The organism is Citrobacter sp. CK188 (assembly GCF_030333525.1).
In the GTDB taxonomy this organism is placed as follows: domain Bacteria; phylum Pseudomonadota; class Gammaproteobacteria; order Enterobacterales; family Enterobacteriaceae; genus Citrobacter_B; species Citrobacter_B koseri.
In genome coordinates, this window is sequence record NZ_JAOWFU010000036.1 from 115,343 (window position 1) to 173,013 (window position 57,671).

Here is a 57,671-nt window from a genome sequence, read left to right on the forward strand (position 1 = left end):
CCACGCTGAGCCATGACGAGCATGGCGATGTGGTCATGATGACGCTGGAGCTGGCGGACGGGCGTATTCCGGTTATCGCCGGAACGGGCGCGAACGCGACGGCGGAGGCCATTAGCCTGACGCAGCGTTTCAACGACAGCGGCGTTGTCGGTTGCCTGACAGTGACGCCTTACTACAACCGCCCGACTCAGGAAGGTCTGTTCCAGCATTTCAAAGCCATCGCTGAACATACTGACTTGCCGCAAATTCTGTATAATGTGCCGTCCCGTACAGGCTGCGATATGCTGCCGGAAACCGTCGGCCGTCTGGCGAAAGTAAAAAATATTGTCGCAATCAAAGAGGCGACAGGGAACTTAAGTCGGGTTCACCAGATCAAAGAGCTGGTTTCAGACGATTTTATTCTGCTCAGCGGTGATGATGCGACCGGGTTGGACTTCATACAGCTCGGCGGTCATGGCGTGATTTCCGTTACCGCGAACGTTGCGGCGCGTGATATGGCGGAAATGTGCAAACTGGCGGCGGAAGGTCGTTTTGCTGACGCGCGGGTGATTAATCAGCGTCTGATGCCGTTACATAACAAACTATTTGTCGAACCCAATCCGATCCCGGTGAAATGGGCATGTAAGGAGTTGGGACTTGTGGCGACCGATACGCTGCGCTTGCCGATGACGCCGATCACCGATACGGGTCGTGAGATTGTCAAAGCGGCGCTCAAGCATGCCGGTTTGCTGTAAAGTTTAGGGAGATTTGATGGCTTACTCAGTACAAAAGTCGCGCCTGGCCAGGGTTGCGGGTGTTTCGCTCATTATGCTGCTCGCGGCCTGTAGCTCTGACTCGCGCTACAAGCGCCAGGTGAGCGGTGATGAATCCTATCTGGAAGCCGCGCCGCTTGCTGAACTTCATGCGCCAGCAGGGATGATTCTGCCGGTAACGACGGGCGACTATAACATTCCGGTGACCAACGGCAGCGGCGCTGTCGGCAAAGCGCTGGACATTCGTCCGCCTGCTCAGCCGTTAGCGCTGGTGACCGGCGCGCGTACCCAGTTTACGGGCGATACCGCAACCTTGCTGGTGGAAAATGGTCGCAATACCAACCTGTGGCCGCAGGTTGTCAGCGTGATTCAGTCCAAAAACTACACGATTGAAAAACGTGATGACGCCAGCCAGACCCTGACGACCGATTGGGTTGAATGGAACCGTCTGGATGAAGACCAGCAGTACCGTGGACGTTATCAAATCTCGGTGAAACCGCAGGGTTATCAGCAGGCTGTAACGGTGAAACTGGTGAATCTGGAACAGGCCGGCAAGCCTGCCGCAGATGCCGCTTCGCTACAGCGTTATAGCGCTGAGATGATGAACGTAATCTCGGCGGGTCTGGATAAAACCGCCACCGACGCTGCGAACGCCGCGCAAAACCGTTCTGCCGCTACGATGGATGTGCAGAGCGCCGCAGATGACACCGGTTTGCCAATGCTGGTCGTCCGTGGGCCGTTCAACGTGGTGTGGCAGCGTCTGCCAGCCGCGCTTGAAAAAGTGGGCATGAAAGTGACCGACAGCACGCGTTCTCAGGGCAGCCTGGCAGTGACCTACAAACCGCTGTCTGACAGCGGCTGGCAGGATCTGGGCGCAACCGATCCGGGGCTGTCGTCCGGCGACTATAAATTGCAGGTGGGCGATTTAGACAACCGCAGTAGCCTACAGTTTATCGATCCGAAGGGGCATACCCTGACGCAGAGCCAGAACGACGCGCTGGTTGCCGTCTTCCAGGCAGCGTTCAGCAAGTAAAAATTGAGGGGCTGGAGCAATCCAGCCCTTTTTTCTGATATGATACGCAAACGTGTGCGTCAGCAGAAAAACGCAATTTTTACCGTAATTTCGCCCCCAGGCTGTAGGTCGGATAAGGCAACGCCGCCATCCGGCAAAGTGTGGCAGAAAATGAATTTTTATCGTTAATTCACACCAGGAGTAATAAAGATGCAAAAGCAAGCTGAGTTGTATCGTGGTAAAGCGAAGACCGTATACAGCACGGAAAACCCGGACCTGTTGGTGCTCGAATTCCGCAATGATACGTCAGCAGGGGATGGCGCGCGCATTGAACAGTTTGATCGCAAAGGGATGGTGAACAACAAGTTTAACCATTTCATCATGACCAAACTGGCAGAAGCGGGCATCCCGACCCAGATGGAGCAGTTGCTGTCCGATACCGAGTGTCTGGTGAAAAAGCTGGATATGGTGCCGGTCGAGTGCGTGGTGCGTAACCGTGCGGCTGGTTCTCTGGTCAAGCGTCTGGGCATTGAAGAAGGCATCGAACTGAACCCGCCGCTGTTCGACCTGTTCCTGAAAAACGATGCGATGCACGATCCGATGGTCAACGATTCTTACTGCGAAACCTTCGGCTGGGTGAGCAAAGAGAATCTGGCGCGCATGAAAGAGCTGACTTACAAAGCCAACGACGTGCTGAAAAAGCTGTTTGACGATGCCGGTCTGATCCTGGTCGATTTCAAACTGGAGTTTGGTCTGTACAAAGGCGAAGTAGTGCTGGGCGATGAATTTTCCCCGGACGGCAGCCGCCTGTGGGACAAAGAGACGCTGGATAAAATGGACAAAGACCGTTTCCGCCAGAGTCTGGGCGGCCTGATCGAAGCCTATGAAACCGTCGCACGTCGCCTGGGCGTGCAGTTAGATTAATTCTTCCCCCATCAGCATCAACCGGAGAGTCAACGCTCTCCGGTTTTTCTCTACCACCATTATTCTAATGGTAATCTTGCGCTGAACCGCCTACGATCATCATCATAATGAATAGTATGTTGAGGTGATTATGCGCTGGCAAGGGCGTCGTGAAAGTGACAATGTAGAAGACAGACGCAATAGCTCCGGCGGCCCGTCAATGGGCGGGCCGGGTTTTCGTTTGCCCAGCGGCAAAGGCGGAATCATTCTGCTGATTGTCGTGCTGGTGGCGGGCTATTACGGGGTGGATCTTACCGGTTTAATGACCGGGCAGCCGATTTCTCAGCAGGAAACGACGCGTTCGATCAGTCCAAATGACGACGAGGCCGCGAAGTTTACCTCTGTCATTCTGGCGACCACAGAAGATACCTGGGGTCAGCAGTTTGAGAAAATGGGGCGCACATATCAGCAGCCTAAGCTGGTGATGTACCGTGGCGCGACGCGCACAGGATGCGGTGCGGGTCAGTCCGTGATGGGGCCATTCTATTGCCCGGCGGATGGCACGGTCTACATCGATCTTTCCTTCTACGATGACATGAAAAACAAACTGGGCGCGGATGGCGATTTTGCCCAGGGTTACGTTATCGCCCACGAAGTGGGGCACCATGTGCAAAAACTGTTGGGCATCGAACCGAAGGTTCGTCAGCTGCAACAGACCGCATCGCAAGCGGAAGTGAACCGACTCTCCGTACGTATGGAGCTACAGGCGGATTGCTTCGCGGGCGTCTGGGGGCACAACATGCAGCAACAGGGCGTGCTGGAATCCGGCGATCTGGAAGAAGCGTTGAATGCGGCGCAGGCGATTGGCGACGATCGTCTGCAACAACAAAGTCAGGGACGCGTGGTGCCGGACAGCTTCACTCACGGCACTTCCGAGCAGCGCTATACCTGGTTTAAACGCGGTTTTGATAGTGGCGATCCGGCGCAATGTAATACCTTCGGCAAAGGTTTTTAACATACCGGGGCAGGGATGTCTGACAATGACGCATTGCGGGCGCTAACCGCACAAATGGCGCAGGAAGGGATTCGTCGGCTGCTGGTGCTCAGCGGCGATGCGTCCTGGTGTCGTGAACGGGCGCTGGCGCTGCGAGAAGCATTGGCTGGCGACTGGCTGTGGGTGGCAACCGATGCGCCCGCCGCGCCGCACTGTACGCCGCAGGCGTTACAAACGCTGCTGGGACGCGAGTTCCGCCACGCGGTTTTTGATGCGCAGTTGGGGTTTGATGCCTCGGCATTCGCGGCGCTGAGCGGCACGCTGCGAGCCGGAAGCTGGCTGGTGCTGCTGACGCCGCCGTATTCTGCATGGGAATCCCGTCCCGATGCGGATTCGCTGCGCTGGAGCGACTGCCCGCAGCCTGTTGCAACGCCACATTTTATCCAGCACCTCAAACGCGTGATGTCCCGTGACGAGCAGGCGCTGCACTGGCAGCAGTCTCAACCGTTTTCATGGCCGCGCTTTCCTGCCCGTCCCCACTGGCGACCCGCTACGGGTGAACCACAGCCTGAGCAGGCCGCGATTTTGCGGCATCTGCTGCGGATGCCGCCTGGCGTGGCCGCCGTTACGGCAGCGCGAGGTCGGGGTAAATCGGCGCTGGCCGGGCAGTTAATTTCGCGGATGAGCGGGACGGCCATTGTAACTGCGCCGTCGAAAGCGGCGACGGACGTGCTGGCGCAGTTTGCCGGTGAGAAATTTTGCTTTCTCGCTCCTGATGCGCTGTTGGCGGGCACGGAGACGGCCGACTGGCTGATTGTCGATGAAGCGGCGGCAATCCCCGCGCCGCAGCTACATCGCCTGGCGTCGCGTTTTTCACGCATATTGTTGACCACCACCGTTCAGGGCTATGAAGGGACGGGACGCGGTTTTTTGCTGAAGTTCTGCGCCCGTTTTCCTCATCTCCGGCGTTTTGAACTGCGACAGCCTGTTCGCTGGGCGCAGGGGTGCCCGCTGGAACAATGGGTCGGCGAAGCGCTGATATTCGACGACGAGACGTTTGCCCATGCGCCGCAGGGGGCGATTCGGTTCTCCGCTTTTACGCAGGCGCTCTGGCATACCGGGCCGACGCAGCCGCTGGCGGTGTATCAGCTGCTTTCCGGCGCGCATTACCGCACCTCTCCGCTCGATCTGCGTCGCATGATGGATGCGCCGGGGCAGCATTTTCTCGGCGCTTTTACGGCTGAGCGGGTAGCGGGGGCCGTCTGGCTGGTGGAAGAGGGCGGATTATCGGCTGCGCTGAGCCAGGCCGTGTGGGCGGGCTATCGTCGCCCGCGCGGAAATCTTGTCGCGCAGTCGTTGGCCGCTCATGGCGGCGATCCGCTGGCGGCGACGCTGACCGGGCGTCGGGTGAGCCGTATTGCCGTCCACCCGGCCCGCCAGCGGGAAGGGATTGGGCAGCAGCTGATCGCTGAGGCATACGGCGGCGCCAGCCAGTGCGACTATCTCTCCGTCAGTTTTGGTTATACCGCCGAACTCTGGCGATTCTGGCAGCGTTGCGGTTTTGTACTGGTGCGGATGGGGAACCACAAGGAGGCGAGCAGCGGCTGTTATACGGCGATGGCTTTGCTGCCCATCAGCGAGGCCGGCGCGCGGCTGGCGCACCGCGAGCACCAGCGTCTGCGCCGGGATGCGGAGATACTGGCTCGCTGGAACGGCGAAGCGATCCCGGTTATCCCGCTGAAAGCGTCTACGCTTAATGATGATGACTGGGATGAACTGGCGGGCTTTGCGTTTGCCCATCGACCGTTGCTCACGTCGTTAGGCTGTCTGAGTCGACTGCTTGAGCGCTGCGAGCTGGCGCTCCCCGCGCTGCGTGGACGCCTGGAGGAGAAGTGCAGCGACGCGAATCTGTGTATCCGGCTGGGTTTGCCTGGGCGTAAAGCGCTGCTTGTCGCCCAGCGCCGGGAAGTCGCCCATGCGCTTACCGCGCTGGATGACGAACGGGCGCAGCGGTTACGCGAACGCGTTTTGCAATGGCAATTTTTTCACTAACTCCTTCAATTTCCTGGCATGGTCATTGTGATTAAGCGGCGTAGAATCTGTTCTATCAGTTAAGGAGATCGCCATGAAACATGACCATTTTGTTGTTCAAAGCCCCGATAAACCCGCGAAACAACTGCTGTTGCTGTTTCATGGCGTGGGCGATAACCCGGTCTCAATGGGAGAAATTGGCTCCTGGTTCGCACCGTTATTTCCAGAGGCGCTGGTGGTCAGCATTGGCGGCGCGGAACCTTGTGGCCCGGCGCCTGGGCGTCAGTGGTTTTCGGTTCAGGATGTGACGGAAGAGAACCGCCAGGCGCGGGTTGATGCGATTATGCCGGTATTTATCGAGACGGTTCACTACTGGCAGAAACAGAGCGGCGTTGGGCCGGAGGCTACCGCGCTGATTGGGTTTTCGCAGGGGGCGATTATGTCTCTTGAAAGCATCAAAGCCGAGCCGGGTCTGGCATCGCGCGTGATTGCTTTCAACGGACGCTACGCCAGATTGCCGGAAACCGCCACGACCGCCACAACGGTACATTTGATTCACGGCGGTGAAGACCGGGTGATTGAGTTATCTCATGCGGTTGCCGCACAGGAAGCGTTAGTCCGTGCCGGAGGCGATGTGACGCTGGATATCGTCGAGGATTTAGGCCATGCGATTGACGATCGCAGTATGCAGTTTGCGCTCGACCATTTGCGCTATACCGTGCCGAAACACTACTTTGATGAAGCGTTGAGCGGCGGTAAGCCGAATGATGATGATATTATCGAAATGATATAAGCCGGAACTGAACCGTAGGCCGGATAGGGGCGAAGCCGCCATCCGGCATTCAGACGGTATGTTGCCTGATGGCGACACGCTTATCAGGCCTACAGGTTTATCTGACTATTTCTTTGGCTGATCTTTCTTCGGCCAGTCGTCGTCATCGTCCCACTTATCGTTAAAATCACGATGCGGGGGCAGCTCCGGTTTATTGGCGAGGAATTTTTTGTGATCGACCCGCTTGAGGTCTTTGATCACATTGATCAGTACACCCACCAAAAACACCAGCACCAGAATCCACCAATATTTTGCCAGCCAGTCCATGCTTATTTCCTCTTACAGGAACACGCGTCAGGCGACGAGTTGTTCCATAATACGTTGATACATGCGGGCAAGCAGTTGCAGATCGGCTGCATTAACACATTCATTAATTTTATGAATGGTGGCGTTGACCGGCCCGAGTTCGACTACCTGCGCCCCCATACGCGCAATAAAGCGCCCGTCGGACGTTCCACCCGTAGTGAGTAACTGCGGTTTTATCTCATTATAGTGCTCAATGGCGTTCACCACCGCATCCACCAGCTTGCCGCGCGCCGTCAGGAACGGCTGGCCGGAAAGCCACCAGTCCACCGTGTAGCGTAATTGATGTTTATCCAGCAGCGCGTGAACGCGCTCTTTGAGAGTCTCATCGGTCAGCTCGGTGCTGAAGCGGAAATTGAACTGAATAAACAGCTCGCCCGGAATGACGTTATTGCTGCCGGTGCCGGCCTGAATGTTGGCAATCTGCATACTGGTCGCCGGGAAAAATTCATTTCCCTGATCCCACTCGATCGCCACCAGTTCATTCAACATCGGCGCTGCGCGATGCACCGGGTTATCCGCCAGATGGGGATAAGCGACGTGCCCCTGCACACCGTGGATCGTCAGGTTACAGGTCAGCGACCCGCGACGGCCATTCTTGACCACATCACCGACGATTTCAGTGCTGGACGGTTCGCCGACCAGGCAATAATCCAGACGTTCGTTACGCGCCATCAGCGTTTCGACCACCTTCACGGTGCCGTTTTTCGCGCTGGCTTCTTCATCCGAGGTGATAAGGAACGCCAGACGCCCCTGATGATCTGGATGCTGGGCGACGAAACGTTCAGCCGCAACGACCATCGCCGCCAGAGAGCCTTTCATGTCCGCCGCACCACGGCCAAACAGCATTCCGTCGCGGATTGTCGGTTCAAAAGGCGGGTTGATCCAGCGATCGACATCACCCGCTGGTACGACATCGGTATGCCCGGCAAAGGCCAGCGTTTCGCCTTGTCCGCGCCATGCCCAAAAATTCTGTGTATCGCCAAAATCCATATGCTCAACGGTAAAACCGATTGCACGCAGGCGTTCAATCATTAACGCCTGGCATCCTGCGTCATCTGGACTCAGGGAAGGGCGGCGAATAAGCTGCTGTGTCAGCTCAATAACCGGGCACGACATAGACTACACCTCATCAAAAAACTGCTGATAACTGGATTCGCTAAAACCCAGCAGCATAGGCTTCCCGGTCGCGCAGAGCAATGGGCGTTTGATAATTGCTGGCATTTCAGTCATTAATGCTGCGGCGGACGCCGCATCCGTGATGCTGTTACGCGTGGCTTCATCAAGTTTACGCCATGTCGTTCCGCGCGTATTCAGCAAGGGCTGCCAGCCTGACTCCGCAATAAACGTATTCAATAACGCGGCATCGATTCCGTCTGCGCGGTAATCGTGAAAGCGGTAGTCAATACCGTGAGCCTCCAGCCAGCGTCGCGCCTTTTTAATCGTGTCACAATTTTTGATGCCGTAGACGGTGATCATGTTGAATCCTTTTACGCGAATTACGAATAATTAAGCAATATTATCGTGGTATCCGTCAGTGCGGAACTGCCATATACCGGTTATTTATCATGACATAATAAACGGTAAATATAACATTGTTGAACTCTTGTGAATAATAATTCTGAAATGTTGCTTAATAAGCATCTCATCGGGAAGTATAAATCCAGCGAACTGCAATAGGCTGTTTCTTAACTGAAATGAGCGCGGTTTTCAGAAGTGGATTAATGTTTCAAAATATTGCAGTAAGTCACATAAAATTTATGGTTACAGGGTCATAGTAATGCCATGAACCCCATTCACCGGAGGATGTAATCACTGCAATCGGTTAAATTATCTTCTCCTGAGGATAATCTTTTCGTAGAATAGCCATAATAATAAGAGAGGTTGTTATGATTGAACGTGAACTGGGGAACTGGAAAGATTTTATCGAAGTTATGCTTCGCAAATAAATTTCTGGAAGATATCCTGATCCTGAAAAGGATAAGAAAAAGGCGACTCAAAGTAAGTCGCCTTTTTTGTGTCTTATTCCGGCTTCGGTTTCAGCGGGAAGCGGCGACGCACCAGCACAAAGAACAGCGGTACGAAGTAAATCGCCAGGATGGTGGCGGAGATCATCCCGCCCATGACGCCTGTCCCGACGGCATGCTGGCTCCCGGAACCCGCCCCGTTGCTAATCGCCATCGGCAGCACCCCGAAAATAAAGGCCAGAGAGGTCATCAGAATTGGGCGTAAACGCTGGCGGCAGGCATGCAGCGTGGCATCCAGCAGATCGTGGCCTTTCTCGTTCATCTCATTGGCGAATTCGACAATCAGGATCGCGTTTTTCGCGGAAAGACCGATCACCGTTAGCAATCCGACCTGGAAGTAAACGTCATTTTCCAGTCCGCGCATCCAGGTGGCGAGCAGCGCGCCAATGACGCCCAGCGGCACCACCAGCATGACCGAGAACGGCACCGACCAGCTTTCATACAGCGCGGCCAGACACAGGAAAACGACCAGCAGCGAAATGGCGTACAGCGCAGGCGCCTGCGCGCCAGAGAGGCGTTCCTGATAAGACATCGCCGTCCATTCAAGCCCAAACCCCGTTGGCAACTGGCGAACCAGCGACTCCATTACATCCATTGCCGTACCGGTACTGACGCCAGGCGCCGCTTCGCCGACAATCTCGACCGCCGAGTAGCCGTTATAGCGCTCCAGACGCGGAGAGCCCGTTTCCCAGCGTGACGTCGCAAAGGCGGAGAAAGGCACCATGCCGCCGTCTTTATTACGCACATACCAGAGATTGATATCGTCCGGCAGCATGCGGTATTTCGCCGCCGCCTGTACATAGACCTTCTTCACGCGACCCCGGTCCATAAAGTCATTGACGTAACTGGAGCCCCATGCGGTTTGCAGCGTGTCATTGATGTCGTCGATAGAGACGCCCAACGCCTGGGCTTTGCGCTGATCGATATCAATTTGCAACTGTGGACTGTCGTCCAGACCATTGTGACGCACGCGGGTCAGCGAACTGTCCTGCGCCGCCAGCTCAATCAACCGATCGCGCGCGGCCATTAAGGCATCGTGACCGGCGCCCGCATGGTCCTGAAGTTCCATATCAAACCCTGCGGAACTGCCCAGACCGCTGATTGCCGGTGGACTGCTGGCGTAAACGCGCGCTTCTTTAATCTTGTTAAAGGCTTTCGTGGCGCGTTCAATAATGGCAAACGAGGTGCCGGTTGTGGCGTTGCGTTCGTCCCAGTCTTTTAAGCGGACAAACATGCGCGCCACGTTTTGACCGTTCCCGCCAGGCCCCGATCCCACCGTCGAGAAGACGGACATGACGTTGTCTTTCTCCTGGGTGAAGTAATATTTTTCAACTTCCTGCACCACTTTTAAGGTCTGCTGCTGCGTGGAGCCGCTTGGCAACTGTACCGAGGTAATAAACATCCCGCGATCTTCCTGCGGCAAGAAGGAGGTCGGCAGACGCAGGAACAGCACCACCATCGCGCCGAGCAACAGAACGTAGATCAGTATCCAGCGCAGGCTGCGATGCAGGATCTTCGCAACGCCTTTCTCGTAGCGTTCAGCGTTGCGGTTGAACGTCCGGTTAAACCAGCCGAAGAAGCCTTTCTGTCCGTGATGCTCGCCTTTGTGCAGGGGTTTTAGCAGCGTGGCGCACAGGGCGGGCGTCAGGATCATCGCCACCAGCACGGAGAGCACCATCGCGGCGACAATCGTGATGGAGAACTGGCGATAGATAGCCCCGGTCGTACCGCCAAAGAAAGCCATCGGCACAAATACGGCTGACAGCACCATCGCGATACCGACCAGCGCGCCTTGTATCTGCCCCATCGATTTTCTGGTGGCTTCGCGCGGCGAGAGACCTTCCTCGCTCATGATGCGCTCGACGTTTTCCACCACCACGATGGCATCATCGACCAGCAGGCCGATCGCCAGCACCATCGCGAACATCGTCAGCGTGTTAATGCTGTAGTCGAAGGCATACAGGACGGAGAACGTCCCCATCAATACCACCGGTACGGCGATAGTGGGGATCAGCGTGGCGCGGAAGTTTTGCAGGAACAGGTACATCACCAGGAACACCAGCGCGATGGCTTCCAGCAGGGTTTTCACCACATCGATAATCGAGGCTTTGACGAAGGAAGTGGTTTCATACGCCACCTTATACTCCAGACCGTGCGGGAAGTATTCGGCCAGCTCGTCCAGGCGGTTAAGCACCAGTTTGGCGGTTTCCATTTCGTTGGCGCCAGAGGCCAGTTTTACCCCCAGACCGGAGGCCGGATTACCGTTGAAGCGGCTGAGATAATCATATTTTTCAGCGCCCATTTCGACGGTCGCCACATCGCCCAGCTTGACCTCTGAACCGTCCTGGTTGACGCGCAGCGTGATATCACGGAACTGCTCGGGCGTTTGCAGCAGCGACTGGGCGTTGATTGTCGCATTGAGCGCCTGCCTGTCGACCGAAGGCGTGCCGCCAAGCTGCCCGACGGCAATTTGCGCGTTCTGTGATTCGATGGCATCCGTGACATCTTTCGCGGTCATCTGGTAGCTGTTGAGTTTGGCCGGGTCCAGCCAGATACGCATCGAATATTGCGAACCGTAGGCGTCGATATCCCCTACGCCGTTTACGCGGCTGAGCGGGTCCTGGATATTACTGGCGACATAGTCGGCGATGTCCTGTTTATCCATTGAGCCGTCGGTGGAGACAAACGCAATGGTCAGGATGTTGGTGTCCCCGGTTTTACGGACCGTGACGCCCTGGTTCTGTACCGCCTGCGGCAATTTACGCATTGCCGATTGCAGCTGGTTTTGTACCTGCTGGACGGCTTCATCGGGGTCGGTTCCGGCCACAAAACTGAGCGTCACCGTTGCCTGGCCCGTCCCGCTGCTTTGCGACGACATATACATCAGATTATCGAGGCCGGTCATATTCTGTTCGATAACCTGAGTGACGGTATTTTCCAGCGTCTGCGCGGATGCCCCCGGATAATTCGCGGTAATGCGGACGTTTGGCGGCGCCAGGTCGGGATATTGCTCTACGGGCAAAGAGAGAATGGCCAGGGTGCCCGTCAGACACAACAGGATTGCCAGCACCCAGGCAAAAATGGGGCGATCGATAAAGAAATTCGCCATTAAAGGAGGACCTCGTGTTTCTGCGTATAATTATTGGGTATGACCTGCTTCACTGTAGCGGCAAGGTACGTGTCAAACGTGGAGAAAAAAAGAAGATAATGTAAATTATCATGCACGTTTACAGCATACATTTTGTGCCAGTGCCGCCCTGTCTGTATTCCCGCCGTGCGGTGCTTTGCCGTTCTTTACGCTAATTGACCCTCTTCATCTTCCGATGAGCGAAAACTGATGCTGACCAGCGTCCCGCCCCCTGACGGTTGCGAGAAATTCAGCGTGCCGCTAAGTCTTTCCGCACGCTCGCGCATAATGTTCAGACCGTAGTGCCCCGTTGGTTCGTTCGGTTCGCCAATACCGACGCCGTTATCCCGAATATAGACCGTATGGTTGCCATCGGGGGCGGTGACGCAGCTAACGGCGATCTCCGTGGCGCTGGCGTGTTTAATCGCATTCAGCACCGCCTCGCGAACGATTTGTAACAGGTGCACCTGCATTTGCGCATCCAGCGCCAGCGTCGGTAAACGGCAATCCAGCGTCAGTTTCGCGGAGGTCTGGCTTTGCAGGGTATCCAGCATTTCATGCAGCGCAGAAGGTAAGTCGGCCTGCTGTAACGTCAGGCGGAAGGTGGTCAGCAGCTCGCGCAACTGACGATAAGCGTCGTTCAGCGCCCGGGAGAAATCCGCCATGATGCTTTGTGCGGGGAGATTATCTTCTGGAATTGAGCGCTTCAGCAGCGTCAACTGAATGCGCAAATAGGAGAGCACCTGCGCCAGTGAGTCATGCAGCTCGCGGGCGATAGTCGCGCGCTCTTCCATCAGCAGCAGTTGCTGGAAATGTTTTTGCGCCTGATTAAAGTACAAACCGCGCCCCAGCATGGTCGATACGCTGTGCAGCAGCGGGGTGGAGGCGCTGACGTTGGGGCTTTGCCAGTGCAGTTCGCCGTAGACCGTTTCCTGCATCGTGACCGGTAGAATCTGCATGGGCAAATCAGCGCTTTCCGTTCCTTCGCTGATCCGCCAGTTATCGCCCACGGTTAATTCCAGATAGTAAGCGGCGTCATGTTCGCGGACGATCTGTAGAATATGGCGGAAACAGTGAACGTCGATTTGGCTGGTATTGAGCGCCTGTGAGCACTGGTACAGCACTTCCAGACGGCGGTTGGCTTCGTGCAGATCGTGGGTTTTTTCTTCTACCGAAGCTTCGAGAGAGCGGTACAGCTTATGTAACTCGCTCGACATCTGGCTAAATGTTTTGGCCAGCAGCCCCAGCTCATTCGGCAAGTGGGTATTCAGCGGCGGGATGTCGAACTGACCATGTTCAATGTGCTGGCTGGCGGCGACCAGTTGGTTAAGCGGCTGGACTACCTGCTGGCGAATACGCCGCAGGGTGAAAAAGACCAGCGTGAAGATCCCGATGCCGCCCGCCAGCGATATGCCGACCACCAGCATCACCTTGCGCTCGGCATAGTGTTGCAGCGCCAGAACGAAGAGATCGATCTGATCGACATAGTTATTGATATTGGCGCGATACCATTTTATATCCGCATCTACCAGCCTCGTGTTCATCTCCAGCCAGTTCGCATGCAGTTGCCCGTAACGGCTTTTAACCGTCTGTGGGACGTACCAGGCGTTCAGGTTACTTAACGCGGGAGAGTTGAGCGCTTGCTGAAAAAGCTGACGGTGCGCGTTCAATTGCGGACTGCCGCTTTGCAGATCGTAACCCAGTCGGTAGCTCTGCATACGCAGTGAACCGGCCACGTTAATGGCCTCGGCATCCCGCAAACTGCTCGCCAGCGTCAGCAGGGCGATACCGGTTGAGAGAATCGACAGCAGCACAATGTAAAAAAAGGCCCGGGCCAGGCTGGCCGAGACAGGGCGTTTGACGACCACGCGCGTAATCCCCGAAAAATATGCTCACAGTGAACGGATAAATATTGGCATTGGCAAGTGTAACTGAAACGCAATTTCACCAGCGATGAAATAAATTGATCTGCCACAGGTTCTGGATAAATAGTTGTGCGTCCTGGGCAAATGAACATTGCCGACCCCTTCGGCGTCGGTTAATAACATTCATATAAAGAATAAGGTTTTTGCCACCAAAACAGAAGGACGCCATGAATCGTTTTATTATGGCCAATAGCCAACAGTGCCTGGGATGCCATGCCTGTGAGGTCGCTTGCGTAATGGCCCACAATGATGAGCAACACGTACTGCACCAGCGGCATTTTCAGCCCCGAATTACGGTGATCAAACATCAGCATCAGCGCAGCGCGGTAACCTGCCACCACTGCGAGGATGCGCCTTGCGCCCGGAGTTGCCCAAATGGCGCAATCCGTCATGTCAAAGACAGCGTTCAGGTCAACCAGCAAAAATGTATCGGCTGTAAATCCTGCGTGGTTGCCTGTCCCTTCGGCACAATGCAGATAATCCTTACACCAACAGGTCAGGATCAGGTCAAAGCCACAGCGCACAAATGCGATTTGTGTCTGGATCGCGAAGACGGCCCGGCCTGTGTTGAAAACTGCCCGGCAGATGCGTTGCAGCTGGTAACGGAGGCGTCGCTGACCCGGCTGTCGAAAGCGCGGCGTCTGCGCACCGCGCGTCAGGAAAATCAGCCCTGGCATGCCTGTGCGACGGGAGTCACTCCTTATGCGCTCAATAAAGTTGAACAGATGCGGGCGACGCCCCCACGCGGCGAGCCGGATAAGCTGGCGATTGACGCGCGAAAAACCAGCTTTGATGAAATCTACCTGCCGTTTCGTACCGCGCAGGCTGAACGCGAAGCGGCCCGTTGCCTGAAGTGCGGTGAACACAGTATCTGCGAGTGGACGTGTCCGCTGCACAACCATATTCCGCAGTGGATTGAGCTGGTAAAAGCGGGAAACATTGACGATGCGGTGGCGCTGTCGCACCAGACTAACTGCCTGCCGGAAATTACCGGGCGCGTATGCCCGCAGGACAGGCTGTGCGAAGGCGCCTGTACGGTGCGCGATGAGTATGGCGCGGTGACGATCGGCAATATTGAACGCTACATTTCCGACCGGGCGCTGGACAAAGGCTGGCGGCCAGACCTGAGCGGCGTTCAGCAGCAGGATAAACGTGTGGCGATTATTGGCGCGGGCCCGGCCGGGCTGGCCTGCGCAGATGTGCTGGCGCGTCATGGCGTGAGCACGACCGTGTTCGATCGCCACCCTGAAATTGGCGGCCTGCTGACCTTTGGCATTCCCTCTTTTAAGCTGGATAAATCACTGCTGGCGCGCCGTCGCGAAATCTTCAGCGCGATGGGAATTCATTTTGAACTGAACTGCGAAGTCGGCAAAGACGTCAGACTGGCGTCGCTGCTGGATGAGTACGATGCGGTTTTTGTCGGCGTCGGCACATACCGTTCCATGAAGGCCGACCTGCCAAATGAAGATGCGCCGGGCGTATATGATGCGCTGCCGTTCCTGATTGCCAACACGAAACAGGTTATGGGGCTGGATGAATTGCCTGACGAACCTTTTATCGACACCGCCGGGCTTAATGTTGTGGTGCTGGGCGGCGGCGATACCGCGATGGACTGCGTGCGTACCGCGCTGCGTCATGGCGCAAGCCAGGTGACCTGCGCATATCGTCGCGACGAGGCGAATATGCCGGGGTCGAAAAAAGAGGTAAAAAACGCACGGGAAGAGGGGGCGCACTTTGAATTTAACGTACAGCCGGTTGAACTGGTGCTGAATGCCGACGGTTGCGTCAGCGGCGTGCGTTTTTTACGTACTCAGCTTGGCGAACCCGATGCGCAGGGGCGTCGCCGCCCGATGCCCATCGCGGGCAGCGAGTTTGTCATGCCCGCTGATGCGGTAATTATGGCGTTTGGTTTTCATCCGCATGGTATGCCGTGGCTGGAAGCGCACGGTGTGAAAGTGGACGACTGGGGGCGCATTGCGGCAAATGTCGAAAGCGCGTTCCGTTACCAGACCAGTAATCCTAAAATCTTCGCGGGCGGTGACGCCGTGCGCGGCGCCGATCTGGTGGTGACGGCGATGGCGGAAGGGCGTCACGCCGCGCAGGGGATTATTCAGTGGCTGGGGATCATGCAAACCGGATAAGTCTCCATTCGGCGCGAGCAGCATGATAGCGCGCAGACAAAACCGGCCTTGCGGCGTAAGATTACCTGTCTTCTTACGCTGTGGAGCCGGTATGTCGCAAAAAATTACTCTCATCAAAGACAAAGTTCTCTCTGATAACTACTTTATCCTGCGCAATATTACCTACGATCTGACCCGTAAAAATGGCGATGTGATTCGCCATAAGCGCGAGGTTTACGATCGCGGCAATGGCGCAACGATCCTGCTGTATAACCGCGAAAAACAAACCGTGGTGCTCATCCGCCAGTTTCGCGTTGCCACCTGGGTGAACGGCAATGAAAGCGGCCAGTTGATAGAAACCTGCGCCGGGCTGCTGGATAACGACGAGCCGGAAGCGTGCATTCGCAAAGAAGCGATTGAAGAGACCGGCTATGAAGTGGGTGAGGTGCGTAAACTGTTTGAGTTATACATGTCGCCTGGCGGCGTGACGGAACTGATTCACTTCTTCATTGCAGAATACAGCGACAGTCAGCGGGCAAACGCAGGCGGCGGTGTGGAAGATGAAGATATTGAGGTACTGGAACTGCCATTAACACAGGCGCTGGCGATGATCAAAACCGGTGAGATACGAGACGGTAAGACCGTGTTATTGCTCAATTATTTGCATTCTTCCTCGCTAATGGATTGATAAATAAGGTTTATATTTCTTTACATAATGATGCCGCTATCCGACAAATCTGATTGAGCCACAGGAGTCGCGCAAGGAAGATACCGCCTAAAGCCGTTTCGTTTTTCTTCTGGGGTTGTACCGTCCATGCGCAATCGCGTTATTTTCGTTTTCCTGCTCGGCCTGCTGCCGACGTCGCTGACGTGGGCGGCGCCAGCGCAGCAGACTTTTTCTGACTGGCAGGTCACCTGTAACAATCAGAATTTTTGCGTGGCGCGTAATACCGGCGAACATCGCGGGCTGGTGATGACCTTAAGCCGCAGCGCCGGGGCGCATACCGATGCGGTACTTCGCATTGATTTGGGGGGGCTGACCTCGCCCGGTGCGAAAGAGGCGGAGATTGCGCCGCGTCTGCTGCTGGATGAAAAACCGCTGCCGCTAAATGCCGGGCAATGGCGTATCACGCCCTGGCATCTGATGACGGACGACACCGCCACCATTGCCGCGTTTTTACAGACCATTCAGGAAGCCCAGGCGATTACTCTGAAAAAGGGAAAACAGACGATTTCTCTGGTGGGGCTTAAAGCTGCGCTGTTGTTTATCGACGCACAGCAAAAACGCGTTGGCAGCGAAACGGCGTGGATTGATAAAGGGAATGATCCACCGCTCAGCGTGCCGCCCGCGCCAGCGCTGAAAGGCGTGGCTATCGTCAACCCAACGCCGACGCCGCTCTCTTATGATGAACGCAACGATCTGCTGGATTACGGTAACTGGCGGATGAACAGTATTCACTGCTCGCTTGACCCGATGCGCCGGGAAGTGCGCGTCGCGGCCCTGACCGATGACAAAGCCCTGCTGATGACCGGTTGCGAAGCCGGAGCCTATAATACGGTCGATCTCGCGTGGATTGTCTCACGCAAAAAACCATTCGCCTCCCGCGCCGTACGGTTGCGTTTACCCTTTAACTCCGGGGCTGAAAGCAATGATATGGAGCTGATGAACGCGGTTTTTGACGAGAAATCCCGGGAATTAATCACGCTGGCAAAAGGGCGTGGGTTGGCCGATTGCGGTATCCAGACGCGCTGGCGTTTTGACGGCCAGCGTTTTCGTTTGGTGCGTTATGCCGAAGAGCCAAGCTGCGATAACTGGCATGGGCCAGATGCCTGGCCCACGTTGTGGATCACACGTTAGGGGCGCCCGGTGGCGCTAACGCTTACCGGGCCTACGGACTGTTTTGTAGGCCGGATAAGACGCATCGCGTCGCCATCCGGCTTCCGACCCACTCATCCATTTTTACGCTTTAAGCACCTTATGCGCTTTTTCGACGATATTCTCGACCGTAAAGCCGAAATAAGGGAACAGTTTTTCGGCCGGGGCCGATTCGCCATATCCCGTCATCCCGACAATCGCGCCTTTCAGCCCGACATATTTGTACCAGTAGTCGGCAATGCCCGCCTCAATCGCCACGCGAGCGGCAACGTTCGACGGCAGCACGGATTCGCGATACGCCTCATCCTGAGCATCAAAAATATCCGTCGAAGGCAGGGACACCACCCGGACGTTATGGCCTTCTCCGGTCAGCTTTTCCGCCGCCAGCAGGGTGATTTCCATTTCAGACCCGGTGGCAATCAGGATCACATCCGGCTTACCGCCGCTGTCTTTCAGCACATAACCACCACGGGCGATCTCCTTCACCTGCTCCGGGGTACGCTCCACCTGCGCCAGATTCTGCCTTGAGAGAATCAGCGCCGTCGGGCCGGTATGGCGCTCAACCGCCAGCTTCCAGCCGACTGCCGCCTCAACCTGATCGCACGGACGCCAGGTGCTGAAATTTGGCGTCAGACGCAGGCTGGCCAGCTGCTCCACGGCCTGGTGCGTCGGCCCATCTTCACCCAGCCCGATGGAGTCGTGGGTATAAACCATGATCTGCCGGGCTTTCATCAACGCCGCCATTCGCGCCGCGTTACGGGCGTATTCCACAAACATCAGGAAGGTCGCGGTGTAAGGCACAAATCCGCCGTGGTGGGCAATGCCGTTGGCAATGGCCGTCATACCAAATTCGCGCACGCCGTAGTGAATGTAATTCCCGGCCGGATCTTCTTTCAGCGACGTCGAACCTTTCCAGATAGTCAGGTTACTGGGCGCGAGATCCGCCGAGCCGCCGAGCAGTTCCGGCAGTATTGGGCCGTAGGCGTTCAGCGTATTTTGCGATGCCTTGCGGGTGGCGATTTTGGCCGGGTTGGCCTGCAATTCAGCAATGTATTTTCGCGTCGTGGTTTCCCAGGACTCTGGCAACTCGCCGCGCATTCGTCGGGTAAACGTTCTTGCCAGATCGGGATATGCTTTCTGATACGCTGCGAACTTCTCCTGCCATGCCTGCTGCGCTTTTTCACCTTTTTCACGCGCATCCCAGGCTCGGTAAATCTCTTTCGGGATCTCAAAAGCAGGGTGATGCCAGCCCAGTTTCTGGCGGGTCAGCGCCACCTCTTCTTCTCCCAGCGCTGCGCCGTGAGACTCCTCTTTCCCAGCTTTATTCGGTGAGCCGAAGCCGATTACCGTCCGGCAAATAATCAACGACGGTTTGTCTTTTACACTCTGCGCTTCAAGAATCGCTTTCTTCACGGCTTCGGGATCGTGTCCGTCGATTTCATGCACTACATGCCAGTGATACGCTTCGAACCGTTTGGCGGTATCGTCGGTAAACCAGCCTTCGGTTTCGCCATCAATTGAGATGCCGTTGTGATCGTAGAAGCCGATTAGCTTGCCCAGCCCCAGCGTACCCGCCAGCGAGCAGACTTCGTGCGAAATCCCCTCCATCAGGCAGCCATCGCCCATAAAGACATACGTGTAGTGATCGACGATGTCATGATCGGGCTGATTAAACTGCGCGGCCAGCGTGCGTTCGGCAATCGCCAGGCCGACGGCGTTCGCCAGTCCCTGACCCAATGGCCCGGTGGTGGTTTCAACGCCTGGCGTATAGCCGATTTCCGGGTGTCCCGGCGTTTTTGAATGGAGCTGACGGAAGTTTTTCAGCTCCTCGATTGGCAGATCGTAGCCGGTCAGGTGCAGCAGGCTGTAGAGCAGCATTGACGCGTGGCCGTTGGAAAGAATAAAGCGATCGCGGTCATACCAGGTGGGGTCGGTCGGGTTGTGGCGGAGAAAATCATTCCACAACACTTCAGCAATATCCGCCATGCCCATTGGCGCGCCGGGATGACCGGAATTGGCTTTTTGTACGGCATCCATACTGAGCGCACGAATGGCATTGGCAAGGTCTTTTCGGGACATAAATCACTCCGTGGCAAGGTTTACAGTTTGGCGGCGAGCAGGTCTTCCAGTTTGCGTTGGTCAACGGCGAACAGGCGGATACCTTCCGACAGTTTCTCAACGGCCATCGCGTCCTGATTATGTTCCCAGCGGAATTCCGCTTCGGTCATCGGGGTCGGGCGATGGAACGTCTGCGATGACGGCACCAGTTTGCGGATCACCAGCTCTTCTTTTTCTTGTAGCGCTTTCAGTAGGTTGGGAGAAATGGTCAGGCGGTCGCAGCCTGTCAGCGCCAGGATTTGCTCGGTGCGACGGAAACTGGCCCCCATGACGATGGTTTCGTAGCGGTGACGTTTGAAGTAGTCATAGATATTACGTACCGATTTCACCCCCGGATCTTCTTCCACGACGTAGGGGTCCATCGGGCTGTGCGCCTGATACCAGTCATAGATACGCCCGACAAACGGCGAAACCAGAAAAACGCCCGCTTCCGCGCAGGCGCGCGCCTGTGCAAAAGAGAACAGCAGCGTCAGGTTACAGTTGATGCCTTCTTTCTCCAGCTCTTCCGCCGCCCGTATCCCTTCCCAGGTTGACGCGAGCTTAATTAAAATGCGCGATTTTTCCACGCCCTGCTGCTGGTAGAGATCAACCAGGTGGCGGGCCTTCTGCATACTTTTTTCTTTATCGAAGGATAAGCGCGCGTCCACTTCCGTAGAGACCCGTCCGGGGACGATTTTCAGAATTTCCGCACCGAAATTGACGGCCAGTTTATCGCTGGCCTCGGCGACCTGCTGCTCCTGGGTTTTACCGCGTTTCTTGCCCCAGGCGATCGCGTCATCAATCAAATGGCTGTATTGCGCAAGGCCAGCCGCTTTTAGCAGCAGCGAGGGATTGGTGGTGGCGTCCTGAGGCTGATAATGGCGAATGGATTCGATATCGCCGCTGTCTGCCACGACAGTGGTGAATTGTTTGATGCCGTCTAACTGGTTCATAGGAAATACTCCTTGAAAAGTAAAGCGTTAGGTGAGTGCGTTGATTCACACTTCTGAGAAATTCATGCAGTACACAACAAAAAAGCATAGCAGACAGGCATGGTAATGCGGGTTTAAGCGGGTAACATGGATGCTATAAATTGATAACAAATTCTTTCTTTGAGTAGTGAGAGTATGGCTACCTTCAAAGTTTATGCCGCGCAGGGAGGTGATAATGTGCGGCGCACCAGAGGTTACCCGCGCCACTTTTTTGATCGATACGTGAAAGGAACAACAAGATGGATGACCAATTAAAACAAAGCGCCCTCGATTTCCACGAATTTCCCGTTCCAGGTAAAATCCAGGTTTCCCCGACCAAGCCCCTTGCCACACAGCGCGATCTGGCGCTGGCCTATTCGCCTGGCGTAGCGGCGCCGTGTCTTGAAATTGAAAAAGACCCGCTGGCGGCTTACAAATACACCGCTCGCGGCAATCTGGTCGCGGTGGTCTCTAACGGAACGGCGGTGCTCGGCCTGGGCAACATCGGCGCGCTGGCCGGTAAACCAGTAATGGAAGGTAAGGGCGTTCTGTTTAAGAAATTCGCGGGCATCGACGTGTTTGATATTGAAGTCGATGAACATAACCCGGATAAATTCATTGATGTCGTTGCCGCGCTGGAGCCGACGTTCGGCGGGATTAACCTCGAAGATATTAAAGCGCCTGAATGTTTCTATATCGAGCAGAAACTGCGTGAGCGCATGAATATTCCGGTATTCCATGATGACCAGCACGGAACGGCGATTATCAGCACCGCCGCGATTCTTAACGGCCTGCGCGTGGTGGAAAAAAATATCTCTGACGTGCGGATGGTGGTTTCCGGGGCAGGGGCGGCGGCAATCGCCTGTATGAACCTGCTGGTGGCGTTGGGGATGCAGAAACACAATATCGTGGTCTGTGACTCGAAAGGCGTTATCTATAAAGATCGCGAACCCAACATGGTGGAGACCAAAGCGGCCTATGCGGTGGTGGATGACGGCAAACGCACGCTGGATGATGTGATCGACGGGGCGGACATTTTCCTGGGCTGCTCCGGCCCGAAAGTGCTGACCCAGGAGATGGTGAAAAAAATGGCGCGTGCGCCGATGATCCTGGCGCTGGCGAACCCGGAGCCGGAAATTCTGCCGCCGCTGGCGAAAGAGGTGCGTTCAGACGCCATCATCTGTACCGGACGTTCCGACTATCCGAACCAGGTCAACAATGTGCTCTGCTTCCCGTTCATCTTCCGTGGCGCGCTGGATGTCGGCGCAACCGCGATCAACGAAGAGATGAAACTGGCGGCGGTACACGCCATTGCTGAACTGGCGCACGCCGAACAAAGTGAAGTGGTCGCTTCCGCCTATGGCGATCAGGATTTGAGCTTCGGCCCGGAATACATCATTCCAAAACCGTTCGACCCGCGCCTGATTGTGAAGATTGCGCCTGCCGTGGCGAAAGCGGCGATGGACTCCGGCGTGGCGACGCGGCCGATCGCTGATTTCGATGCCTACATCGATAAGCTGACCGAATTTGTCTACAAAACCAACCTGTTCATGAAGCCAATCTTCTCTCTGGCCCGTAAAGCGCCGAAGCGCGTGGTGCTGGCGGAAGGGGAAGAGGCGCGTGTCCTGCATGCGACGCAGGAGCTGATTACGTTAGGTCTGGCGAAACCGATCCTGATTGGTCGTCCGAGCGTGATCGAAATGCGCATTCAGAAGCTGGGGCTACAGATCAAATCGGGTGTGGATTTCGAGATCGTTAACAATGAATCCGATCCGCGCTTCAAAGAGTACTGGGGTGAATACTATAAGATCATGAAACGCCGTGGCGTGACGCAGGAACAGGCGCAGCGGGCGGTGATCAGCAATACCACGGTGATTGGCGCGATCATGGTTCTGCGCGGTGAAGCGGATGCGATGATCTGCGGCACCATCGGCGAATACCACGAACACTTCAGCGTGGTGCAGGAACTGTTTGGCTACCGTGAGGGCGTCCACGCGGCGGGGGCGATGAACGCCTTGCTGTTGCCGAGCGGCAACACCTTTATCGCCGACACCTATGTCAATGACGATCCGACGCCGGAGCAACTGGCGGAAATTACGTTAATGGCTGCGGAAACGGTGCGCCGCTTTGGTATTGAGCCGAAGGTGGCGCTGTTGTCGCATTCCAACTTTGGTTCGTCTAAGTCTGTCGCTGCTTGCAAAATGCGTCAGACGCTGGAGTTAGTACGCGAGCGCGCGCCTGAGCTGATGATCGACGGCGAAATGCACGGTGATGCCGCGCTGGTTGAAAGTATTCGCAACGACAGGATGCCGGACAGCCCGCTGAAAGGGGCGGCGAATATTTTAATTATGCCTAACGTGGAGGCCGCGCGTATTAGTTACAACTTACTGCGTGTCTCCAGCTCGGAAGGCGTGACGGTAGGGCCGGTATTGATGGGCGTTGCCAAACCGGTGCATGTATTAACGCCGATCGCTTCTGTTCGCCGTATCGTTAATATGGTGGCGCTGGCGGTGGTCGAAGCGCAAACGCAGCCACTGTAATTTCACTTTAATTCATTTCGGCGCGGGGTTCCCCGCGCTTTTTTATTTCCTCCTTTCTTAGTGATCTACTTCACCTTTTAAATCAGCTTGCCGAATTTTGTTATTTACTCTGACAAAAAATTGCCACGATGAGGTCAGTTTCAGCGGAGGCGGTGAGCAATGGATAAAGAACGCATTATTCAGGAATTTGTGCCGGGGAAACAGGTCACGCTGGCGCATCTGATTGCCCACCCGGGTGAAGAACTGGCGAAAAAGATCGGCGTTCCCGAAGCGGGCGCCATCGGCATCATGACGCTAACGCCAGGGGAAACGGCGATGATCGCGGGTGATTTAGCCATGAAAGCCGCCGATGTTCATATCGGTTTTCTCGATAGATTCAGCGGCGCGCTGGTGATTTATGGCTCCGTTGGCGCCGTCGAGGAAGCCTTATTGCAAACGGTCAGCGGGCTGGGACGCTTATTAAATTTCACGTTGTGCGAATTAACAAAAAGTTAATTGGGGGGCGGCAATGAAACGTATTGCGTTTGTCGGCACCGTTGGCGCGGGGAAAACAACGCTTTTTAACGCCTTGCAGGGAAATTATTCCCTCGCCCGAAAAACACAAGCCGTGGAATTTAATGACAACGGCGATATCGATACGCCGGGAGAATATTTTAGCCATCCTCGCTGGTATCACGCCTTAATTACCACGCTACAGGATGTGGATACGCTGATTTATGTACATGCGGCAAATGACCGCGAAAGTCGCTTACCCGCCGGGTTATTGGATATTGGTGCCAGTAAACGACACATCGCCGTCATCAGCAAAACGGACATGCCGGATGCCGACGTCGCCGCCGCGCGACAGCTACTGAGCGGGCTGGGATTTCAGGAGCCGATTTTCGAGCTTAACAGCCATGACCCGCAAAGTGTGCAGCACCTGGTGGATTATCTGGCAGCACTCACCGAACAGGAGGAAGGCGCAGGTGAAGAAACTCATCACAGCTAACGATATTCGTGCGGCTCACGCACGCGGCGAACAGGAAATGTCGGTTGTTCTGCGCGCCAGCATCATTACCCCGGAAGCCCGCGAAGTTGCGGAACTGCTGGACTTCACGATCGTGGAATGCGACGAATCGGCACCGGCTGTCGCGCCGGTGGAAGACGCGAAAACCGAAAGTCAGCGCATTCGTGAAACCATCATCGCGCAACTGCCGGAAGGGCAATTTACCGAAAGCCTGGTCGCGCAGCTGATGGACAAAGTGATGAAGGAAAAACAGTCGCTGGAGCAGGCTGACATGCAGCCGGGCTTTAAGTCGGTCACCGGCAAGGGCGGCGTAAAAGTGATCGACGGCAGCAGCGTGAAGTTTGGTCGCTTCGACGGCGCGCAGCCCCACTGCGTCGGCTTAACGGATTTGGTCACCGACAAGGACGGCAGCAGCATGGCAGCCGGGTTCATGCAGTGGGATAACGCGTTTTTCCCGTGGACGCTGAACTACGACGAGATCGATATGGTACTGGAGGGCGAACTGCATGTGCGTCATGAAGGCGAAACCATGATCGCGAAAGCTGGGGACGTGATGTTTATCCCGAAAGGCTCCAGCATTGAGTTTGGCACACCGTCGACCGTGCGCTTCTTATACGTTGCCTGGCCTGCGAACTGGCAGTCCTGCTAAGGCGGATGTATGAAGGATTTCATTACCGAAGCATGGCTCAGAGCGAATCATACGCTCAGCGAAGGGGCGGAGATCCATCTTCCCGCTGACGCTCGCCTGACGCCATCTGCCCGGGAATTGCTGGAAAGCCGCCATTTGCGCATCAAGTTTCTGGATGAGCAAGGCCGTCTTTTCGTCGATGACGATGAGCAGCAATTACAACCGGTGCACGGTTTGACCAGCAGCGATACGCACCCTAAGGCGTGCTGCGAACTGTGTCGCCAGCCGGTGGCGAAAAAGCCCGATACGCTGACCCACCTGACCGCCGACAAAATGGTTGCGAAAAGCGATCCGCGCCTGGGATTTCGCGCCGCGCTGGACAGCACCATCGCGCTGGTGGTGTGGCTGCAAATTGAGTTACCGGAGCAGTGGCAGCCCTGGCTTGCCGACATTCGTTCCCGCCTGGGCAACATCATGCGTGCTGATGCGATGGATGAACCGCTGGCCGCGCAGGCCATTGTGGGGCTAAACGAAGACGAATTGCATCGTCTGTCCCATCAGCCGCTGCGCTATCTCGATCACGATCATCTGGTGCCGGAAGCCAGCCACGGCCGCGATGCCGCGCTGCTGAATCTGCTGCGTACCAAAGTACGTGAAACGGAAGTCGTGGCCGCTCAGGTCTTTATCACTCGCAATTTTGACGTGCTGCGCCCGGATCTTCTACAGGCGTTGAACCGCCTCTCCAGTACGGTCTACGTGATGATGATTTTGTGCGTGACGAAGCATCCGCTCACCGTCAGCCAGATTCAACAGCGACTGGGAGGGGAGCAATGATCATTGAACGTTGCCGCGAACAGGCCTTACGCGCGCCCGCCAGAGTGGTCTTCCCGGATGCGCTGGATGTCCGTGTCCTGAAGGCGGCGCACTATCTGCAACGGCATGGTCTGGCGCGACCGGTTCTTGTCACCAGCCCGTTTGCGCTACGCCAGTTTGCGCTCACTCACCATATCGCGATGGATGGCATTCAGGTGATTGACCCACAGAGCAATCTGTCTATGCGTGAGGTGTTCGCCGGGCGCTGGCTGGCGCGGGCGGGAGAGAAAACACCGCCGGATGCGCTGGAAAAACTGAACGATCCGCTGATGTTCGCCGCCGCGATGGTGAGCGCCGGTCATGCCGATGTGTGCATTGCCGGCAACCTCTCTTCGACAGCGAACGTGCTGCGGGCAGGGCTACGCCTGATCGGTTTGCAGCCGGGCTGCAAAACGCTGTCGTCGATCTTCCTGATGCTGCCGCAGTACACCGGGCAGGCGCTGGGATTCGCCGATTGCAGCGTGGTGCCGCAACCCACAGCGGCGCAACTGGCGGATATCGCCATCGCCAGCGCGCAGACCTGGCGAACCATTACCGGAGAGGAGCCTCGGGTCGCCATGCTGTCGTTCTCCAGTCATGGCAGCGCGCGTCACCCCAATGTCGCCAATGTGCAGCAGGCGACAGAGATCGTTCGTGAGCGCGCGCCGGATTTGATTGTTGACGGCGAGTTGCAGTTCGACGCCGCTTTTGTCCCGGACGTCGCCGCGCAAAAAGCGCCCGCCAGTCCGTTACAGGGCAAAGCCAATGTGATGGTCTTTCCGTCACTGGAAGCGGGCAACATTGGCTACAAAATCGCCCAGCGTCTGGGAGGATATCGCGCCGTTGGGCCGCTGATTCAGGGGCTTGCCGCACCGCTTCACGATCTCTCCCGAGGCTGTAGCGTACAGGAAATTATCGAACTGGCGTTGGTGGCAGCAGTGCCGCGCCAGACTGACGTGAGTCGTGAACACGACTCGCAAACACTGGTTGTATAAAGGTCCCGTCTGGACCCCCTTACCGAAGAGGAAAACACAATGGAAGCATTAGGAATGATTGAAACCCGGGGCCTGGTTGCACTGATTGAGGCCTCTGATGCGATGGTTAAAGCAGCACGCGTGAAACTGGTTGGCGTGAAGCAGATTGGCGGCGGTCTGGTCACCGCGATGGTGCGTGGCGATGTGGCAGCGTGCAAAGCCGCTACTGATGCCGGCGCCGCAGCGGCGCAGCGTATTGGCGAACTGGTTTCCGTACACGTCATTCCGCGCCCGCACGGCGATCTGGAAGAGGTGTTCCCGATCAGCTTCAAAGGTGACAGCAATATCTAAGCTGGATGGCTACGTCTGATCGTGTAGGCCGGAGAAGACGCAAACGCGTCGCCATCCGGCAATGAGATGGCATCGATGCCGGATGGCGCCTCGCTTATCCGGCCTACAGTTTCGGCACGCAACACACAACACATGGAGGCGGGTATGAAGCTGGCAGTCGTCACAGGACAAATTGTTTGTACGGTGCGCCATGAAGGACTCGCGCATGACAAATTGCTGATGGTGAAAATGATTGATGCCGAAGGGAATCCCGACGGGCAGTGCGCCGTTGCAATCGACAGCATTGGGGCGGGAACCGGGGAGTGGGTGCTGCTGGTTAGCGGCAGTTCTGCCCGCCAGGCGCATCGGAGCGAATCCTCACCTGTCGATCTGTGCGTGATTGGTATTGTCGATGAAGTGGTGGCTGGCGGGAAAGTCGTTTTCCATAAATAGGACTGAACATCATGAATCAACAGGATATTGAACAGGTGGTAAAAGCGGTATTGCTGAAAATGAAAGACAGCAGTCAACCTGCCGCCGCCGTTCATGAAATGGGCGTCTTTGCCTCCCTGGATGACGCCGTTGCCGCAGCGAAAGTGGCTCAGCAGGGGCTGAAGAGCGTGGCCATGCGCCAGCTCGCTATTCATGCGATACGTGAGGCGGGTGAAAAGCACGCCAGAGAACTGGCGGAACTTGCCGTGTCAGAAACCGGCATGGGACGCGTCGAAGATAAATTAGCGAAAAACGTGGCGCAGGCGCGCGGTACGCCGGGCGTGGAATGCCTCTCGCCGCAGGTACTGACCGGCGATAACGGTCTGACCTTAATTGAAAATGCGCCGTGGGGGGTTGTGGCATCGGTCACGCCGTCCACCAATCCGGCGGCAACCGTGATTAACAACGCCATCAGCCTGATTGCCGCAGGCAACAGCGTGGTCTTTGCGCCGCATCCGGCGGCGAAAAAGGTTTCTCAGCGCGCCATTACGCTGCTTAACCAGGCGGTTGTTGCCGCAGGCGGCCCGGCTAACCTGCTGGTGACCGTTGCGAACCCGGATATCGAAACCGCCCAGCGCCTCTTTAAATATCCCGGTATCGGTCTGCTGGTGGTGACCGGCGGCGAAGCGGTCGTTGAAGCTGCCCGTAAACACACCAACAAACGTCTGATTGCCGCAGGCGCCGGGAACCCGCCGGTGGTGGTGGATGAAACCGCTGACCTGGCGCGTGCCGCGCAGTCCATCGTCAAAGGCGCATCCTTCGATAACAACATCATTTGCGCCGACGAGAAGGTGCTGATTGTTGTCGATAGCGTTGCCGATGAACTGATGCGCCTGATGGAAGGGCAGCATGCGGTGAAACTCACCGCCGCACAGGCCGAACAGCTTCAGCCGGTATTGCTGAAAAATATCGACGAGCGTGGCAAAGGAACGGTCAGCCGCGACTGGGTTGGGCGTGACGCCGCCAAAATCGCCGCCGCGATTGGGCTGACGGTGCCGGAGCAAACGCGCTTGCTGTTTGTGGAAACGCCTGCCACGCACCCGTTCGCGGTCACGGAACTGATGATGCCGGTACTGCCGGTGGTGCGGGTCGCCAATGTAGAAGAGGCCATTGAGCTGGCGGTCACGCTGGAAGGCGGTTGCCACCATACGGCGGCGATGCACTCGTGCAACATCGACAACATGAACCGGATGGCAAACGCCATTGATACCAGCATCTTCGTCAAGAATGGGCCGTGTATCGCCGGGCTGGGTCTGGGCGGCGAAGGCTGGACCACCATGACCATTACTACGCCAACCGGGGAAGGGGTGACCAGCGCGCGCACCTTCGTGCGTCTGCGTCGCTGCGTGTTGGTGGATGCGTTTCGCATTGTCTGATACCGACCCAGCAGACTGTCTATAAGGAGAAAAGAGATGGCGCACGATGAACAACGTTGGCTGACGCCGAGACTCCAGAAAGCCGCTGAGCTGTGTAATCAGCATCCCGTCGCCAGCGATTCGCCGCTGTGGCTGGGTATTGATTTAGGGACGTGCGATGTGGTGTCGATAGTTGTCGACCGCGACGCGCAGCCGGTCGCCGTTTGTCTGGACTGGGCTGACGTCGTGCGTGACGGCATCGTCTGGGACTTCTTCGGCGCCGTCACCATCGTGCGTCGCCATCTCGACACGCTCGAACGCCAGCTTGGCTGCCAGTTCACCCACGCGGCGACCTCATTTCCGCCAGGCACCGACCCGCGTATCTCCATCAATGTTCTGGAATCCGCCGGGCTGGAGGTTAGCCATGTGCTGGATGAGCCGACCGCCGTGGCGGATCTGCTGCGACTGGATAACGCGGGCGTGGTGGATATCGGCGGCGGTACGACGGGGATCGCCATTGTGAAGCAGGGCAAGGTGACTTACTCCGCTGATGAAGCGACTGGCGGACATCATATTTCCCTGACGCTGGCCGGAAACCGCCGCATCGAACTGGAAGACGCTGAGCAGTTCAAGCGCAGCAACGCCCGGGAGATTTGGCCGGTGGTAAAACCGGTGTACGAAAAGATGGCGGAGATTGTTGCCCGGCATATCGAAGGGCAAGGTATAGCCGATCTGTGGCTGGCGGGCGGCTCCTGTATGCAACCGGGCGTGGATGAACTATTCCGTAAACGCTTCCCGGAACTGCGGGTGCATTTACCTGAACACAGCCTGTTTATGACGCCGCTGGCGATTGCCAACAGCGGGAAAGAAAAAGCGGAGGGGATCTATGCAAAGTGAATTGCAGACCGCGCTCTTTCAGGCATTCGATACCCTGAATCTGCAACGGATAAAAACGTTCAGCGTTCCGCCCGTCACGCTGTGCGGCCTGGGGGCGCTCAGCGCCTGCGGGCAGGAAGCGCAAACGCGCGGGCTGACGCATCTGTTTGTCATGGTTGACAGTTTTCTGCATCAGGCAGGGATGACCGCCGGGCTTGAACGGAGTCTGGCGATGAAAGGCGTGGCGATGAGCATCTGGCCCTGCCCGGTGGGAGAACCTTCCATCACTGACGTTTGCGCGGCGGTCGCGCAGCTGCGCGAATCAAAATGTGACGGCGTGGTGGCGTTTGGCGGCGGCTCGGTGCTGGATGCGGCAAAAGCCGTAGCGCTGCTCTTTACCAACCCAGGGCAGACGTTGGCGGATATGACGGCGCAGAGCGTACTGCGCCCGCGTCTGCCGCTGATTGCCGTGCCGACGACGGCGGGGACGGGGTCGGAAACCACCAACGTGACGGTGATTATTGATGCGGTAAGCGGGCGCAAGCAGGTTCTGGCGCATGCCTCGCTGATGCCGGACGTCGCCATTCTGGATGCGGCGCTGACGGAAGGGGTGCCTTCTCACGTAACGGCGATGACCGGGATTGACGCGTTGACCCATGCGGTTGAGGCGTATAGCGCTCTGAATGCCACGCCGTTTACCGACAGTCTGGCGATTGGCGCTATTGCGATGATCGGCAAGTCGCTGCCGAAAGCAGTGGGGAACGGGCACGACATGGCGGCGCGGGAAAACATGCTGCTGGCGTCCTGCATGGCGGGGATGGCCTTTTCCAGCGCGGGGCTGGGGCTGTGTCATGCGATGGCGCACCAGCCGGGCGCGACGCTGCATATTCCGCATGGCCAGGCGAACAGTATGTTGCTGCCGACGGTGATGGGATTTAACCGCATGGTGTGTCGCGAACGGTTCAGCCATATTGGCCGGGCGTTACTCAACAAGAAAGCGGACGATCGCGACGCGATCGGCGCAGTTAGCGAACTGATTATTGAAACCGGGCTGACAAAACGCCTCGCCGATGTTGGCGCGACGTCCGCGCATTACAGCGCGTGGGCGCAAGGCGCGCTGGAAGATATTTGTATTCGCAGTAACCCACGAACCGCCACACAGGAACAGATTATCGACCTGTACGCGGCGGCACAATAAAGCATACCAGGATGTAGGCCGGATAAGGCGTTCGCGCCGCCATCCGGCAAAAACGCGGCACTATTGCCTGATGGCGCTGCGCTTATCAGGCCTACGAAACACCTGGCAAATGGAGATAGGGCTATGGGAATTAATGAAATCATCATGTACATCATGATGTTCTTTATGCTGATTGCCGCCGTGGACAGGATCCTGTCGCAGTTTGGCGGTTCGGCGCGTTTTCTCGGTAAATTCGGTAAGAGCATTGAGGGGTCGGGCGGTCAGTTTGAAGAAGGTTTTATGGCGATGGGCGCGCTGGGGCTGGCGATGGTCGGTATGACCGCCCTGGCGCCGGTGCTGGCGAAGCTGCTCGGGCCGGTGATTATCCCGCTGTATGAAATGCTCGGCGCGAACCCGTCGATGTTCGCCGGAACGCTGCTGGCCTGCGATATGGGCGGTTTCTTCCTCGCCAAAGAACTGGCGGGCGGCGATGTGGCAGCATGGCTGTACTCCGGCCTGATCCTGGGGGCGATGATGGGGCCGACGATCGTCTTCTCCATTCCGGTGGCGCTCGGCATTATCGAGCCGTCTGACCGCCGCTACCTGGCGCTGGGCGTGCTGGCGGGGATTGTCACCATTCCCATTGGCTGTATCGCCGGTGGTTTAGTGGCGATGTACTCCGGCGTGGAGATCAACGGGCAACCGGTGGAGTTTACCTTCGCGCTGATCCTGATGAACATGATCCCGGTGATCATCGTCGCGGTGCTGGTTGCGCTGGGGCTGAAATTTATCCCGGAGAAAATGATCAGCGGTTTCCAGATCTTCGCTAAATTCCTGGTGGCGTTGATCACTATTGGCCTGGCGGCTGCGGTGATTAAATTCCTGCTGGGATGGGAGCTGATCCCAGGTCTTGACCCGATCTTCATGTCCCCTGGCGACCAGCCTGGAGAAGTGATGCGCGCCATTGAAGTGATCGGCTCCATCTCCTGCGTTCTGCTCGGCGCCTATCCGATGGTGCTTCTGCTGACCCGCTGGTTTGAAAAACCGCTGATGCGCGTTGGCGGCCTGTTAAAAATCAACAATATGGCGGCAGGCGGCATGGTCGCGACGCTGGCGAACAATATTCCGATGTTCGGCATGATGAAACAGATGGATACCCGCGGCAAAGTGATCAACTGCGCCTTTGCGGTCTCCGCTGCCTTTGCACTGGGCGACCACTTAGGCTTTGCGGCCGCCAACATGAACGCGATGATCTTCCCGATGATTGTCGGCAAGCTGATCGGCGGCGTGACGGCGATTGGCGTGGCGATGATGCTGGTGCCCAAAGATGAAGATGTTCCGGCAGAAACGGAAGTGGAGGCGCAGTCGTGAACACTCGCCAGCTACTGAGCGTCGGTATCGATATCGGCACCACCACCACTCAGGTGATCTTCTCACGCCTTGAGCTGGTTAACCGTGCGGCAGTGTCGCAGGTGCCGCGCTACGAATTTATCAAACGTGAAATTAGCTGGCAAAGCCCGGTCTTTTTTACCCCTGTGGATAAGCAGGGCGGGTTGAAAGAGGCCGAACTTAAGGCGCTGATTCTGGCTCAGTACCAGGCGGCGGGGATTGCGCCGGAGACGGTGGATTCCGGGGCGATCATTATTACCGGCGAAAGCGCGAAAACCCGCAATGCGCGTCCGGCAGTGATGGCGCTGTCGCAGTCTCTCGGCGATTTTGTCGTCGCCAGCGCCGGGCCGCATCTGGAATCGGTGATTGCCGGGCACGGCGCGGGGGCGCAGACCCTGTCTGAACAGCGTTTGTGTCGCGTGCTCAACATCGACATCGGCGGCGGCACTTCGAACTATGTTCTGTTTGACGCCGGAAAAGTGAGCGGCTCCGCCTGTCTGAACGTGGGCGGCAGATTGCTGGAAACGGACGGCCAGGGGCGGGTGGTGCATGCGCATAAACCGGGGCAGATGATCGTTGAGGCGGTGTTCGGCGCGGGCACTGACGCCCGCTCGCTCAATGCCACACAGTTGGCGCAGGTTGTGCGGCGGATGGCGGATTTGATTGTCGAAATCATTGACGGCGAGCCTTCGCCGCTGGCGCAGGCGCTGATGCAAACCGGATTATTGCCCGCAGGGGTGAAACCGGAGGTGATCACCCTTTCCGGTGGCGTCGGGGAGTGCTACCGCAATCAGCCTGCCGATCCGTTCTGCTTTTCTGATGTCGGCCCGCTGCTGGCGACGGCGCTGCATGAGCACCCGCGCCTGCGTGAGATGAACGTGCAGTTCCCGACGCAAACCGTGCGCGCCACGGTGATTGGCGCGGGGGCGCACACGCTGTCGCTGTCCGGCAGCACCATCTGGCTGGAGGGGGTGGCGCTTCCGCTGCGTAACCTGCCGGTGGCGATTCCACAAGATGAAAACGAACTGGTGGCCGCCTGGGAACAGGCGCTGACTCAGCTCGATCTCGACCCTGGCACTGACGCATACGTGCTGGCGCTTCCCGCCCGGCTTCCGGTGCGCTACGCGGTATTACTCACGGTCATCGACGCGCTGCTGGCGTTTACCGCGCGTTTTCCCAATCCGCATCCCCTGCTGGTGGTGGCCGAGCAGGACTTTGGCAAAGCCCTGGGCATGTTATTGCGCCCACAGTTACAGCAACACCCGCTGGCGGTCATTGACGAAGTGAGCGTCCGGGCGGGGGACTATATCGACATTGGTACGCCTCTTTTTGGCGGATCGGTTGTGCCGGTGACGGTGAAATCACTCGCATTTCCTTCCTGAGGGAACGACTTATGAAACTAAAGACCACATTGTTCGGCAATGTTTATCAGTTTAAGGATGTAAAAGAGGTGCTGGCAAAAGCCAACGAACTGCGTTCGGGGGATGTGCTGGCAGGTGTTGCGGCTGAAAGCTCACAGGAGCGCGTTGCCGCGAAACAAGTGTTGTCGGAAATGTCGGTGGCGGATATTCGCAACAACCCGGTGATTTCCTATGAAGAGGACTGCGTGACGCGTCTGATTCAGGACGACGTCAATGAAACGGCCTATAACCGCATTAAAAACTGGAGCATCAGTGAGCTGCGCGAATATGTGCTGAGTGATGAAACTTCCGTCGATGACATTGCGTTTACGCGTAAAGGGCTGACTTCGGAAGTGGTGGCGGCGGTCGCGAAGATCTGCTCCAACGCCGACCTGATCTACGGTGGTAAGAAGATGCCGGTGATCAAAAAGGCCAATACCACCATCGGTATTCCGGGCACCTTTAGCTGCCGTTTGCAGCCGAACGATACCCGTGACGATGTACAGAGTATCGCCGCGCAAATCTATGAAGGGCTCTCTTTCGGGGCGGGCGATGCGGTGATTGGCGTTAACCCGGTAACGGACGACGTGGAAAACTTAAGCCGCGTGCTGGATACCGTGTACGGGGTGATCGACAAGTTCAATATTCCGACGCAGGGCTGCGTGCTGGCGCACGTCACCACTCAGATTGAAGCCATTCGTCGCGGCGCGCCGGGCGGGCTGATTTTCCAGAGTATTTGCGGCAGCGAAAAAGGATTAAAAGAGTTCGGCGTGGAGCTGGCGATGCTGGATGAAGCGCGTGCGGTCGGCGCGGAGTTCAACCGTATCGCCGGGGAAAACTGCCTGTACTTTGAAACCGGGCAGGGGTCTGCGCTTTCGGCTGGAGCCAACTTCGGCGCCGACCAGGTGACGATGGAAGCGCGTAACTACGGCCTGGCGCGGCACTACGATCCGTTCCTGGTGAATACGGTGGTCGGTTTTATCGGGCCGGAGTATCTCTACAACGACCGGCAGATTATTCGCGCTGGTCTGGAAGATCACTTTATGGGCAAGCTGAGCGGCATCTCAATGGGCTGCGATTGCTGTTACACCAACCACGCCGACGCCGATCAGAACCTCAACGAAAACCTGATGATTCTGCTCGCCACCGCAGGCTGTAACTACATTATGGGCATGCCGCTCGGCGACGACATCATGCTCAACTACCAGACCACCGCATTCCACGATACCGCAACGGTACGTCAGTTACTCAACCTGCGTCCGTCGCCGGAGTTTGAGCGCTGGCTGGAAACGATGGGCATTATGGAAAACGGTCGCCTGACCAAGCGGGCGGGCGATCCGTCACTGTTCTTCTGATGACGCGGGGATGACATACGATGGATCAAAAACAGATTGAAGAAATTGTACGCAGTGTAATGGCGTCAATGGGCGAGTCGCAGCCGCAGGCCCCCGCAGAATCCGCGCCAGCCTGTAGCGCTAAACAATGTGCCGCACCTTCAGCGCCTTCAGCGGCGGAAAGCTGCGCGCTGGATTTAGGTTCGGCTGAGGCGAAAGCCTGGGTAGGCGTGGAGAATCCGCATCGCGCGGATGTTTTGGCCGAACTGCGCCGCAGCACCGCTGCGCGCGTGTGTACCGGTCGCGCCGGCCCACGTCCGCGCACCCTGGCGCTGTTGCGCTTCCTGGCGGATCACTCTCGTTCGAAAGATACCGTTCTGAAAGAGGTGCCGGAAGAGTGGGTGAAAGCACAGGGGCTGCTGGAAGTGCGTTCGGAAATCAGCGATAAAAACCTCTACCTGACCCGCCCGGATATGGGGCGTCGTCTGAGCCAGGAGGCCATTGACGCGCTGAAAGCGCAGTGTGTCGCCAGCCCGGATGTCCAGGTGGTGATTTCCGATGGTTTATCGACGGATGCGATTACCGCCAACTATGAAGAGATCCTGCCGCCGCTGCTCTCTGGCCTGAAACAGGCGGGGCTGAAAGTCGGGACGCCGTTCTTTGTACGCTATGGCCGCGTGAAGATTGAAGATCAGATCGGCGAAATTCTTGGCGCGAAAGTGGTGATTCTGCTGGTGGGTGAGCGTCCTGGCTTAGGTCAGTCGGAAAGCCTCTCCTGCTATGCGGTTTACTCACCACGGGTGGCAACCACCGTTGAAGCGGATCGTACCTGTATTTCGAATATTCACCAGGGCGGCACGCCGCCGGTTGAAGCCGCAGCGGTAATTGTGGATTTGGCGAAACGTATGCTGGAGCAGAAAGCATCCGGCATCAATATGACCCGTTAAGGAGGCAACATGCCAGCATTAGATTTGATTCGACCGTCGGTCACCGCAATGCGCGTGATTGCCTCGGTGAATGACGGTTTCGCGCGTGAGCTTAAATTACCGTCACATATACGTAGCCTCGGTCTCATCACGGCAGACTCTGATGACGTAACGTATATTGCGGCAGACGAAGCGACAAAACAGGCGATGGTGGAAGTGGTGTATGGCCGTTCACTGTATGCCGGAGCGGCCCACGGGCCGTCGCCGACGGCCGGTGAAGTCTTGATCATGTTGGGCGGCCCGAATCCGGCGGAAGTGCGGGCGGGTCTGGATGCGATGGTGGCGCATATTGAAGGCGGCGCAGCGTTCCAGTGGGCCAACGATGCGGAGGATACTGCATTCCTGGCGCATGTGGTTTCGCGTACCGGGTCTTATCTCTCATCAACCTCAGGCATCGCGCTGGGCGATCCTATCGCCTATCTGGTGGCGCCGCCGCTGGAAGCGACGTTTGGCATTGATGCGGCGATGAAATCCGCCGATGTCCAACTGGTGACCTACGTGCCGCCGCCGTCAGAAACCAACTACTCTGCGGCGTTTTTAACGGGGAGCCAGGCCGCCTGTAAAGCCGCCTGCAACGCCTTTACCGATGCCGTTCTGGATATTGCCCGTAATCCCGTCCAGCGCGCGTAAGAGAGGTAGCGATGATCAATGCACTGGGATTACTGGAAGTGGATGGCATGGTTGCCGCCGTTGATGCGGCGGACGCCATGCTGAAAGCCGCCAATGTGCGATTGCTCAGCCACGAAGTGCTCGATCCCGGCAGGCTGACGCTGGTGGTGGAGGGCGATCTGGCGGCGTGTCGCGCGGCGCTGGATGCCGGAAGCGCCGCAGCACAACGCACGGGCCGTGTTATCAGCCGCAAAGAAATTGGGCGGCCGGAAGACGACACCCAGTGGCTGATCGGCGGCTTTAAGCGCCAGCCAACGAAAGTCGGAAAGACGCCAGATGCGCCTGTTACCTCTGAATCCTCAGAAGCGCTGTTGGCGTTATTAGCATCAGTACGTCAGGGAATGACGGCAGGAGAGGTGGCCGCGCATTTTGGCTGGTCACTGGAGCGCGCCAGAAATGCGCTGGAGCAACTCTTTTCTGACGGGGCGTTGCGTAAACGCAGTAGTCGCTATCGTCTGAAGAAAGTATAACCTGTCGGAGGTGCCGGGGACGTTGCGCCCCGGCTTTGAAGATCATGAAAAAGACTCGTACAGCAAACTTGCACCATCTTTATCATGAAGCGTTACCCGAAGACGTTAAACTTACGCCTCTGGTTGAGGTGGATAATGTTCACCAGCGGCTGACAACGGACGTCTATGAACACGCCCTGACGATAACTGCCTGGCAGCAGATTTACGATCAGCTGCATCCCGGTAAATTTCATGGGGAATTCACGGAAATCCTGCTGGATGAAATTCAGGTGTTCCGTGAGTACACCGGTCTGGCGTTGCGTCAGTCTTGCCTGGTCTGGCCGAACTCCTTCTGGTTCGGTATTCCGGCAACGCGCGGCGAGCAAGGTTTTATCGGCACGCAGTGCATTGGCAGCGCGGAGATCGCCACCCGTCCTGGCGGGACGGAGTTTGAGCTGAGCACGCCGGATGATTACACCATCCTCGGCGTGGTTATCTCGGAGGAGGTGCTTACCCGGCAGGCCAATTTCCTGCATCACCCGGAAAGGGTGTTGCATATGCTGCGTAACCAGTCTGCGCTGGAGGTGAAAGAGCAGCATAAAGCGGCGCTGTGGGGCTTTGTCCAGCAGGCGCTGGCGACGTTCAGCGAGAACCCGGAAAACCTGCATCAGCATGCGGTGCGTAAAGTGCTGGGGGACAACCTGCTGCTGGCGATGGGGACGATGCTGGAAGAAGCGCAGCCGATTATAACGGCAGAAAGCGTCAGCCATCAGAGCTATCGAAAATTGCTGTCCCGCGCGCGGGAATACGTGCTGGAGAATATGTCGGAGCCGCTGACGGTGCTCGATCTGTGCAATCAGCTGCACGTCAGCCGCCGCACGTTGCAAAACGCGTTTCACGCGATTCTGGGGATTGGCCCGAACGCGTGGCTGAAGCGGATTCGATTAAACGCGGTGCGAAGGGAGCTGATCAGTCCGTGGTCGCAAAGTTCGACGGTCAAAGAGGCGGCAATGCAGTGGGGGTTCTGGCATCTGGGGCAGTTCGCGACCGATTACCAGCAGCTGTTTGCCGAAAAACCGTCGCTGACGCTGCATCAGCGTATGCGCCAGTGGATGTGATGACATTATTGTGCCGGATGCGACGCTTTGCGTCTTATCCGGCCTACGGGCGCTACCGTTGCAGTTGTAGGCCGGATAAGGCGTTAGCCGTCATCAGGCAAAACGCGGCCAGGTAAATTATACCCAGTCGCGGACTTTGATAAATTCGCTCAGCGCCGCTTCCGGGCTGCCTTCTTCCGGCTGCCAGTCGTACTCCCAGCGCACCAGCGGCGGCATCGACATCAAAATGGACTCGGTGCGTCCGCCCGTTTGCAGGCCAAACAGCGTGCCGCGATCCCACACCAGATTAAACTCCACATAGCGGCCCCGGCGATAAAGCTGGAAATGACGCTCGCGTTCACCCCAGGCCATTGCTTTACGCCGCTCGACAATTGGCAGAAAAGCATCGGTATAGCCTTTGCCTACCGCCTGCATAAAGCGAAAGCAGCTGTCGAAATCCGGCGTGTTCAGATCGTCGAAGAAAAGCCCGCCAATGCCGCGCTGCTCATCGCGATGCTTCAGGAAAAAGTAATCGTCGCACCATTTTTTATAGCGCGGATAGACGTCCTCGCCGTAGGGCTGGCACAGATCCCGCGCCGTGCGGTGCCAGTGAATGGCATCCTCTTCAAACGCGTAATAGGGCGTCAGGTCGAAACCGCCGCCAAACCACCAGACCGGCTCCGCGCCGGGCTTCTCCGCAATAAAAAAGCGAACATTGGTATGGCTGGTTGGAATGTACGGATTCAACGGATGCACCACCAGCGACACGCCCATCGCTTCAAAACTGCGCCCAGCCAGCTCCGGGCGGTGTGCCGTCGCGGAGGCGGGCATCGCGTCGCCGTGAACATGGGAGAAATTTACCCCAGCCTGCTCAAAGACACCGCCGTTACGCAGTACCCGGCTGCGCCCGCCGCCACCCGCGTCGCGCTGCCAGCTATCTTCAACAAAATCAGCGCCATCAACGGCGGCTAACTGCTGGCAAATATCATCCTGAAGGCTGAGCAGGAACTGTTTTACGCGTTGTGCATCGGGTTTCATGATTACCGTTTCTTCGAGTGTGCTTTCTGGTTATCAAACCAGTGGAAATAACTGATCACGCCATTGGCTATCGCGGTGGCGATTTTCTGCCGGAATGCGGTGGTGCCTAACAGACGCTCCTCTTCCGGGTTGGTGATAAATGAGGTTTCTACCAGTACGGAGGGAATTGACGGTGATTTTAGCACCACAAACGCCGCCTGTTCCGTATTGCGACTGTGCAGACGGTGCACTGGCTTGATCTTCTTAAGAATATGCGATCCCAGCGTCAGGCTGTTTTTGATGGTGTCGGTTTGCACCAGATCGAACAATACCTGCTGCAACAGATGATCTTTATCGGTCGCTTTTTTCCCCGCGACTTCATCGGCGCGGTTTTCACGGTCGGAGAGGTATTTCGCCATGGCGCTACTGGCGCCGCGATTAGAAAGCGCAAACACCGAGGCTCCTGCGGCGCTGGGGTTGGTAAAGCCATCTGCGTGGATGGACATAAACAGATCCGCGCCGTGCTTGTGGGCGATTTCCACGCGATCGTACAGGGGAATAAAGGTGTCGCCCGTGCGTGTCAGGCGCGCATCAATCCCCTGGTTGCGCAAAATCGCGCGCACGTTTTTGGCGATCTCCAGCACGACGTGTTTTTCCTTCGAGCCGTTGCGACCAATCGCGCCGGTGTCGATACCGCCGTGGCCGGGGTCGAGAACAACAATGCGTCTGGCGCCTGCTTTTTTGGCCTTCGGTTTGCTGTGACCATTACTGGTCTTTAGCGCTTCTTCTTTAGCGATGGCGTGCGACATGCCCGACAGCGTCAGAGCCGCCAGCCCGGCTTTCAGCACCAGGCGGCGCGATGTGAGAGTTTTTAAGGGTTTAAAAGTGCTCATACAGCCTGAGTTGTGAAAATTGAGTTCCAGATGTTATATCGTATCGCGTAATCCGTTACGACTGTTCGTGATGAGAATTGTTTTACTTTTCATTTCAATACGTGACAATCCGTCATTATGCCATTTTTTTCGCCGTTTCGCGTCAGATATTGGCTAAATCAGTCGTTCGCGCCATAATCGGAGTTTTAACCTTGAAAAGGGTCTCAATACCATGGAGATACGCGTTTTTCGCCAGGAAGATTTCGAAGAGGTGATCACCCTCTGGGAGCGCTGCGATTTGCTGCGTCCGTGGAACGATCCTGAAATGGATATCGAACGTAAGCTGAACCATGACGTCAGCCTGTTCCTGGTTGCTGAGGTGAATGGCGAGGTGGTCGGTACGGTCATGGGCGGCTATGACGGCCATCGGGGTTCTGCCTATTATCTTGGCGTACACCCGGAGTTTCGCGGTCGTGGCATCGCCAACGCGCTGTTGAACCGGCTGGAGAAAAAGCTCATTGCTCGCGGCTGTCCGAAAATCCAAATCATGGTGCGGGAAGACAACGACATTGTACTGGGCATGTACGAGCGCCTGGGTTATGAACATTCGGACGCGTTAAGTCTGGGCAAGCGTCTGATTGAAGATGAAGAGTACTGAGTTTCATCCTGCTGACTACGACGGTCATGGGCGCTTGCGCCTGCCTTTTCTGTTCTGGTGCGTGCTGCTGCTTCAGGCGCGTACCTGGGTGCTGTTTGTGATTGCTGGCTCCTCCCGCGAGCAGGGCGATACGCTGCTGAATCTGTTTTATCCCGATCACGATACGTTCTGGCTGGGGTTGTTGCCCGGCGTCCCGGCGGTACTGGCGTTTTTACTGAGCGGGCGGCGCGACGCTTTCCCGGTGCTGTGGCGCGGGCTGCGCGGTTTGTTGATTCTGGCGCAGGGCGTTCTGCTCTGCTGGCAACCGGTGCTGTGGCTGTACGGTGAACCGGTAAACGGCATCGGGCTGGCGCTGGTGGTGGCCGATATTGTCGCGCTTATCTGGTTGCTCTCTAACCGTCGTTTACGCGCCTGCTTTGCACCGGTAAAAGAATAACGGCACTTTTTGGCGAAACCGGACTCCAAACAACGTTGATTAATAAAGAAAGGAAGTGAGATGAAATCGCTGCGTTTGATTTTATGCGCAATGCCGCTGGTGCTGAGCGGCTGTTCAACCCTCTCGTCGGTGAACTGGTCTGCTGCGAATCCGTGGAACTGGTTTGGATCGTCGACAGAGGTCACTGAGCAGGGCGTTGGGGCATTAACTGCGTCCACGCCGCTGGATGAAAAAGCGATTACTGACGCGCTGGATGGCGACTATCGCCTGCGTAGCGGAATGAAAACCCAGAACGGCAACGTGGTGCGTTTTTTTGAAGCGATGAAAGAGGACAAGGTTGCGCTGGTTATCAATGGCGACCAGGGAACCATCAGCCGTATTGATGTGCTGGACAGCGATATTCCATCGCAGGCAGGCGTCGAAATCGGTACGCCGTTTAGCGACCTTTACAGCAAAGCCTTCGGTAACTGCCAGAAAGCGACGGGCGATGACAGCGCGTCGGTCGAGTGTAAAGCACAAGACAGTCAACATATTAGCTATCTGTTCTCCGGCGAGTGGAACGGCCCGGAAGGGTTAATGCCTCCTGACGACACGCTGAAGAACTGGAAAGTGAGCAAAATCATCTGGCGCCGTTAATTTGCGTCTGAACAAACCGCCTCGCTGAAAAAACGGGTACAATACGCCCATCAATGCCACGCAGCCGTGGCATTCTTATTTTTCAGGAGGAACAATGTCTCAGGTTCAAAGTGGCATTTTGCCAGAACACTGCCGCGCGGCGATTTGGATTGAAGCCAATGTAAAAGGGGATGTCGATGCCCTGCGTGCGGCCAGCAAAGCGTTTGCCGATAAACTGGCAACCTTCGAAGCGAAATTCCCTGACGCGCATCTGGGCGCGGTTGTCGCATTTGGCAACAACACCTGGCGCGCCCTGAGCGGCGGCGTTGGGGCTGAAGAGCTGAAAGATTTTATCCCTTACGGTAAAGGTCTGGCGCCAGCAACCCAGTACGATGTGCTGATCCACATTCTTTCACTGCGTCACGACGTGAACTTCTCTGTCGCGCAGGCGGCAATGGCGGCTTTTGGCGAGTGCATCGAGGTGCAGGAAGAAATCCACGGTTTCCGTTGGGTGGAAGAACGCGATCTCAGCGGCTTCGTTGACGGGACGGAAAACCCGGCGGGAGAAGAGGTTCGCCGCGACGTGGCGGTCATCAAAGACGGCGTGGATGCGGGCGGCAGCTACGTGTTCGTTCAGCGTTGGGAACACAACCTGACGCAGCTCAACCGCATGAGCGTTCACGACCAGGAGATGATGATTGGTCGTACTAAAGAAGCCAACGAAGAGATCGATGGCGATGACCGTCCGGTCACGTCTCACCTGACCCGCGTGGATCTGAAAGAGGACGGCAAAGGGCTGAAAATTGTGCGCCAGAGCCTGCCATACGGTACGGCCAGCGGCACCCACGGCCTCTATTTCTGCGCTTACTGCGCGCGTCTGTACAATATTGAGCAGCAGTTGCTGAGCATGTTTGGCGATACCGACGGGAAGCGTGACGCCATGCTGCGCTTCACGAAGCCAGTGACGGGCGGCTATTACTTCGCACCGTCTCTGGACAGATTGATGGCGCTGTAATTTCTTTTGCCGGATGGCGGCGTCGTTTTACCCGGCCTACAGAGACTTTTTGTAGGCCGGGCAAGCGAAACGCCCCCGGCAGCCCTACCTTATCGGTTACTCATGTTTTAACGCCGCGTATATCTGATCCACCACCCAACCGTATGTGGCTATCGGCATCAACCCGCTGTTAAACATATTCGGGTTCTTTTGCGGGTCGGCGACGGGCGAGTGCGGTTTGTTGCTCAGCATCACAATCGCCATCTGATTAGCCGGGTCGATAACGGTCAGCGTCCCTGTCCATCCGGTATGGCCGTATGCCTGCGCGCTGGCCAGCGTGCCGAATGTCGGCGTCATGGACGCATTGCCGTTAACACGCCAGCCGAGACCAAACGTGGCATCCTCCGGCGAGGATTGCGTGAACATTTTCACGGTTTCCGGGCTGAACAGCGTCACGTTACCGTACCCTCCGCCATTCAGCATGGTCTGCATCAGTACCGCAATATCGCCGGTATTCGAAAACAGTCCTGCATGTCCCGAAACACCGCCCATCGAGTAGAATGCTTTTTCATCATGCACCTGGCCCCATAGGGTGGTCGTGCGGATATTGGGGAAATGAATCACGCCATCCCGGGTATTGCCGTTCAGTTCCGTCGCGGCGATCTGCTGTTGGCGGAAGCCTTTCTGTAGCGGGTTAAAGACCGTATGCGTTAAACCGAGCGGGCGATAGAGGTTCTCTTCAACATAACGATCGAGCGGCTGGCCCGTCACGGACTCCACGATAAACCCAAGCAGCATATAATCCACATCGCTGTAGATGTGTTTCGTGCCGGGGCGGTACGCCAGCGGCGTGCGTTTGATCATCTCCAGCGTGGTGGCCTTATCCTGCGAATACAACTCGCCCGCGACGGCCTGGTTCGGGTATTGCGGGTCAGCAGGGAAACCGCCGGAATGATGCAGCAGATCTGCAATGCGTAACGTGCTTTTCCCTTTAATCGCATCCCCCGGGCGATCGCCAAAATCGGGAATGTATTTCGAGATAAGATCGTCCGGCTGTAATTTGCCCTCTGACATCAGTTTTTGCAGGGCAAAGTTCGTGGCATACATTTTTGTATTTGATGCCAGGTCGTACAGGGTGTCAGTGGTTGCCTTGACGGGATGAGACATCAGGACGCTGCCGTCATATTTTTTAGCCTGACCCCAGGCCTTACGATAAACAATATGACTGTCTTTAATAATGAGCAGGTTAACGCTCGGATAACCGGCATCAACCTGTTGCGCTATCCAGTTATCCAGCGCGTTAAGCCGTTCAATATTAAATCCTGCTTTTTCCGGCGCGGCGTCAGTCAATACCGGAAATGGCGCGGCGCTGGCGGTGCAACTGAGCGCCAGCAGGGAAGCAAAAAGTAATGTCATTTTCATGGTATTAGTCCAGATTCACATTACGGCAGCCAAAGAGAGCGGTAAAAATAAATCCGCCAAGATACGCAATCAGCATTCCTCCGGCATATACCGCCATTGCGGGCAGAATACCTTGCGCGGACGTCATTAACGGCAGCGCCACCAGACCGGATGGGCCAAAGGCGCTGTTTAAGCCCATAGGCAGACCCGACCAGGCCACTAAGCCGATGAACAGCCCCCCGGCAGCGCCGCCGAGGCAGGCGGTGATAAACGGTTTCATTCGTGGCAGCGTAACGCCGTAAATCAGCGGTTCGCCAACACCGAGTAAGCCGGGAATAATCGCCCCGCGAACCTGGCTGCGTAACACGCTGTGTTTTTCTGCTCGCCAGTAGAGCGCCAGTGCGGCGCCGACCTGACCCGCGCCCGCCATAGAAAGAATAGGGAACAGGCTGTTGAATCCCTGGCTACTCATTAATGCCAGATAGACGGGAATGAAGCCCTGATGGACGCCAAACACCACCGAAACAAGAAACAGACCCGCCAGAACGGCGCAGCCCAGCGGGTTGCTGTTGAGGTGGATAAAGAGCCATGACATCCCTTCGAACAGCCAGCCGCCCAGCGGCATGATGATCAGGTAGGCCAGTGCGGCGGTGACCAGCAGGGTTAACATGGAGGTCAGCAGCATGTCCAGATCGTCGGGCATAAAGCGTCGGATAAAGCCCTCAATACGCGCGCTGGCCCAGGCGGCGATCAGTACGCCGATAATGTTGCCGCGCGGGTCGATCGGCAGGCCAAAGAAGTCCTCAATACCGGAGAAATAGCCCGTGGTGGCGGCAGGGTTGTATCCCAACAGGAACAGCGAGGCGATGATCGCCCCGTTAACGCCGGTGCCGCCGAAAGCCTGCGCGGCGTTATAGCCAATAAGAATGACCAGAAAGGTAAACAGCCCTTTACTGAACACTTTCATAAAGTTCAGGGCGTCGGGAAGCATACCTTGCGCATCGGCCGGAACGTGCAATACCGTACCCAGCAGCGTGGCAATCCCCAGCAGCAGACCCGCAGCAATAAAACCGGGAATGAGCGGCGTAAAAATAGTGGCGAACTTCGACAGGAATTGCTGAATGCCTGAGGTTTGTTTCGCTTTTAGCTGGCTTTTGGTTTTGGCGGCGATATCTGCCGCCTGCGTGACGGCGCCGCTGTTATCGCTCAGTAGCGCATTCATGGCATCTGCCGCCCGCTGCGCTTTACCGGGGCCAAAAATGACCTGCACCTGGTTATTCGAGAGGACAACGCCTTTCACGCCTTCGAGCGTTTTAATCGCCGGATCGACCCGATCGCTGTCATGTACCGCCAGGCGTAAACGGGTCATGCAGTTCCCGCAGGTGGCAATATTACCCGGGCCACCGACCCGGGAGATAATCGTATTCAGGAGATCATTACTGATTTCTTTTGCCATTCGCTTTATTCCTCTTCCAGTACCTGGCGAATGAAGCCGCCATGTTGCTCAAGACGCAGACTGGCTTCTGTTGCGTTGAGGTTTTTCAGTAGCATGACGATAGCGGTTTTGCAGTGACGGCCACAGGCCATCAGCGCGGCTTCAGCCTGTTGCCCGGTGCAGCCTGTCGCATTTTTCACAATATTTACCTGACGCACGTTGAGTTTTTCGTTCGTGGCGACAACATCCACCATCAGGTTGCCAAACACCTTGCCGGATTTAATCATCAGGCCGGTGGACAGCATGTTGAGAATCAGCTTCTGCGCGGTGCCCGCCTTCATACGGGAAGAACCGCTCACCACTTCGGCGCCGACAACGGGCGTGATGGCAAGCTCCGCCGCCTTTGCTACGGCGCTCCCCGGATTGCAGGAGATCCCGACCGTCCGGCAGCCGAGCGTACGGGCATATTCCAGACCGGCAATCACATACGGCGTGCGACCGCTGGCCGCAATGCCCACAACCACATCTTTTTCATTGAGTGCGAGGGTCTTCAGGTCGTTGACCCCAAGCTCGCGGTTGTCTTCCGCGCCTTCAATCGCATGCTGTATCGCGCGCTCGCCACCGGCGATCAAACCGATAACCAGGCCTGATTCCACGCCATAGGTCGGGGGGCATTCGCTGGCGTCAAGGATACCCAGGCGACCGGACGTTCCGGCGCCGGTATAAATCAGCCGCCCGCCAGCGCTGACCTGCGCATAAATGATGTCGATAGCCGCGGCGATCTCGGGCAGAACCTGCTCCACGGCGAGTGGAACCGTTTTATCTTCATCATTAATGATGCGGCACATATCGAGGGTGGAAGCCCGGTCAATCTCAAAAGAGGCGCGGTTAACACCTTCGGTAATCATATTTTCAAGTTGCATATTACTTACAGCCTTACAGGTTTAGCGCCCATTTCAGGAATGCTTTTTTCTGGGTGTCGTCAGCTTTCAGATACAGTTGCTGTAGCTGGGAGAGCTGGTCATGCGAAGTGGCGGGCGCCGCCGGGGAAGCGGAGCGCGCCGGAGAAGGTATCATCGTGCTGTCATCGTTGACGATGGCGCTCAGGTCGGTGAACACGGTGATGCTGTCACGGTCGAGAATTTTGATATCAAACGGTACGGGTTTCCCGGCCGCCGTCAGGGTGAATACCGGTTTTTGCGCCATCTGACTGGCTTCTTTTTCGTCCAGCGGTTTTCCCGCAGACAGTTGCAGATCCACATTGCCGGAAGCGTTAAACGAGATGATATACGGGTTAGACGTCACGCGGCCCCGGTTATTGTTCACCGATTCAGGATTTGCTGGACTGTCGAACTTCACTACCATTTTTTGAGCGCCGTCTGGCAGCGCCACGTCTTTACTAAAAATACTGACTTTTGCCGAACGGGCCGCCAGCACGCTGACGTTATCGCCAATAAAGAGATGCGGAGCGGCAAAAGCCTGGCTGCAAAACAACAGTGCTGCGGCGGACACAAAATATTTCTTCATTTTTACTCTCCCGGAAAAGGGGAATCAGAATTCGTAACGTAAGCCAAGGTGGAAATAGTCATCAGCCGGGTTGCTGCCGCCGAAGGAGACATCATTGCCGTTCGTCCGTTTTTTCCCTTCTTCACCATTACGCCAGGAGTAAGACGCAAATATGGAACTGCGAACGGTGAGTTTGTACTGCGCTTCAAAGGTGGTATCGCGAAGTTTCAGCCCGTCGCCGTCCTCATTTTTCAGATGGCGATAGCCGGTACGTAACGCCCAGTCCGGGCTGACGTTCCAGACCAGCGTTGCTTCGTAATCTTTATCGGTGCTGTCCGCAGAACCGTCGAGGTAGGTGACTTTATCCTGGGCATAGAGCAGGCCGAACATGAAATCGCCCAGGTAGTAGCGGGTGCCGATGCCATAAAAGGTGTACTTATCGACATTATTATCCGACAGCGTGGATGTATCGTCATGGCTCGCTTTCTCTGTCTGACCGGCAATCACCGGCTGGAGGCGGCCAAAATCGCCCATATCAAGCGTATAGCGAAGGGCGGCATTATAACCGTAATCCAGATCGGAGGTGTTGTTGCCCAGAATATAGGCGGTAGAGAAATCAAAATTGCCGAATGTGTTCTGGTACTGAATGGTGCCGTCCTGACGGAAAACCTGTACCGCCGTCGGGTCAACAAAGTTTGCCTGGCGGGCCATTGCGACATCGGAGCTGGCGAACACATCGCCGATATCCGTGAACATGATCAGGCCGGATGACACGCGCCCGCCGGTCAGCTTGCCGTATTCGGCAAAATCAATCCCTGCCCAGACGTAACGTGCGGTGAAGTCATTCGGGTTTTCCGCGCTGATGTTGTTCGCGTACTCTGCGGCATTTACCTGATACTGCGTAAAACCAATAACGGCCAGCTTGTCATTAATCGCCTGACGAGCGGAGAAACCGATACGCGCGTCAAAATCGCCCGAGGTGTCGCCTGATTTCTTGTCAGAGATATTGAATCCGAGACGTCCGTAGAGATCGATATTCGATCCGTCATTGGACTGGTAGATCACGGCGGCATGGCTGGCGCTGGTTGCGAGGAGAGTAAAGATTGCCAGGGACTTCAGAGTACGTTTCATTATGATTATCCTTTTCTGTGTGTAGTTTTTTGTTGCTATGAAAGACGCAGGGAATCATATATTCCATAAAAATATTTACAATAGAATCATTGAATCGTAATACAAATATTGTGAGGGCTATCAAATTCTCACCCGCGTTGTGTTATCCTGCGAACAGTGCGTTGGAATTAATGATTCCATGATGACGGGAGCGGAAGAGCGATGTTGTATCTGGCGAAAATGCGTAATGCAGAGGGAGAGTTAACGGAAAATGAACAGAAAATTGCCAGCTTTCTTTTGGCCCATGTCAGCGAGCTAAAAACCGTTTCTTCCCGCAATCTGGCGAAGCAGCTGGAAGTCAGCCAGTCCAGTATTGTGAAATTCGCCCAGAAGCTTGGCGCGAAGGGATTCACCGAGCTCAGAATGGCGCTCATTGAGGAGTACAGCGTCAACCGGGAAAAGAAACATGACACGGCGCTGCATCTGCACAGTACGATTACCAGTGAAGACAGCCTGGAGGTGATTGCCCGTAAGCTGAACAGAGAAAAAATGTTCGCGCTGGAGGAAACCTGTAGTCTGATGGATTTCGATCGCCTGAAGCAGGTGATTAACCTGATCAGCAAGGCCCGGCTTATTCAGATTACGGGTGTTGGCGGTTCGGCGCTGGTAGGACGGGATTTATCCTTCAAGCTGATGAAAATTGGTTATCGCGTGGCCTGCGAGGTCGATACCCATGTGCAGGCAACCATTGCTCAGGCCTTGCAGGAAGGGGACGTGCAAATAGCCATTTCCTACAGCGGGTCGAAAAAGGAGATCGTGCTTTGCGCTGAAGCGGCGCGTAAGCAGGGGGCGACGGTGATTGCGATCACCTCTTTGACGGACTCTCCGCTGCGGCGGCTGGCCGATTACACGCTGGATACCGTATCCGGTGAGACCGAATGGCGCAGTTCGTCCATGTCCACCCGAACCGCGCAGAACTCGGTGACCGATCTGCTGTTTGTTGGCATGGTGCAGCTCAATGATGTTGAGTCGCTTCGTATGATTGAGCGCAGCAGCGAGCTGATTAATCTTTTAGGCAGGAGCTAGGGACTTTTACGTAAGATTTACCCTAATTAGTGAGCTGTTCCGCAGCACTTATTTGTTTTTTCTGTATTTTCAATGTTAATGGAGTGTAAGGCTTCATCGTAGTTTCGCTGGAGACGAGAGTAGCGCATAAGACGCACCGCTTATGCGCTGCAACAGACTGAAAAGGAGAACATTGAAATGGGTAAACTCACGGGCAAAACGGCATTGATTACCGGCGCGTCACAGGGCATTGGCGAGGGGATCGCCAGAGTGTTTGCTCGCCACGGCGCGAATTTAATTTTGCTGGATATCTCCGATGAGGCGGAAAAACTGGCGGATGAGCTGGGCGGACGCGGTCATCGTTGTACCGCCATCAAAGCGGATGTCAGGGATTTTGCATCGGTCGCGGCGGCAGTGGCGCGCGCGAAAAAGATAGAAGGTAAAATTGATATTCTGGTCAACAATGCGGGTGTTTGCCGGTTGGGCAACTTCCTCGACATGAGCGAAGAAGATCGCGATTTCCATATCGATATTAATATCAAAGGCGTCTGGAACGTCACAAAAGCCGTTCTGCCGGAAATGGTTGAACGCAAAGATGGGCGTATCGTCATGATGTCCTCCGTGACCGGGGATATGGTGGCCGATCCAGGCGAAACGGCTTATGCCCTGTCTAAAGCGGCGATTATCGGACTCACCAAGTCCCTGGCCGTGGAGTATGCGCAGTCCGGCGTTCGTGTGAACGCAATCTGTCCGGGTTATGTCCGTACGCCGATGGCGGAAAATATTGCCCGTCAGTCTAATCCTGACGATCCTGAATCGGTACTCACCGAAATGGCGAAAGCGATCCCGATGCGCCGTCTGGCCTGTCCGCTCGAAGTGGGTGAACTGGCGGCCTTCCTGGCGTCGGATGAGTCCAGCTATTTGACCGGGACGCAAAACGTGATTGATGGCGGCAGCACGCTGCCTGAAAGCGTGAGCGTGGGCGTCTGATTAACGCCGCTTTCCTCCTCACCGCATGTGGGGAGGGATTCTCTGGCGGAGCATCTGTTCCTCTGAAGGCACGCCCTGTCTGATTATTTCGTCGATACGCATCTTATCTCGGTAAAAAATATTTTACCTGAAATTCAAATGTATTTGAGTACAGAATCGAGTAATCAATCGGTTGATGGTTTTTGCAGACCGCCTGCGTTTGAATTTTCAGTACGGGATCTTTGGTACTTATATGCAGAATACTGGCAATTTCTGCTGTTGGAAATGCCGGAGAAAACGTCTCAAAGGTGCCAATGATTTTGATGCCACACTCTTTTTCTATATATGAAAATTTAGATTTTTTCATATGTGAGATTGTGAGTTTTGGGAAACGACTTACCGATAGCCAGGTTTCTTCTAATTGCGCTGGTTTATCATCAATAATACGTAATCGCTTTATATAATATACAGGGTCATTAAGTTTTATATTTAGCTCCCTGGAGATGAGTGGGGATGCTGTCTGAAGCTCAAACTTCATGATCTGACTAATAACTTCTTTACCGCTGTTATGAGCAATCTCACTAAAACTATTCATATGATTTACATGTGCGATAAAGCTTTTCTGCTTTACGTATGTCCCTGAGCCATGTTTACGCTCTATCATTCCGTCTTCTTCTAAGAGAAGTAGTGCTTTCCGTAAGGTATTCCGGGAAATACTGTAGCGCTGTGCAAGTTCAACTTCTGGCGGTAATAGATCTCCTACATTATATGTATATCCGTTAATACTGTCTTTAAGCATCCTGGCGACATCCTGAAATACCACTTTTGCACCTCTTGAATATGAATGAAAACAATTGGTTGTGTGTTTTTTATTGAAGATTATTTATGGTTGTTCATTTCTCAGGCCTAAATTGAACCTATTTACTTATATCTTACTGTGACCAATGTAACAAAAAGTATATTTGGCATTAAATATTATAATAACGCAATAATTCATATTTAATATATTAATGGGTAATTTATATGAAAAAGATATTATTAGTCTGTGCTGCGGGTATGTCTACCAGTATGCTGGTAAAGCGGATGATTGAACATGCGACAACAGTAAATATTGAAGTTGATATAAATGCATTCGCGATTGCTGAGGCCAAAGGTAAAATAAAAAATAATGAGGCAGATGTCATTCTGCTTGGGCCACAGGTTCGTTTCCAGAAATCAGAAATTGAGGCAGTTGCTCAGGGAAAAATTCCGGTGGCTGTTATTGATATGAAAGATTATGGCGCGATGAATGGTAAATCGGTTCTTGATTTTGCCATGAAACTTCTTGAAGAATAAAGCATACCCATACTGAATATTTGTTCCTGATAATGTCTGTCAATTTTTTATTAGTGCGGATGACGTAATTAAATTATTGCAGCGCACGGTCGGGAACGATTCTTTATATTTACGGGAAATATTGGATAATTACAGGAGACTATAATGGGATTAATGCGCTCATTTGAAAGCGGGATGGAACGCTTTCTTGTGCCAATAGCAATAAAATTAAACTCACAAAAACATGTTGCCGCTGTAAGAGATGGTTTTGTTTATACATTTCCTATTATTATGGCAAGTTCACTAATTATTTTAATAAATTTTGCCATATTATCGCCAGATGGCTTTATTGCCGGGTTATTGCACCTTAACAGCTTGTTTCCTAATCTGGAAAAAGCTCAGGCCATCTTTACACCGGTAATGAATGGCTCTGTAAACATAATGTCTATAATGATTGCGTTTCTCGTCGCAAGAAATATGGCTATTAGTTATGAACAAGATGATCTCTTATGCGGTTTGACCGCGATAGGCGCATTTTTTATTGTTTATACCCCTTACCAGATGATTAATGGTCAGGCCTTTTTAACAACAAAATTTCTGGGAGCGCAGGGACTGTTTGTTGCAGTTATTGTTGCATTATTGACCAGTGAAATTTTTTGTCGGATGGCAAGAAACCCCAAAATAACGATAACCATGCCAGCGGCGGTTCCACCTGCGGTAGCCCGATCGTTTAAAGTGCTGTTACCCATTTTTTTCGTCATGATATTCTTTTCAGCGCTGAACTATTTATTGTCGCTGATTTCTCCTGCCGGGCTGAATGACCTGATTTATACATTGATTCAGGCTCCGCTTAAACACATGGGGACGAATATCTTTGCGGTGATTATCCTTGGTGCCGTCGGAAACTTTCTGTGGGTTCTTGGCATACATGGCCCTAATACCACATCGGCTATCCGCGAAACCGTTTTTTCTGAAGCGAATCTGGAAAATCTTTCCTGGGCTGCGCAACACGGTTCAACATGGGGGGCGCCTTATCCCATCACCTGGACGTCGATTAATGATGCTTTCGCGAACTGCGGTGGGTCAGGTATGACGTTGGGGCTGCTATTGGCAATTTTTATTGCTTCACGGCGAGCTGAATATCGGGATCTGGCAAAGATGTCGTTCATTCCCGGTATTTTCAATATCAACGAGCCGGTCATGTTTGGACTGCCGATTGTCCTGAATCCGATTATGATGGTGCCTTTTATCCTTGTCCCCATTGTTAACTCTGTAATCGGCTATTTCTTTGTATCCCTGAAGATTATTCCTCCTGTTGCTTATGCTGTTCCCTGGACAACACCTGGGCCATTAATCGCATTTCTGGGGACGGGAGGTAACTGGCTAGCCTTACTTGTTGGTTTTTTATGTCTTGGCGTTGCGACATTAATATATTTACCTTTTGTTATTGCTTCTAACAAAGTGAATGTTGCCCTTTCTGAATAAATAACAATCTACTTTCTCTGGAATGACAGGAGTGATTCATGTTTGCAAATGAAGAGACCGTAATGGAGTTATTGATACATTCCGGGCAGGCACGCTCTGATGCAATGGAGGCAATCAGCCGTGCCCGTGAAAAGGACTGGAGTGCTGTAGAGCAATTGATGAAAAGTTCGGAACAGGCCTGTCTTAAAGCTCACAAGATTCAAACAGCCTTAATCGGTCAGGATGAAGGATGCGGAAAAATACGGGTTAATTTGATTCTTGTACATGCACAAGATCATTTAATGAATGCAATATTGTGTCAGGACCTGGCGAAAGAGATTATTTCATTAAGGAAAGAGTTACTCTCTTAATACTATTTCCTCCAATAAAAACATTGGAGGAAATGATTTGTATTTATCAAGGATGTTTTATGAATTCAAGAAAATTGAAGGTGAGTCTATTATCGTTATATGTGTGTCTGGCTTTATGTCCAGTTGATGTGCTGGCCGGTAAATTAACCGTTGAGCAACGACTCGAACTTCTGGAGTCAGAACTTACTGCAAATAAAAATGAACTCCAGAAAACGAAAGATGAACTAGGGAAGTACAAGTCAAAGCTGGCATCTTTACAGCAAAGTGTTGTTGAAAATAATTATCGCAATACGGTTGTTTCTAACCCATCGGGATCATCACCGGTCGCTGTAATTGATAGCAATGGAGAAAAAACCACAATTGAAAGTGTTACGCTGAAAGATATTAGCAAGTACGTGAAGGATGACATAGGGTTTAGTTATCAGGGGTATTTCCGATCGGGATGGGGGACTGGTAATCATGGCTCTCCTGAGACGTATGCCGCGGGCTCATTGGGGCGTTTTGGTAATGAAATGAGCGGCTGGTTTGATCTGACATTAAATCAACGGGTTTATAATCAGGATGGTAAAACCGCTAATGCTATCGTTACCTATGATGGCAATGTTGGCGAACAATATAATGATGCCTGGTTTGGTGACAGTGATAATGAAAATATCATGCAGTTTAGTGATATTTACCTGACTACCCGTGGTTTTTTACCTTTTGCGCCTGATGCGGATTTTTGGGTTGGTAAACATAAATTACCACAATATGAAATCCAGATGCTGGACTGGAAAACATTAACTACCGATGTGGCCGCTGGGGTAGGCATTGAAAACTGGGCGATAGGGCCTGGTATGCTGGATATTTCATTAAGCCGTGATGATGTGGATGTCTATTCACGCGACTTTGAACATACCACCCAAATGAACACGAATTCTGTAGATGTTCGCTATCGTAATATCCCACTATGGGAGAGTGGAACGCTGTCATTGATGGCCAAATACTCCAGTCCAAATAAAACCGATCAGCAGGAAGACAATGAAAGCGATGATAGCTATTTTGAGATGAAAGATAGCTGGATGTTGAGTTCTATTCTTCGTCAGAACATGGAACGTGATGCTTTTAATGAATTCACATTACAGGTCGCTAATAATTCTTTCGCCAGTAGTTTCTCAAGTTTTTCCGACGCAAGTAACACAATGGCTCATGGACGTTATTACTACGGCGATCATACCAATGGCATCGCCTGGCGATTGATTTCGCAAGGTGAGATGTACCTTAGCGATAATATTATTGTTGCTAATGCCCTCGTTTACTCACATGGCGAAGATGTTTATAGCTATGAAAGTGGTGCTCATAGCGATTTTGATAGTATTCGCACAGTGATCCGTCCTGCATGGATTTGGAATACCTGGAATCAGACTGGGGTTGAATTGGGCTGGTTTAAACAGAAAAATAAAACTCAACAAGGTATAACGCTGGATGAGTCGGCATATAAAACGACCCTGTATCATGCTTTCAAAGTTGGCACGAGTATCCTTGGTTCAAGACCTGAAATTCGATTCTATGGGACGTACATTAATATCTTAGATAATGAATTGTCTAATTTTAACTTTAATGATGACAGTAAAGATGAATTCATGGCTGGCATACAGGCTGAAGTCTGGTGGTAATTTATTTTAATTAAGGAAGGTATTTATGTCTGGTTTTAAAAAAGATTTTCTTTGGGGTGGCGCGGTAGCAGCACATCAACTTGAAGGTGGCTGGAACGAAGGTGGTAAGGGCATCAGCATTGCGGATGTAATGACGGCTGGAGAATACGGTATTTCACGAGAGGTGACGCCGGGGATCATTGAAGGCAGAAACTACCCTAATCACGAAGCTATTGATTTCTTTCATCGTTATAAGGACGATATTAAGCTATTTTCAGAAATGGGATTTACGTGTTTCCGCACCTCTATTGCCTGGTCCAGAATTTTTCCTGAAGGTGACGAGCTGGAGCCTAATGAAGCGGGCTTGCAATTTTATGATAATATGTTTGATGAGTGTTTAAAATATAATATTCAACCCGTTATCACTTTATCGCATTTTGAAATGCCATATCACCTTGTGACTGAGTATGGCGGCTGGCGGAACCGTAAATTAATCGACTTTTTTCTTCGGTTTGCGAAGGTAGTTTTCACGCGTTATAAATCTAAAGTTAAATACTGGATGACATTTAATGAAATAAATAACCAGGTCAACTATCGTGAAAGTCTTTGTCCTTTTACTAATTCAGGTATTCTTTATTCTTCGGATGAAGATGAGTATGCGCGTGAAAGAGCGATGTATCAGGCAGTTCACTATGAATTAGTTGCCAGTGCATTAGTCGTTGATGCTGGACACCTCATTAATCCAGATTTTAAAATTGGTTGTATGATTGCGATGTGTCCAATCTATCCGCTTACCTGTTCACCGGGCGATATGATGATGTCTGTGAGTGCAATGCATCGTCGTTATTGGTTTACTGACGTGCATGTGCGTGGATATTATCCTCAACATATGGTTAATTATTTCAGGAAAAAAGGTTTTGAACTTGATATCACTGAAAGTGATATTGAGATTCTTCAGCATGGGCGTGTGGACTATATCGGTTTCAGTTACTACATGTCTTTCGTAACTCAATACACGGATGATAATCCTGAGTTTGATTATGTCGAGCCAGCGCATCTGGTGAATAATCCGTATATTCAAACATCTGACTGGGGTTGGCAGGTTGATGCGATGGGCTTGCGCTACTCGCTCAACTGGTTCTGGGACCATTACCAGCTACCGATGTTTATCGTAGAGAACGGTTTTGGCGCGAATGATGTCCAGCAGGCGGACGGAACAGTTGATGATCAATATCGCATTGACTATCTTACCGCGCATGTGAGCGAGATGAAAAAAGCCGTTGTAGAAGATGGTGTTGACTTAATCGGGTATACCCCGTGGGGCTGCATTGACCTGATTTCTGCCGGTACGGGCGAAATGAAGAAGCGCTACGGTATGATTTATGTTGATAAGGATAATGACGGTAATGGTTCTCTGAATCGTAGTCGTAAGAAATCCTTCTACTGGTATCGGGATCTTATTGCGGATAATGGCAATACTATTTGATTGATTATTGTTCACTTCATGCGGCAAAAGGGGTTCCGAATGGAATCCCTTGCTGCTCGTTTTTCGTCCATGTTTTTCTGCCGTAACGTTGGGCGAGTTGTCTGGAGCCTTTGGGACATCCGGCATGCGTGTTCCAGCTTTCCCATGCAGGAAAGGATTTTCCTTATTCCCTTTTCGACTTTCAAATCATCAAACGGTATATAAAACCGTTACTCCTTTCGTACCCGTTATAAATATTATGACCATAAGAAAGTCATCAAATTTATAAGGGTGCGCAATGGCTGTTAACTTACTGAAAAAAAGATACCTGGCGCTGAGCGCGATGCTGTTGTTGGCCACGCAGGCGCAGGCAACAGAGCTGCTGAACAGCTCATACGACGTTTCTCGCGAACTGTTTGCCGCCCTTAATCCGCCGTTTGAACAGCAGTGGGCGAAAGATAACGGCGGCGATAAGCTGACCATCAAACAGTCTCACGCCGGTTCGTCAAAACAAGCGCTGGCGATCCTGCAAGGGCTGAAAGCTGACGTAGTGACCTATAACCAGGTCACGGACGTGCAGATCCTGCATGACAAAGGCAAGCTGATCCCTGCCGACTGGCAAAGCCGTCTGCCGAATAACAGCTCACCGTTCTATTCCACGATGGGATTCCTGGTGCGCAAAGGGAATCCAAAAAATATCCATGACTGGAATGACCTTGTGCGTTCCGATGTAAAACTGATTTTCCCGAACCCGAAAACCTCAGGCAACGCCCGTTACACCTATCTGGCTGCATGGGGCGCGGCGGATAAAGCTGACGGTG

The 57,671-nt window shown here is 54.6% G+C and carries 55 protein-coding genes (2 of these 55 running past the window's edge); 40 read left to right on the forward strand and 15 right to left on the reverse strand.

The window, feature by feature from the left end; translation table 11 throughout:
• The 6 genes from dapA to ypfH form a co-directional block, all read left to right on the forward strand.
• A protein-coding gene (gene dapA, locus OGV67_RS18125) for a 4-hydroxy-tetrahydrodipicolinate synthase (RefSeq protein WP_012131302.1) crosses the window boundary here: on the forward strand, positions 1–734 show its 3' portion. The gene continues 145 nt to the left of window position 1, outside the view; only the last 734 of its 879 coding nucleotides appear in the window; its start codon lies beyond the left edge, outside the window; the stop codon is at positions 732–734.
• Positions 735–750: 16 nt separating this feature from the next.
• Positions 751–1,785, forward strand: coding sequence for an outer membrane protein assembly factor BamC (gene bamC / locus OGV67_RS18130; protein WP_012131303.1), 1,035 nt, complete (start codon positions 751–753; stop codon positions 1,783–1,785).
• 189 nt (positions 1,786–1,974) lie between these two features.
• Positions 1,975–2,688: a phosphoribosylaminoimidazolesuccinocarboxamide synthase gene (gene purC / locus OGV67_RS18135; protein ID WP_012131304.1), complete on the forward strand. Its 714-nt coding sequence runs from the start codon at positions 1,975–1,977 to the stop codon at positions 2,686–2,688.
• Positions 2,689–2,818: 130 nt separating this feature from the next.
• Complete coding sequence (ypfJ, locus tag OGV67_RS18140; protein ID WP_024130129.1) at positions 2,819–3,682, forward strand: KPN_02809 family neutral zinc metallopeptidase; 864 nt, start codon at positions 2,819–2,821, stop codon at positions 3,680–3,682.
• A 15-nt stretch (positions 3,683–3,697) separates the two neighbouring features.
• Positions 3,698–5,713: a tRNA(Met) cytidine acetyltransferase TmcA gene (locus tag OGV67_RS18145; protein WP_115614570.1), complete on the forward strand. Its 2,016-nt coding sequence runs from the start codon at positions 3,698–3,700 to the stop codon at positions 5,711–5,713.
• 73 nt (positions 5,714–5,786) lie between these two features.
• Entirely contained in the window at positions 5,787–6,485 is a 699-nt protein-coding gene (gene ypfH / locus OGV67_RS18150) for an esterase (protein WP_115614571.1), read from the forward strand.
• Between the two features lie 105 nt (positions 6,486–6,590).
• Here the strand turns inward: ypfH and OGV67_RS18155 are convergent, their stop codons facing one another.
• From OGV67_RS18155 to OGV67_RS18165, 3 genes are read right to left on the reverse strand one after another with little or no spacing between them, the layout of a single operon-like run.
• The gene (locus OGV67_RS18155; protein WP_012131308.1) at positions 6,591–6,791 is read right to left on the reverse strand and encodes a YpfN family protein; all 201 of its coding nucleotides are present in this window, start codon (positions 6,789–6,791) and stop codon (positions 6,591–6,593) included.
• A 27-nt stretch (positions 6,792–6,818) separates the two neighbouring features.
• Positions 6,819–7,946, reverse strand: a complete 1,128-nt coding sequence (gene dapE / locus OGV67_RS18160) for a succinyl-diaminopimelate desuccinylase (RefSeq protein ID WP_012131309.1) — start codon at positions 7,944–7,946, stop codon at positions 6,819–6,821.
• A 3-nt stretch (positions 7,947–7,949) separates the two neighbouring features.
• Positions 7,950–8,306: an ArsC family reductase gene (locus OGV67_RS18165; RefSeq protein ID WP_115614572.1), complete on the reverse strand. Its 357-nt coding sequence runs from the start codon at positions 8,304–8,306 to the stop codon at positions 7,950–7,952.
• Positions 8,307–8,716: 410 nt separating this feature from the next.
• Between OGV67_RS18165 and ypfM the strand changes: the two genes are divergently transcribed.
• Entirely contained in the window at positions 8,717–8,776 is a 60-nt protein-coding gene (ypfM, locus tag OGV67_RS18170) for a protein YpfM (RefSeq protein WP_001386977.1), read from the forward strand.
• A gap of 73 nt (positions 8,777–8,849) precedes the next feature.
• Here the strand turns inward: ypfM and acrD are convergent, their stop codons facing one another.
• Both acrD and narQ read right to left on the reverse strand, forming a co-directional pair.
• A complete protein-coding gene (gene acrD, locus OGV67_RS18175; protein WP_047462093.1) occupies positions 8,850–11,963 on the reverse strand; it encodes a multidrug efflux RND transporter permease AcrD in 3,114 nt (1,037 codons plus the stop codon).
• Between the two features lie 185 nt (positions 11,964–12,148).
• On the reverse strand, positions 12,149–13,849 hold the full coding sequence (gene narQ, locus OGV67_RS18180; RefSeq protein ID WP_071258044.1) for a nitrate/nitrite two-component system sensor histidine kinase NarQ: 1,701 nt from the start codon (positions 13,847–13,849) through the stop codon (positions 12,149–12,151).
• Between the two features lie 224 nt (positions 13,850–14,073).
• Here narQ and aegA point away from each other — a divergent pair, with 224 nt between their 5' ends.
• From aegA to OGV67_RS18195, 3 genes are all read left to right on the forward strand, one after another.
• On the forward strand, positions 14,074–16,047 hold the full coding sequence (aegA, locus tag OGV67_RS18185; protein ID WP_071258043.1) for a formate-dependent uric acid utilization protein AegA: 1,974 nt from the start codon (positions 14,074–14,076) through the stop codon (positions 16,045–16,047).
• Between the two features lie 91 nt (positions 16,048–16,138).
• Positions 16,139–16,714, forward strand: a complete 576-nt coding sequence (gene nudK / locus OGV67_RS18190; RefSeq protein WP_049009707.1) for a GDP-mannose pyrophosphatase NudK — start codon at positions 16,139–16,141, stop codon at positions 16,712–16,714.
• Positions 16,715–16,840: 126 nt separating this feature from the next.
• The gene (locus OGV67_RS18195; protein WP_058667861.1) at positions 16,841–17,884 is read left to right on the forward strand and encodes a DUF1176 domain-containing protein; all 1,044 of its coding nucleotides are present in this window, start codon (positions 16,841–16,843) and stop codon (positions 17,882–17,884) included.
• Positions 17,885–17,986: 102 nt separating this feature from the next.
• Here the strand turns inward: OGV67_RS18195 and tkt are convergent, their stop codons facing one another.
• Positions 17,987–19,981: a transketolase gene (tkt, locus tag OGV67_RS18200; RefSeq protein ID WP_058667858.1), complete on the reverse strand. Its 1,995-nt coding sequence runs from the start codon at positions 19,979–19,981 to the stop codon at positions 17,987–17,989.
• A gap of 20 nt (positions 19,982–20,001) precedes the next feature.
• Complete coding sequence (gene tal / locus OGV67_RS18205; protein WP_047462108.1) at positions 20,002–20,952, reverse strand: transaldolase; 951 nt, start codon at positions 20,950–20,952, stop codon at positions 20,002–20,004.
• A gap of 278 nt (positions 20,953–21,230) precedes the next feature.
• On the opposite strand from tal, the gene maeB reads away from it, so the two are divergent.
• The 18 genes from maeB (at position 21,231) to eutR (ending at position 38,545) form a co-directional block, all read left to right on the forward strand.
• Entirely contained in the window at positions 21,231–23,510 is a 2,280-nt protein-coding gene (gene maeB / locus OGV67_RS18210) for an NADP-dependent oxaloacetate-decarboxylating malate dehydrogenase (RefSeq protein WP_012131325.1), read from the forward strand.
• A gap of 159 nt (positions 23,511–23,669) precedes the next feature.
• Positions 23,670–24,005 (forward strand): ethanolamine utilization microcompartment protein EutS, encoded by a 336-nt coding sequence (eutS, locus tag OGV67_RS18215; protein ID WP_012131326.1) that lies wholly within the window; start codon positions 23,670–23,672, stop codon positions 24,003–24,005.
• Positions 24,006–24,018: 13 nt separating this feature from the next.
• Entirely contained in the window at positions 24,019–24,498 is a 480-nt protein-coding gene (eutP, locus tag OGV67_RS18220; RefSeq protein ID WP_012131327.1) for an ethanolamine utilization acetate kinase EutP, read from the forward strand.
• Positions 24,476–25,165 (forward strand): ethanolamine utilization acetate kinase EutQ, encoded by a 690-nt coding sequence (gene eutQ / locus OGV67_RS18225; RefSeq protein ID WP_012131328.1) that lies wholly within the window; start codon positions 24,476–24,478, stop codon positions 25,163–25,165. The genes eutP and eutQ overlap by 23 nt, the downstream gene beginning before the upstream one ends.
• Before the next feature lie 9 nt (positions 25,166–25,174).
• Positions 25,175–25,978, forward strand: a complete 804-nt coding sequence (gene eutT / locus OGV67_RS18230) for an ethanolamine utilization cob(I)yrinic acid a,c-diamide adenosyltransferase EutT (RefSeq protein WP_012131329.1) — start codon at positions 25,175–25,177, stop codon at positions 25,976–25,978.
• Positions 25,975–26,991 (forward strand): phosphate acetyltransferase, encoded by a 1,017-nt coding sequence (gene pta / locus OGV67_RS18235; RefSeq protein WP_115614573.1) that lies wholly within the window; start codon positions 25,975–25,977, stop codon positions 26,989–26,991. The genes eutT and pta overlap by 4 nt, the downstream gene beginning before the upstream one ends.
• A gap of 39 nt (positions 26,992–27,030) precedes the next feature.
• Positions 27,031–27,321 carry an ethanolamine utilization microcompartment protein EutM gene (eutM, locus tag OGV67_RS18240; RefSeq protein ID WP_000387720.1) on the forward strand — a complete coding sequence of 97 codons (291 nt, stop codon included), beginning with the start codon at positions 27,031–27,033 and terminating at the stop codon, positions 27,319–27,321.
• A 144-nt stretch (positions 27,322–27,465) separates the two neighbouring features.
• A complete protein-coding gene (gene eutN, locus OGV67_RS18245; protein ID WP_024130131.1) occupies positions 27,466–27,753 on the forward strand; it encodes an ethanolamine utilization microcompartment protein EutN in 288 nt (95 codons plus the stop codon).
• A gap of 11 nt (positions 27,754–27,764) precedes the next feature.
• The gene (locus tag OGV67_RS18250) at positions 27,765–29,168 is read left to right on the forward strand and encodes an aldehyde dehydrogenase family protein (RefSeq protein WP_115614574.1); all 1,404 of its coding nucleotides are present in this window, start codon (positions 27,765–27,767) and stop codon (positions 29,166–29,168) included.
• Positions 29,169–29,204: 36 nt separating this feature from the next.
• The gene (gene eutJ / locus OGV67_RS18255) at positions 29,205–30,044 is read left to right on the forward strand and encodes an ethanolamine utilization protein EutJ (RefSeq protein WP_115614575.1); all 840 of its coding nucleotides are present in this window, start codon (positions 29,205–29,207) and stop codon (positions 30,042–30,044) included.
• Complete coding sequence (eutG, locus tag OGV67_RS18260) at positions 30,034–31,221, forward strand: ethanolamine utilization ethanol dehydrogenase EutG (RefSeq protein WP_012131334.1); 1,188 nt, start codon at positions 30,034–30,036, stop codon at positions 31,219–31,221. The genes eutJ and eutG overlap by 11 nt, the downstream gene beginning before the upstream one ends.
• Before the next feature lie 123 nt (positions 31,222–31,344).
• Positions 31,345–32,571 carry an ethanolamine utilization protein EutH gene (eutH, locus tag OGV67_RS18265; protein WP_047462122.1) on the forward strand — a complete coding sequence of 409 codons (1,227 nt, stop codon included), beginning with the start codon at positions 31,345–31,347 and terminating at the stop codon, positions 32,569–32,571.
• The gene (gene eutA, locus OGV67_RS18270) at positions 32,568–33,971 is read left to right on the forward strand and encodes an ethanolamine ammonia-lyase reactivating factor EutA (RefSeq protein WP_058667854.1); all 1,404 of its coding nucleotides are present in this window, start codon (positions 32,568–32,570) and stop codon (positions 33,969–33,971) included. Before eutH ends, eutA begins: the two co-directional genes overlap by 4 nt.
• 11 nt (positions 33,972–33,982) lie before the next feature.
• Entirely contained in the window at positions 33,983–35,344 is a 1,362-nt protein-coding gene (gene eutB, locus OGV67_RS18275; protein ID WP_012131337.1) for an ethanolamine ammonia-lyase subunit alpha, read from the forward strand.
• Between the two features lie 20 nt (positions 35,345–35,364).
• Positions 35,365–36,270: an ethanolamine ammonia-lyase subunit EutC gene (eutC, locus tag OGV67_RS18280; protein WP_012131338.1), complete on the forward strand. Its 906-nt coding sequence runs from the start codon at positions 35,365–35,367 to the stop codon at positions 36,268–36,270.
• A 9-nt stretch (positions 36,271–36,279) separates the two neighbouring features.
• Positions 36,280–36,939, forward strand: a complete 660-nt coding sequence (eutL, locus tag OGV67_RS18285; RefSeq protein ID WP_047462132.1) for an ethanolamine utilization microcompartment protein EutL — start codon at positions 36,280–36,282, stop codon at positions 36,937–36,939.
• An 11-nt stretch (positions 36,940–36,950) separates the two neighbouring features.
• Complete coding sequence (gene eutK / locus OGV67_RS18290) at positions 36,951–37,448, forward strand: ethanolamine utilization microcompartment protein EutK (RefSeq protein WP_012131340.1); 498 nt, start codon at positions 36,951–36,953, stop codon at positions 37,446–37,448.
• Positions 37,449–37,492: 44 nt separating this feature from the next.
• Positions 37,493–38,545, forward strand: coding sequence for an HTH-type transcriptional regulator EutR (gene eutR, locus OGV67_RS18295; RefSeq protein WP_012131341.1), 1,053 nt, complete (start codon positions 37,493–37,495; stop codon positions 38,543–38,545).
• Positions 38,546–38,662: 117 nt separating this feature from the next.
• Here eutR and hemF read toward each other — a convergent pair whose 3' ends face one another.
• Together hemF and amiA are read right to left on the reverse strand one after the other, a co-directional pair.
• Entirely contained in the window at positions 38,663–39,562 is a 900-nt protein-coding gene (gene hemF / locus OGV67_RS18300) for an oxygen-dependent coproporphyrinogen oxidase (protein WP_286465868.1), read from the reverse strand.
• A gap of 2 nt (positions 39,563–39,564) precedes the next feature.
• Positions 39,565–40,434, reverse strand: a complete 870-nt coding sequence (amiA, locus tag OGV67_RS18305) for an N-acetylmuramoyl-L-alanine amidase AmiA (RefSeq protein ID WP_286465870.1) — start codon at positions 40,432–40,434, stop codon at positions 39,565–39,567.
• A 211-nt stretch (positions 40,435–40,645) separates the two neighbouring features.
• Between amiA and OGV67_RS18310 the strand changes: the two genes are divergently transcribed.
• The 4 genes from OGV67_RS18310 (at position 40,646) to yfeX (ending at position 43,137) form a co-directional block, all read left to right on the forward strand.
• The gene (locus tag OGV67_RS18310) at positions 40,646–41,071 is read left to right on the forward strand and encodes a GNAT family acetyltransferase (RefSeq protein WP_012131345.1); all 426 of its coding nucleotides are present in this window, start codon (positions 40,646–40,648) and stop codon (positions 41,069–41,071) included.
• The gene (locus tag OGV67_RS18315) at positions 41,058–41,507 is read left to right on the forward strand and encodes a DUF2919 domain-containing protein (protein ID WP_049009818.1); all 450 of its coding nucleotides are present in this window, start codon (positions 41,058–41,060) and stop codon (positions 41,505–41,507) included. The genes OGV67_RS18310 and OGV67_RS18315 overlap by 14 nt, the downstream gene beginning before the upstream one ends.
• A 60-nt stretch (positions 41,508–41,567) precedes the next feature.
• Complete coding sequence (locus OGV67_RS18320; RefSeq protein ID WP_024130133.1) at positions 41,568–42,143, forward strand: RpoE-regulated lipoprotein; 576 nt, start codon at positions 41,568–41,570, stop codon at positions 42,141–42,143.
• A 94-nt stretch (positions 42,144–42,237) separates the two neighbouring features.
• Positions 42,238–43,137 carry a porphyrinogen peroxidase gene (yfeX, locus tag OGV67_RS18325; RefSeq protein WP_049009816.1) on the forward strand — a complete coding sequence of 300 codons (900 nt, stop codon included), beginning with the start codon at positions 42,238–42,240 and terminating at the stop codon, positions 43,135–43,137.
• A 96-nt stretch (positions 43,138–43,233) separates the two neighbouring features.
• Here the strand turns inward: yfeX and pbp4b are convergent, their stop codons facing one another.
• The 5 genes from pbp4b to OGV67_RS18350 are packed head-to-tail and all read right to left on the reverse strand — an operon-like array spanning position 43,234 to position 48,589.
• Positions 43,234–44,538 (reverse strand): penicillin binding protein PBP4B, encoded by a 1,305-nt coding sequence (gene pbp4b / locus OGV67_RS18330; protein WP_047462148.1) that lies wholly within the window; start codon positions 44,536–44,538, stop codon positions 43,234–43,236.
• A 4-nt stretch (positions 44,539–44,542) separates the two neighbouring features.
• Positions 44,543–45,973: a PTS N-acetylmuramic acid transporter subunit IIBC gene (murP, locus tag OGV67_RS18335; protein ID WP_060815889.1), complete on the reverse strand. Its 1,431-nt coding sequence runs from the start codon at positions 45,971–45,973 to the stop codon at positions 44,543–44,545.
• Positions 45,974–45,978: 5 nt separating this feature from the next.
• Positions 45,979–46,875, reverse strand: a complete 897-nt coding sequence (gene murQ / locus OGV67_RS18340) for an N-acetylmuramic acid 6-phosphate etherase (protein ID WP_012131351.1) — start codon at positions 46,873–46,875, stop codon at positions 45,979–45,981.
• Positions 46,876–46,888: 13 nt separating this feature from the next.
• Positions 46,889–47,479 carry a DUF2057 family protein gene (locus OGV67_RS18345; RefSeq protein ID WP_012131352.1) on the reverse strand — a complete coding sequence of 197 codons (591 nt, stop codon included), beginning with the start codon at positions 47,477–47,479 and terminating at the stop codon, positions 46,889–46,891.
• A 24-nt stretch (positions 47,480–47,503) separates the two neighbouring features.
• Positions 47,504–48,589, reverse strand: a complete 1,086-nt coding sequence (locus OGV67_RS18350; protein WP_286465874.1) for a porin — start codon at positions 48,587–48,589, stop codon at positions 47,504–47,506.
• Between the two features lie 201 nt (positions 48,590–48,790).
• Here OGV67_RS18350 and murR point away from each other — a divergent pair, with 201 nt between their 5' ends.
• Together murR and ucpA are read left to right on the forward strand one after the other, a co-directional pair.
• Positions 48,791–49,654 (forward strand): HTH-type transcriptional regulator MurR, encoded by an 864-nt coding sequence (gene murR, locus OGV67_RS18355; protein ID WP_012131355.1) that lies wholly within the window; start codon positions 48,791–48,793, stop codon positions 49,652–49,654.
• Positions 49,655–49,831: 177 nt separating this feature from the next.
• Complete coding sequence (gene ucpA / locus OGV67_RS18360; protein WP_012131356.1) at positions 49,832–50,623, forward strand: SDR family oxidoreductase UcpA; 792 nt, start codon at positions 49,832–49,834, stop codon at positions 50,621–50,623.
• A 103-nt stretch (positions 50,624–50,726) separates the two neighbouring features.
• Here ucpA and OGV67_RS18365 read toward each other — a convergent pair whose 3' ends face one another.
• A complete protein-coding gene (locus tag OGV67_RS18365) occupies positions 50,727–51,425 on the reverse strand; it encodes a GntR family transcriptional regulator (RefSeq protein WP_071258021.1) in 699 nt (232 codons plus the stop codon).
• Positions 51,426–51,625: 200 nt separating this feature from the next.
• On the opposite strand from OGV67_RS18365, the gene OGV67_RS18370 reads away from it, so the two are divergent.
• The 6 genes from OGV67_RS18370 to cysP form a co-directional block, all read left to right on the forward strand.
• Positions 51,626–51,937, forward strand: coding sequence for a PTS sugar transporter subunit IIB (locus tag OGV67_RS18370; protein WP_115181305.1), 312 nt, complete (start codon positions 51,626–51,628; stop codon positions 51,935–51,937).
• A 144-nt stretch (positions 51,938–52,081) separates the two neighbouring features.
• Positions 52,082–53,401 (forward strand): PTS sugar transporter subunit IIC, encoded by a 1,320-nt coding sequence (locus tag OGV67_RS18375; RefSeq protein WP_115614576.1) that lies wholly within the window; start codon positions 52,082–52,084, stop codon positions 53,399–53,401.
• Between the two features lie 38 nt (positions 53,402–53,439).
• Positions 53,440–53,751: a PTS lactose/cellobiose transporter subunit IIA gene (locus OGV67_RS18380; RefSeq protein WP_115181307.1), complete on the forward strand. Its 312-nt coding sequence runs from the start codon at positions 53,440–53,442 to the stop codon at positions 53,749–53,751.
• Between the two features lie 59 nt (positions 53,752–53,810).
• Positions 53,811–55,406 (forward strand): carbohydrate porin, encoded by a 1,596-nt coding sequence (locus OGV67_RS18385; RefSeq protein ID WP_115614577.1) that lies wholly within the window; start codon positions 53,811–53,813, stop codon positions 55,404–55,406.
• 25 nt (positions 55,407–55,431) lie between these two features.
• The gene (locus OGV67_RS18390; protein ID WP_071258013.1) at positions 55,432–56,871 is read left to right on the forward strand and encodes a 6-phospho-beta-glucosidase; all 1,440 of its coding nucleotides are present in this window, start codon (positions 55,432–55,434) and stop codon (positions 56,869–56,871) included.
• Positions 56,872–57,148: 277 nt separating this feature from the next.
• A protein-coding gene (gene cysP, locus OGV67_RS18395; protein WP_049009733.1) for a thiosulfate/sulfate ABC transporter substrate-binding protein CysP crosses the window boundary here: on the forward strand, positions 57,149–57,671 show its 5' portion. The gene runs 494 nt beyond the window's last position; 523 of the gene's 1,017 nt are visible here — the first part of the coding sequence; its start codon is at positions 57,149–57,151; the stop codon falls past the right edge of the window.

Coding starts and splice junctions, on each gene's coding strand:
- acrD (WP_047462093.1), bottom strand. CDS start 11,963: ATGGCGAATTTCTTTATCGATCGCCCCATTTTTGCCTGGGTGCTGGCA.
- eutS (WP_012131326.1), top strand. CDS start 23,670: ATGGATAAAGAACGCATTATTCAGGAATTTGTGCCGGGGAAACAGGTC.
- murR (WP_012131355.1), top strand. CDS start 48,791: ATGTTGTATCTGGCGAAAATGCGTAATGCAGAGGGAGAGTTAACGGAA.
- eutC (WP_012131338.1), top strand. CDS start 35,365: ATGGATCAAAAACAGATTGAAGAAATTGTACGCAGTGTAATGGCGTCA.
- murQ (WP_012131351.1), bottom strand. CDS start 46,875: ATGCAACTTGAAAATATGATTACCGAAGGTGTTAACCGCGCCTCTTTT.
- nudK (WP_049009707.1), top strand. CDS start 16,139: ATGTCGCAAAAAATTACTCTCATCAAAGACAAAGTTCTCTCTGATAAC.
- OGV67_RS18250 (WP_115614574.1), top strand. CDS start 27,765: ATGAATCAACAGGATATTGAACAGGTGGTAAAAGCGGTATTGCTGAAA.
- OGV67_RS18310 (WP_012131345.1), top strand. CDS start 40,646: ATGGAGATACGCGTTTTTCGCCAGGAAGATTTCGAAGAGGTGATCACC.
- OGV67_RS18195 (WP_058667861.1), top strand. CDS start 16,841: ATGCGCAATCGCGTTATTTTCGTTTTCCTGCTCGGCCTGCTGCCGACG.
- OGV67_RS18165 (WP_115614572.1), bottom strand. CDS start 8,306: ATGATCACCGTCTACGGCATCAAAAATTGTGACACGATTAAAAAGGCG.
- OGV67_RS18385 (WP_115614577.1), top strand. CDS start 53,811: ATGAATTCAAGAAAATTGAAGGTGAGTCTATTATCGTTATATGTGTGT.
- OGV67_RS18345 (WP_012131352.1), bottom strand. CDS start 47,479: ATGAAGAAATATTTTGTGTCCGCCGCAGCACTGTTGTTTTGCAGCCAG.
- pbp4b (WP_047462148.1), bottom strand. CDS start 44,538: ATGAAAATGACATTACTTTTTGCTTCCCTGCTGGCGCTCAGTTGCACC.
- maeB (WP_012131325.1), top strand. CDS start 21,231: ATGGATGACCAATTAAAACAAAGCGCCCTCGATTTCCACGAATTTCCC.
- aegA (WP_071258043.1), top strand. CDS start 14,074: ATGAATCGTTTTATTATGGCCAATAGCCAACAGTGCCTGGGATGCCAT.
- OGV67_RS18145 (WP_115614570.1), top strand. CDS start 3,698: ATGTCTGACAATGACGCATTGCGGGCGCTAACCGCACAAATGGCGCAG.
- OGV67_RS18350 (WP_286465874.1), bottom strand. CDS start 48,589: ATGAAACGTACTCTGAAGTCCCTGGCAATCTTTACTCTCCTCGCAACC.
- eutN (WP_024130131.1), top strand. CDS start 27,466: ATGAAGCTGGCAGTCGTCACAGGACAAATTGTTTGTACGGTGCGCCAT.
- purC (WP_012131304.1), top strand. CDS start 1,975: ATGCAAAAGCAAGCTGAGTTGTATCGTGGTAAAGCGAAGACCGTATAC.
- eutH (WP_047462122.1), top strand. CDS start 31,345: ATGGGAATTAATGAAATCATCATGTACATCATGATGTTCTTTATGCTG.
- OGV67_RS18315 (WP_049009818.1), top strand. CDS start 41,058: ATGAAGAGTACTGAGTTTCATCCTGCTGACTACGACGGTCATGGGCGC.
- eutL (WP_047462132.1), top strand. CDS start 36,280: ATGCCAGCATTAGATTTGATTCGACCGTCGGTCACCGCAATGCGCGTG.
- ypfH (WP_115614571.1), top strand. CDS start 5,787: ATGAAACATGACCATTTTGTTGTTCAAAGCCCCGATAAACCCGCGAAA.
- OGV67_RS18390 (WP_071258013.1), top strand. CDS start 55,432: ATGTCTGGTTTTAAAAAAGATTTTCTTTGGGGTGGCGCGGTAGCAGCA.
- OGV67_RS18320 (WP_024130133.1), top strand. CDS start 41,568: ATGAAATCGCTGCGTTTGATTTTATGCGCAATGCCGCTGGTGCTGAGC.
- OGV67_RS18370 (WP_115181305.1), top strand. CDS start 51,626: ATGAAAAAGATATTATTAGTCTGTGCTGCGGGTATGTCTACCAGTATG.
- yfeX (WP_049009816.1), top strand. CDS start 42,238: ATGTCTCAGGTTCAAAGTGGCATTTTGCCAGAACACTGCCGCGCGGCG.
- eutK (WP_012131340.1), top strand. CDS start 36,951: ATGATCAATGCACTGGGATTACTGGAAGTGGATGGCATGGTTGCCGCC.
- murP (WP_060815889.1), bottom strand. CDS start 45,973: ATGGCAAAAGAAATCAGTAATGATCTCCTGAATACGATTATCTCCCGG.
- OGV67_RS18380 (WP_115181307.1), top strand. CDS start 53,440: ATGTTTGCAAATGAAGAGACCGTAATGGAGTTATTGATACATTCCGGG.
- eutJ (WP_115614575.1), top strand. CDS start 29,205: ATGGCGCACGATGAACAACGTTGGCTGACGCCGAGACTCCAGAAAGCC.
- eutT (WP_012131329.1), top strand. CDS start 25,175: ATGAAGGATTTCATTACCGAAGCATGGCTCAGAGCGAATCATACGCTC.
- amiA (WP_286465870.1), bottom strand. CDS start 40,434: ATGAGCACTTTTAAACCCTTAAAAACTCTCACATCGCGCCGCCTGGTG.
- ypfJ (WP_024130129.1), top strand. CDS start 2,819: ATGCGCTGGCAAGGGCGTCGTGAAAGTGACAATGTAGAAGACAGACGC.
- eutG (WP_012131334.1), top strand. CDS start 30,034: ATGCAAAGTGAATTGCAGACCGCGCTCTTTCAGGCATTCGATACCCTG.
- OGV67_RS18375 (WP_115614576.1), top strand. CDS start 52,082: ATGGGATTAATGCGCTCATTTGAAAGCGGGATGGAACGCTTTCTTGTG.
- pta (WP_115614573.1), top strand. CDS start 25,975: ATGATCATTGAACGTTGCCGCGAACAGGCCTTACGCGCGCCCGCCAGA.
- OGV67_RS18155 (WP_012131308.1), bottom strand. CDS start 6,791: ATGGACTGGCTGGCAAAATATTGGTGGATTCTGGTGCTGGTGTTTTTG.
- hemF (WP_286465868.1), bottom strand. CDS start 39,562: ATGAAACCCGATGCACAACGCGTAAAACAGTTCCTGCTCAGCCTTCAG.
- dapE (WP_012131309.1), bottom strand. CDS start 7,946: ATGTCGTGCCCGGTTATTGAGCTGACACAGCAGCTTATTCGCCGCCCT.
- tal (WP_047462108.1), bottom strand. CDS start 20,952: ATGAACCAGTTAGACGGCATCAAACAATTCACCACTGTCGTGGCAGAC.
- tkt (WP_058667858.1), bottom strand. CDS start 19,981: ATGTCCCGAAAAGACCTTGCCAATGCCATTCGTGCGCTCAGTATGGAT.
- eutP (WP_012131327.1), top strand. CDS start 24,019: ATGAAACGTATTGCGTTTGTCGGCACCGTTGGCGCGGGGAAAACAACG.
- ucpA (WP_012131356.1), top strand. CDS start 49,832: ATGGGTAAACTCACGGGCAAAACGGCATTGATTACCGGCGCGTCACAG.
- eutM (WP_000387720.1), top strand. CDS start 27,031: ATGGAAGCATTAGGAATGATTGAAACCCGGGGCCTGGTTGCACTGATT.
- eutR (WP_012131341.1), top strand. CDS start 37,493: ATGAAAAAGACTCGTACAGCAAACTTGCACCATCTTTATCATGAAGCG.
- bamC (WP_012131303.1), top strand. CDS start 751: ATGGCTTACTCAGTACAAAAGTCGCGCCTGGCCAGGGTTGCGGGTGTT.
- eutB (WP_012131337.1), top strand. CDS start 33,983: ATGAAACTAAAGACCACATTGTTCGGCAATGTTTATCAGTTTAAGGAT.